This is a genomic window from Corynebacterium sp. HMSC036D02 (assembly GCF_001836165.1).
In the GTDB taxonomy this organism is placed as follows: Bacteria; Actinomycetota; Actinomycetes; order Mycobacteriales; family Mycobacteriaceae; genus Corynebacterium.
The window spans coordinates 62,385-120,055 of record NZ_KV827705.1 but is presented as its reverse complement, the minus strand read 5'-3'; the positions used below and the strand labels follow the sequence as shown (position 1 = coordinate 120,055).

The following is a 57,671-nucleotide window of genomic DNA, read 5'->3' as shown; positions in this document are numbered from 1 at the left end:
CAAGACCATCGAGATTACTGAGGGTGATGACAAGGGTAAGACCGTTACCTTTGATAACTGCATTATCGCCACCGGCTCCGTCGTCCGCTCCCTTCCGGGCGTGGAAATCGGCGGCAACATCGTGTCCTTCGAGGAGCAGATTCTCAACGATGAGGCCCCAGATTCCATGGTCATCGTTGGCGCAGGCGCTATCGGTATGGAGTTTGCTTATGTTCTGGCCAACTATGGCGTGGACGTGACCATCGTGGAGTTCATGGACCGCGTCCTGCCGAACGAGGACAAGGATGTCTCTAAGGCCATTGCCAAGGAATACAAGAAGCTTGGTGTGAAGCTCCTGACTGGTTACAAGACCACCGCCATTAAGGACAACGGCGACAACGTCACCGTTGAGGTTGAGTCCAAGGATGGCTCCAAGACCGATACTCTGACCGTGGACCGCTGCATGGTCTCCATCGGCTTTGCCCCGCGCACCGAGGGCTTCGGCCTGGAGAACACCGGTGTCGAGCTCACTGAGCGCGGTGCCATCGCTATCGATGACTACATGCGCACCAATGTTGAAGGCATTTACGCCATCGGTGACGTCACTGCGAAGCTACAGCTCGCACACGTGGCTGAGGCGCAAGGTGTTGTGGCCGCTGAGGTCATTGCCGGCGCTGAGACCCAGCTGCTGGGTGACTACATGAACATGCCGCGCGCTACCTTCTGCAATCCGCAGGTTGCCTCCTTCGGCTACACCGAGGAGCAGGCTCGCGAGAAGTTCGCTGACCGCGACATCAAGGTTGCCACCTTCCCGTTCTCCGCTAATGGTAAGGCAGCTGGTCTGAATGAGACCGCAGGCTTCGTCAAGCTCATCGCTGACGGTGAGTTCGGTGAGCTCATTGGTGGACACATGGTGGGCTCCAACGTTTCCGAGCTGTTGCCGGAGCTGACCCTGGCGCAGCGCTTCGATCTCACCGCTGAGGAGATCGGACGCAATGTTCACACGCACCCGACCCTGTCCGAGGCTATGAAGGAAGCAGCCGAGGGTATCGGCGGCCACATGATCAACCTCTAAGTTCAAGGCGAAAAGCCAAAACAAGAACTCTCCCCCTCAATCCCAGAAAGGGTTTGAGGGGGAGAGTTGGTTTTAGCGCCGAAACGCTCCTGTCTTTAGCCGAGGAGCTTGGAGGACAGAGCGAACGGTGCATTAACGATGGTTACGAGAAGGCCCTGAACCTGGCCAAGGAAACCGTTAAGGTAGCTGCTCATGATAGTGATCCTTTCGATAGGGGATATCGGTCATGTTCCATTATAAGAGATGCGACCCTGGAAAATCTATGAAATTTGATAGACAAAATCATGCTAAAGCTTTTTAAGAGCAATGTGTGTGAGCTGCCAGGAGCTTAAACACCCAGCACAAGATGTGTAACAAGGACTCCTAGAGGAGATTCGCCCGCCGGAAAAATTCATCCCAACACTGGAGAGCGCTCCCCGCAAAAGGCAATAAAAATGTTATTTGTGGTCTAAAAGCTTTCCTTTTGGGTTGCCCCTACCGTTCGTGCCGTAAGGGCAGAGTTAGTACGGCGCAACCGCGGAGCGGTGGGCATCAATGACCAACTGCTCGTTGATGGCGGGGAAAGCTCGCTGTGCACAGTTCTGGCGCGGGCAGGTGCGGCAGCCGGCGCCAATCGGCGTCGCGGCAGAAAGGGTATCGAGGTTAAGCCCTTGGGCGTAGACAGTGCGATTGGCGTGGCGGGCCTCGCAGCCCAAGCCGATGGAGAAGAGCTTGTTGGTATCCCCGAAACGGCCCTGCGGGTAGCTCACCGTGCGTGAAACCCAGAGGTAATTGCGCCCATCCGGCATCTGCGCCAGCTGGCGGGAAATGGTGTTGGGGCGTGAGAAGGACTCGTAGACATTCCACAGCGGGCAGGTGCCGCCGGAGTTGGAAAAGTGCACGCCCGTGGCTGACTGACGCTTGGACATGTTGCCCGCGCGGTCCACCCTCACAAAGGTAAAGGGGATGCCGCGCTTGTTGGGGCGCTGCAGCGTGGAAAGGCGGGAAGCAATCGTTTCATAGCCCACGCCGAACACGTTACAGAGGTACTCCACGTCATACCCGGATTGCTCCGCCTCACTATGGATGAGGCTATAAGGCAACAGGGTGGCTGCGGCGTAGTAGTTGGCGATTCCCCGCTTGGCCAAGTTGATTGAAGCATCTGAGGTGAAGGGTTCTTCGTCCACGAAGCCGCCAATAAGCCCACCCGCTTCCAGGAATCCCAGCTCGGCTGCCATGCGGAAGGCACGCTGGCCCACGCTCAAACGGCTGGCCAGGCGAAGAGTACCGCTGTCCTTGTCAAAGCGGTGCAGCGTGCCATCCATGCGGTCGGTGGTGAGAATCTCCACGCCGTGCTGGGATGTGAGCCTGTCATTCAGTGCCTGCTCAATATCGCGGATGTGGAAGGGGGTGACGCCGAGCTCCGCGGCGATCCCCTCCGCATGGATATCCAATTCATCGAGGTAATTCTGCCGGGCATAGAAGAAATCCCGAACCTCGTCGTGCGGCATGGATAGCGCCTGGCTGCCATCCGAGCGGCGGGTGTCGGTGGCAAGTGAAAGCTTGTCACGAATGTTGCGGTAGCGACGGTGGATATCCACGAGCGTGCGGGCGACGGTGGGGTGGTTATAAACCAACTCGGACAATTCCTGAAGTTCCACGGGGGAGGGGCAGATTTCCTGGTCTTGTACGACATCCTGGATTTCTGCCAGCAGGCGTGAGTCATCATCGCGGGAGAAGAACGTGGCATCAACGCCAAATGCTTCAGTGATTTTCAGCAAGACCGGGACGGTAAGCGGGCGCACGTCATGCTCAATCTGGTTGACGTAGCTCGCTGAAAGTCCCAGCGTAGCGGCGAGGGAAGCTTGGCTGAGATCACGTTCGCGGCGCAGCTGGCGCAGGCGCGAACCTACGTATGTCTTGCTCATGTGAGCTAGATTACCTAGTGCCTTTCACTCATAACAATATTTTTGCAAGGAATGTGTGAAGTATTTTAACTCCGCTGCGAAGTGGGGGTGTTGGCAGGGTGCTGGGCGGGCAATGAAGGGTGGATACCAAGCGAAAGTTTGACACCTAAAGGGGTAGGGTCGTCACTCGCGCCACACCCTGTGACAAAAGTCTCAACCGCGAAATGTTTTCGCAAGGTCAATATTGCGTAAAGGGAAGTGATCAAGGTAGAGCGGTAAAAGGGATAGACCACCTAAGGTGATCCTTGCCTTATCTTGAATCTTTCGGTGGGCCATAGGAGGGGGAAGGGGTGCGCAAAGCAAAGAGATAACTAGTGGTCAGCGTGAAGTTCTGCGTAAGGTAAGGACGACTATGGAGGTGTCATGTCTGTAAAAAATCCTGACCGTGAAGCCCTCGCTCACGGCCGTATTACTAATGAAACGATTCGTCCTAAGCCAGGAATTCCGTCCTGGGCTTTGAAACTGACGATGGCAATTACCGGTTTGTTCTTCGCGCTCTTCGTCGTGGGGCACATGGCCGGCAACTTGAAGCTTTACCTGCCGGCTCATGACGGCCAGGAAGCCCTCGATGCCTACGGTGCATTCCTGCGCAGCATGGGTGACCCGCTGATTCCGAGCGGTCACCTTCTGTGGATCATCCGCATCGTTTTGCTGGCTTGCGTGATCGCCCACATTTACGGTGCCTTCGCACTGACCGCTCGCTCCAAGGCATCCCGCGGTAAGTTCAAGCGCACCAACCTGATGGGCGGCATGGATTCCTTCGCTACGAAGACCATGCTGGTGACCGGCGTCGTGCTGCTCCTGTTCATCGTCTTCCACCTTCTGGATCTGACGATGGGTGTCCAGCCGATCGCTCCGGAGACTTTCGCTCATGGTGAAGTGAAGGCCAACATGATCGCTACCTTCTCCCGCTGGCCGGTGACCATCATCTACATCGTTGCCATGCTCTGCCTCTTCCTGCACCTGACCCACGGTATCCGCCTTGCGGCTTCCGACCTGGGCATCACCGGTGCTAAGTGGCGCGAGGTATTTGTCATCCTGGCGTACATCGTCCCGGCCGTCGTGTGCCTGGCAAACATCGTTATGCCGTTGTCCGTCGCCCTGGGCTGGGTCAGCTAAAGGAGTTTTGAACCCATGACTAACGCGAATACTGAACTCAAGCGCGAGCACCCGAACTTCTCGCACCCGCAGTCCATCGTCCCGGGCGTTAAGCCGGGCCGCATTCTGGAGTCCAACGAGCCGCACGGCGTCCCGATGAAGGACATGTGGAGCTACCAGAAGGACCACATGGAGCTGGTCTCCCCGCTGAACCGCCGTAAGTTCGAAATTATCGTCGTCGGCACCGGCCTGGCTGCTGGTTCCGCGGCGGCTGCTCTCGGCGAGCTGGGCTACAAGGTGAAGGTCTTCACCTACCACGACTCTCCGCGCCGTGCGCACTCCATTGCTGCGCAGGGTGGTGTGAACTCCTCTCGCCACAAGAAGGTGGATAACGACTCCGCTTACCGCCACACCAAGGACACCGTCAAGGGCGGCGACTACCGCTGCCGCGAGTCCGACTGCTGGCGCTTGGCTTATGAGTCCATCCGCGTCATCGACCACATGAACGCCATTGGCGCTCCGTTCGCTCGCGAGTACGGCGGCACCCTGGCTACCCGTTCCTTCGGTGGCGTGCAGGTCTCCCGTACCTACTACACCCGTGGCCAAACAGGTCAGCAGCTGCAGCTGTCCACCACGTCTGCGCTCTACCGCCAGATTGGCCTGGGCAACGTGGAGCTCTTCGCTCACCACGACCTGCAGGACATCATCACCTACACCGACGGTGACAAGAAGCGCGCCGGCGGCATCGTGACCCGTAACCTCATCACCGGCGAGCTCAAGGCCTTCACCGGCCACGCAGTTATCCTCGGTACCGGTGGTTACGGCAACGTCTACCACATGTCCACGCTGGCCAAGAACTCGAATGCCGGCGCCATGATGCGTGCGTACGAGAACGGTGCTTACCTGGCTTCCCCGGCATTCATCCAGTTCCACCCGACTGGCCTGCCGGTGAACTCCGAGTGGCAGTCCAAGACCATCCTCATGTCCGAGTCGCTGCGTAACGACGGCCGCATCTGGTCTCCGATCAAGGAGAAGGATGACCGTCCTGCCAACGAGATTCCGGAAGAGGAGCGCGATTACTTCCTGGAGCGCCGCTACCCGGCCTTCGGTAACCTCGTCCCGCGTGACGTGGCTTCCCGCGCCATCTCCCAGCAGATCAACAAGGGTCTGGGCGTTGGTCCGCTGCACAACTCCGTGTACCTGGACTTCCGCGACGCCATCGAGCGCCTGGGCAAGGACAAGATCCGCGAGCGCTATTCCAACCTCATCGAAATGTACGAAGAGGCCATTGGTGAGTCCGCTTATGAGACCCCGATGCGTATCGCTCCGACCTGCCACTTCACCATGGGTGGCCTGTGGACGGACTTCAACGAGATGACCACCATCGACGGCCTCTTCGCCGCCGGTGAGTGCTCCTGGACCTACCACGGTGCGAACCGCCTGGGTGCTAACTCCCTGCTGTCCGCTTCCGTTGATGGCTGGTTTACCCTGCCGTTCACCATCCCGAACTACCTGGCTCACCACCTGGGTGAGGCCAAGCTGGCTGAGGACTCGGCAGAGGCCAACGAGACTGTCGCTCGCGCACAGGCTCGCATCGACCGCCTCATGTCCATCCAGGGTCAGGATCCGCACGGCCCGGCGTACTACCACCGCCAGCTGGGTGACATCCTCTACTGGGGTTGTGGCGTGTCCCGTAACGTCGAGGACCTCAAGGTTGCCATCGAGAAGGTACGCGCACTGCGCAAGGAATTCTGGGCTAACGTCCGCATTACTGGCGACGCCAACGACATGAACCAGGTTCTCGAGTACGGTCTGCGTGTTGCTGACTACATCGACCTGGGCGAGCTCATGTGTATTGACGCCCTTGACCGCGACGAGTCCTGTGGTGCTCACTTCCGTGATGACCACCTCTCCGAGGACGGCGAGGCCGAGCGTGATGACGAGAACTGGTGCTTCGTTTCCGCATGGGAGCCGGGCGCCGCTGAGGGCGAGTTCATCCGCCACGCTGAGCCGCTGTACTTTGATTCGATCCCGCTGATGACAAGGAACTACAAGTAATGAAACTGACACTTGAGATCTGGCGTCAAGCCGGACCGACGCAAGAAGGCAAGTTCGAAACCGTGCAGGTTGACGACGCCGCCGAGCAGATGTCCATCCTGGAGTTGCTCGACCACGTCAACGACGGCCTCATTGAGGCCGGCAAGGAGCCGTTCGCATTCGCTTCCGACTGCCGTGAGGGTATCTGCGGTACCTGTGGCCTCCTGGTCAATGGCCGTCCACACGGCCCGGGACAGAACACCCCGGCCTGCCAGCAGCGCCTCTTCCAGTTCAAGGATGGCGACACCATCAAGCTGGAGCCTTTCCGCTCTGCTGCCTACCCGGTCATCAAGGACATGATCGTGGACCGCGCCAAGCTGGACCACGTCATGGAGCAGGGCGGCTACGTGTCCATGGATGCGGGTACCGCTCCGGACGCTGACACTCTGCACGTCAACCACGAGACCTCCGAGTACGCTCTGGACCACGCTGCCTGCATCGGCTGCGGTGCCTGTGTGGCATCCTGCCCGAACGGTGCTGCTCACCTGTTCACCGGCGCCAAGCTGGTTCACCTCTCCCTCATGCCGCTGGGCAAGGAAGAGCGTGGCCGCCGCGCACGCAACATGGTGGACGATCTGGAGCAGAACTTCGGCCACTGCTCGCTCTACGGCGAGTGCGCCGACGTGTGCCCGGCTGGTGTGCCGCTGACCGCGGTTTCTGCGGTTACCCGCGAACGTGCACGTGCTGCTTTCCGCGGCAAGGACGACTAAGCTATAGTCATTCACAGGATTAACAGGAACGAGAGAAAGTTTCAGCCATGAGCGACCTCAACCCGGCAGTTGCTGATCACCACAGCGAGACCTACCCGGAGTTCTCCGGTAAGATTCAGGACTCCTACATCGAGGGATATGACCCCGTTTCTTACGGTGCACCGCACTCTTCTTTGCTGCGCACCTCCACCTGGGTAGGCATGGGCTTGGTCCTCTCGATGCTGCCGGCAGCCGGCATCCTCATTTGGGGCCTCGGTACGTGGCTCTACCCGCAGGGCACCGCCGGTGCTGACTACCAAATCAACATCATCGTCGGCGCTATCGCGCTCGTCGTTGTTGCCATCCTCGCCGTCGGCTCCGTCAAGTATGGCCGCCGCTACTACCGCCAGTACCGCAAGGAAACCGGCCGCATCAACTAGGCACCTCCTAGGACGTTGAACGCCTAAGTTTCTGTACTGACACCACCACAACCCCTACCTCCAAACAGGCACATGGGAGACCATGTGAGGAGGTGGGGGTTGTTGGCGTTTGGGCCTGAGCGGCGGCCCGAGTGGGGGAGGTGAGGGGCAGGAGAATGGGAGGCAAAGGGGCGCCAGAGCGGGCGCCGGCGCTTGGCGACGTTTCCCGCTTCCCTTCCACGATGAAGGGAAGGGAGTTCTCAGTCTGACGTATTTAGGGCCTAGTTGTTTGGTTAGTAGTTTTCCACGGCGTACATCACCACGCTTTGATAGAAGTTTCCGTCCACAGGCAGTGACCGTTCCATGAACTCTGTACGGACGACCTCAAAAACATTAGAGCTTCCGCGCGAGACAAGGGCGGCGTCTAGCACCTGCGCAAATTGGTCTTCAACTTGTGAATTGCCCGCGTGCATTAACATCACGTCAAGCAGATCCTGGATACGACGAGCATGTTGAAATGCATCTGTTGCGGATACTGGCTCATTGACCAGACTTTCATCTGGCAGCGCAATACCATCCGCCTTATCCTCCATGGCAGCCACCGCCAAGCGTGCCATAGCGGCAGTCAACACACTCAGCGCGTCCTCACCACCAAGAATCAGGTTGGTGAACTTATCACTGTCAGCGCCCGCGCCTAAGACTGCAGTGAGTACCTTATCGCGCATTTTCGGAGATTTCGCGAGTGCTTCCATCGGATTCTTTGTGGCGAGTACTTCTACTTCATCGTCCTTGGCGAGTGCCTCCCATACGCCGTGGACCATGCGGGTATTCGCCGAGTTTGACATGTCGATCCCAGCAGCAGCGAACAACTCATTGACCTGTTCCACTGCTTGGCGAAACGCCCCTTGTAACGGATCAGCCGCGCCACCGGTAGACACACGCCCGTCGAACCCAGGCACCGGCAATGGTGCACGAGAATCCTCAGTTTTGAGCTCCAAATTTGCTGATTTATCCAAATCCCCAGTCACCGCTGTGGCGACAACATCCACGCCGGTGACGTAATCGTCCACGCGTTCCTTCTTACCTAGCTTGAGGTTGCGAACGAGGAGATCAGCGAAGATCGCACGTTTATGTAAACGCACATCCTGGAAGTCAATGAACTGGCTTAAGAAATCCCAAGCGTGAACGTACTTGACCAAGTTGGCGCGAAAATCCGTCGCTACGGCTTCATTCTCCTTGTTTCGAGTGAAGAGAGCATCTAGATAGAAATCCGTCCAGCGCGTCACAACGGGGTCAATACCGATACGGATGAGGCTGTCCTTCTTCTTCACGTCCACACCCGGGTCCATGACCACGTTGGCGAGGGCTTCCATTTCTCTCACGTCATAGAATTGCGAGGTATCCAGAATCCGAGCCAAATCGCTGAGCACGTTGGGATCAACGTCAGTGTCGATAGACGCTTGTGAGTAGTACGGCTGGAATGCGTGCAGGATTGTCTCGGGGTCATTGATGAAATCGACCACGTAGGTCTTGGATTTCTTCTTCACCGGAAGTGTGCGGTTCAGTCGAGATAGCGTCTGTACCGCCATGACCCCAGATAGTGGCTTATCCACGTACATGGCGGAAAGACGTGGTTCATCAAATCCAGTTTGATACTTATTCGCCACGATCAAGAATTTGTAGGACTCACCATCAAACATCTTGGTGGTCTCCATGCGGCGTTTACCCTCAGGCGCGTTCTCATTATTGAGCGAGAATTCGGTGACAAGTTCTTCCACGTCCGGATCTTTCGAAACATTCAACGATCCGGAAAACGCCACGAGTGCTTCAAGCCCTCGATACTTCGGGTCAGCCTGGATTACGTCTTGCACCGCTCTAAACCAGCTGTATGCGCTCATACGGTCATCGCAGACCACCATTGCTTTGGCTGTGGACCCAAGCAGGCTGCGCACGTTGTTGTGGAAGTGTTCGACGGCAACTTGTGCCTTGGAATGGATGGACTTCTCGTGGGAGCGAACGAACTGCTTGAGAGCGGACTTGGCTTCACCAAGATTGACCTCATCTTCGCGCCCGAGCTTGTCCTCAATCCTGGCGTACAGGTTCAGCGAAATGTAGTTCTGGAGCACATCCAGAATGAAGTGTTCATCGATTGCCTGCGCCATGGAATAGAGATCAAATGCCACGCGCTTGTCCGGGTTATCCGGTTCGGGTTCACCAAACACCGCAAGAGTTCTTGCTTTCGGTGTGGCGGTGAGCGCCACTATGGTGATATTGGAAGAACGCGCCACAGCAGAGTCGCGTTGTTGCTGGAGTTTGTCTTTTTCGGCGCGGCTAAGCTTGGCTGGCTGGGGTGGGGTAAGTGCGTCATTGTGGGACGCGTCTACCATCGACGAATCTTCGCTAGTTTCGGAAGCCGCAGCGGCTCGCGACGCTGCGTTCGCGATCTCATCAGGCGTATCCGAAAGCGTCTCTAAAAGCGTGCGCGATGCCTTACCGTGCTGGGATGAATGTGCTTCATCGATAATCACCAGCCAGCGGCGGTTCCGCAATTTCGGAGAACGATCAATCGTCTGCGCCAGCGCGGGGAAGGTTTGCAGCGTACAAGATAAAATTCGTTTGCCCTGGGTTAGATAATGATTGAGTTTCTCCGACTTGGACGTGGCATCGTTGGTGATGTTGATGACCATGCCCTCGGAAGCCTGGAGTAGCGAAAGCCCATCAGCGACGTTTTTATCCAGTACAGTGCGGTCAGTCACGACGATGACACAATCAAACAGTTTCGTGCCGTCCGTGTGGATCATCTTGTTCGCGCGGTGCGCCATCCACGCAATTGTTTTTGTCTTTCCAGAACCAGCAGAGTGCTGAATGAGATAGCGCTTGCCTGTTCCGTTTGCGACAACATCGGCGGTGACTCGCTCTACAGAGCGCAACTGGTGGAAACGCGGGAAGATTAAGCGTCCTTCATTTCCTTTCGAGGACGGCTCCCACAGCGCGTAATCCTTTAGGATGCGCAACAGTAGATCCGGCGAGCAGACCCATTCCCAGAGATAGGAAACGTTATAGCCTTTCGGGTTGTCGGGGTTGCCCGCGCGCCCTTCTTCGGTTCCCTGGTTGAACGGGAGGAAAACCGTTTCCGCACCCTTCAACTCGGTGGTCATCAAGACCTCGCGAGAAGACACCGCGAAGTGGACAAGGCAGCGTCCAGGGTTGAGCAGCGGGCGCTTCGCCTTATTCGGTTTACGATCCTGCCTGTACTGACGAACAGCATCATCGATGGTTTGAGTGTTGTCTGTCTTGAGTTCCATCGTGATGACGGGAATTCCATTGACCAACAAAACAAGGTCAATTTCATTACCGTCACCTTTTTCGAAGTGTACTTGTTGGAGCACACGTAGGCGGTTGTCTTTCGCCTTCTCGATAACGTCCGTTTTCGCCGGGTCGTAAGGGAAGAATCCCGCCATGTCCGGGAAATTGACGGTGCCAAGATCCGTCTGGGTGAATGAGAAACCATCTCGCAAAGTGCCGAGAAGTCCACCATTGACTTTTTTACTGATTCCGTCCAACAGCGGAGTGGAATCGAGCTCTTTTTTCAGGCGATTGAGCAGTCGGCGTTCGCGGGACTGACGTTCCGCGTCGTTCGCAGTCGGCGGGATAGCCCGCTCATATTTCTCGGGGTACTGGGCTTTCAGCCAGTGGAGCACGTCTTCAGGAAACAATCCCAGTTCGGGGGAGAAACCCTTGTCGTTGTCTCCCTTATTCCAAATCCAGCCTTGGTTATTGAGGGCTCGACAGATAGTCTCTTCCATTGCTTCTTCGTGGACTGGGTTCACCATGATTAGACCTCTTTTCGCCCGGTAACGACTTCAGTGATCAGAGCTGTCTTACGTGCTTTCAGGTTCTCGATGAGTCGAGTGGATTCCTCGATGAGGGAGTCCATTTTGGAGGTTTCTCGTCGCAATCGATCAGCGATCGACTGCTGCACTTCTAAAGCCAGAACCGGATAAGGAAGAGATTTGATGGAACTCACATTTATCCGCTTCAGAGTGGAACCTACTGTATTCATATCGACTGTTTGCTTAAGTGCATTGGATTGCAGAAAGTAAAACAGTAGACGAGAGTCGTTCTTTTCGTTGTTTTTGAAAATCACCACATCCTGCCCTAACGCAATTGGTGGGTCAGACTCCTTTACAATTGATGATTTTCCAACACTTGCATTTCGACTCATGATCACGTCACCTGGGGAGGGCTTTCGTTCGCCCTCCCGCAAGTTCGAGAAGGTACCGCTATCTGTTCGATTTGCACCATCCAAGATGAGATCCTCGGAACCGAGTTGCTCAATACTCACCAAATAGTTTTTACCACTGTCAATAAAAGGAGCTGTAATGTGAAGGCAATCGACTACCTTCCAGGAAAGTGCTAATGGTGCGACCGGGAAACCCGCAAGGAGGTTGTCGATTAGCATTGGCTTTCTAGCACGGAGATTCCGGACCAGCTCCTTGAACTCTTCGATCATCGCGTCCATCTCGCTGATTTCCTTATCGAGGTAATCCGCGATACGGTGCTGGGTCTCGAGATTGGGAAGTGGAATTGTCAATGACGAAACTACTTGCTGGGGAATCGAGACACGAGTAACTCCGTTTGCTCGCTTTTCCCAGTATTCGCCGGTCTCCCTAGTGAGCATCGAATAGTAGAGAAACTTTGGGAAAGCTTTTTGGGGATGAGCACGAAGAATTGTCAAGTGATAACCACAGACGAGCGAATCATGAGTTGAATCTACGTATGCAGGGATGCCGATATCATCCGCTGTTTCGGAGTCCTTTGTGATAATGACATCACCCTCGGACAACCGGAGCCTCTCAATCTGATCCGGGGAAGCGGTTGCTTTCATGAAAGCTAAATCCGCTGTGATTGTGTCGTTGTAGTAAACGTCCGTGTAATTGCACAGTTCGACAGCGGGTTCATCCGGCTTTGATTTCTTATCGACATTCGATTGCAAGATTGCGGAGATTAACCCCAACTTGCTTGGCTGGAACTCAGTCATCTGAACGTACCTCCCCAAACATTGCGTAAATACGTTCCAGGGAGGCAGCAATATCTGCGTCCAACTCTTCCAAGGAGCGCGACTCTTCCGGTTTGTAGAACAAACGGGTCAGTGGCAGTTCCGTTCCCACCTTCGCTAAGGACTCATCCCACTGCATATCTGGTACGAACGGCAACACTTCACGCTCCATGTGCTCGGATACGTCTTCTAGGTACGGCACGCGCTCAATCACCTTCGAAGATGTATCTACAACCGGATTCCCCTTCTCGTCCAGGGATGCGGGCGCGTTCTCATCTTCCGCAGCCAATGATTTCATGATGTGGCGAAGCAGTGGCGCGCCCATTTTCACCCCGTGCGACTTGGCGGAAGCCTTCAGCGCTTTTGGCAGATCGTTGTAATCGCGTCCCTGCATCTCGCGGATGACGTTTTCGTGTTCTGGAAAAGCGGACTTGTGCTTCATGGCTTCTGAAACGGTCTCGTCAGTCACGTTTACGGCGTAGTGCGCCACCTTAAACATCGGTACGTCCCGGTACGTGAGCTCATCAGCGGTGACGATGAGGGAGTGCTCGGATTCCGCGAAATCCTTGTAAATCTTCGTAATCTCGCGGATATTGTCTTCTGAAAATTCGACCCGCTTTTGTCCCATGTTCTTACGCATCGGAGCACAAATATCGGTCGCGTCGATGAACTGGATCTTGCCACGGCGACGCGGTTCCTTGTTCTGGTCCAAAATCCAGACGTAGGTGGCAATGCCGGTGTTGTAGAACATGTCATTTGGTAGCGCAATAATCGCGTCAAGAACTTCAGTCCCGCCTTGTGCACCGATGAGGTATTTGCGGATGCTGTCCGGGCCGGATTCGGCATCACCCGTAAAAAGTGGGGAGCCGTTTGTAACAACAGCAGCCCGCCCGCCCTTCGTGGCTCCATCAGCCGGCGCAAGTTTGTGCGCGATGTGCATCAAAAACAGCATCTGTCCGTCACTGACAGCGGGTAGACCTTCAGCAAAACGGGGATCGCCCTGGTCTTGCAGTTTCTTAACGTCCTTTTGGAACGCCTTCCAGGATGTGCCGTAGGGAGGGTTCGCCATGATGTAGTCGAACGTGTCACCGGCGTATTGATCGTTAGTCAGTGAGTTACCGAACTTGAGCACCTCTGGGTCTTTAAAACCCTGCATGAGCAGGTCGGACTTGCCCATTGCGAAGGAAGCTTCCTTCAACTCCTGTCCGGCAATAACAACCTCAATGCCTGGGTTGATTGCACGAAGCGCGTCACGAGCAGCGATCAACATGCCGCATGTACCGGCAGTTGGGTCATAGACGGAACGGATAATGCCGTCTTCCTCTAACTCGGTGTCATCTGAGGTAAACAAGATGGAAGTCATCAGACGGATCGCATCGCGTGGGGTGTAGAACTCACCGGCATCTTTCGCTTTGCGGGCGAAGGAGCGGTACATCAGGTTCTCAAAGATGTCACCCATCGTCTGGTCCTGGAGCGCTTCATCAGACATGTCGATGGATGCGAAATGGTTAACCACATTCCACAGTTGATTATTGCGGTCGAGGAAATCGATGAGTTTGTCAAACTCGAACGCATCCCAAACCTCAAGAATGTTCGGGGAGAAGGTGTTGAGATATTGCTTCAATCCTGGCTTGAGAGCGTCATCTGACGTTGCCAAGCGCTCTAGTGACAGTTCAGATGTGTTCCAGAAGCGGAGTTTGAACAGGTTCTCGATCTTGAGGGCGACGATTGCGGGGTCTGTCCCCTTCGCGTTCTCACGGTGAACGAGGTCAAGTACGCCCTGTTTGGTGGATTCCAAGCGTCCTTCGAGTCGGCGGAGCACTGTGAACGGGATGATGTAATCACCGTAATTTTCCGCGGGGACGATAAGGCGTAGGTAGTCATCGGCAGTCTGCCAGATTGCAGCATTAAGGCTGTTGACCTTGGAGTTTTGTTTCGGCGTAATAGAATTGAGAATTTCTGAAGTACTAGACATAAAGCATTACCAATTCGTGTGAATTGTTCTATCTACTAATTCTTTGATTGTTTCACAGTTCGTTGTCCTCAGAACGCCATACCTGGTGTTTCCAGCATGCGGGTTAGGGCTTCAGGGCGAATTCGTTGCGAGTACTGATGCGGCGGCCGAGTGTGTCTCCTATGCGCACTAGTGTTAGAGAACGAAGCTTCACTTCGTCTTTGACACCCCAAGGAGAACCACCCATGACGCACCGCGCAGACGCAGGGCTTGAGCCGGCTCGGGAAACGTCGGCGTCGCAGACGTCGTTTGTGCCGCAGCCAGGAAACCAGGAGGCGCGCCGGGCGGACCTGCGCCGCTGGAAGGCGATTGCGCTGTCCTTCCTGATTGCTGCGGCGGTGATCTTTCTGGGGTGCTCGTGGTGGCAGGCGTCGGCAAGCGGGGCTCCCGTCTGGGTGGGCTACGTGCGCGCGGCAGCGGAGGCAGGAATGGTCGGTGGACTGGCGGACTGGTTCGCAGTGACCGCGCTGTTCCGCCGGCCCATGGGGCTGCCCATCCCGCACACCGCGCTCATCCCCAACAACAAGGACCGCGTGGGTGATGCGCTCAAGGACTTCGTTGAGGAGAACTTCCTCACCGCGGATGCACTCAGCGCCAAGGTGCGGGAGGCAGAGATACCGCTGTGGCTGGCGCGCCAGGGCGTGGAGCCTGGTCGGGCGGAGGAGGTCTCCGCGTGGATTGGTGAGCGCGCAGCCAGCGTGGTCGCGGACCTAGACCCGGCGGAGGCGGAGCAGTTCATCCGCACCCAGGTCATGGACCGTCTGGCAGAGCCGGAGTGGGGTCCGCCGCTGGGCCGTCTGCTGGAGGGCTATATCGCCGAAGGCAAGGCGCGGCCGCTGGAGGATGACCTGATTGACTGGGCACACGGCAAGATCCTCGGAATGGAATCCACCGTGGTCACCGCCATCGATGAGCGCATGCCCGGCTGGGCGCCGCGCTTTGCCCGCGAGATGGTGGGGGAGAAGGTCTACGCCGAGCTCGTGGAATTCGCCGATGAGGTCCGCCGCAACGGCAACCACGAAGCCCGCCTGGCCATTCGCCGCAACCTGTCGAAGCTGGCTTCGGACCTGCAGTGGGATGAGGACATGCGCGGGCGAATCGAGGGAATCAAGCAGGAGATGCTGGCCTCCGATCAGGCGCAGAAGGCCCCGGCGGCAATGTGGGCGACGGTCTCCTCCACGCTCATTGAACAGCTCACCGACCCGGAGTCCTTCTTGCGCCAGAAGATCACCGCCAAGGTGAAGGAATTGGCGCACCGTCTGCTAGAGGATTCGGAGTTCCTGACCCAGGCCAACGAGCTGGTGGATAAGGCCGCGCGCTACGCGGTGGAGAAGTTTGCACCGGAGATCATCGCGATTATTCCAGAGACCATTAAGCGCTGGGATGCCCAGGAGGCTTCCGAGAACATCGAGCTCATGGTGGGCAAGGACCTGCAGTTCATTCGCCTGAACGGCACGGTCGTGGGTGCACTGGCTGGGTTGGTTATCTACACTGTTAATCATCTGCTTTTTGGCGTCTAACAAGGAGTGACGACCATGTCCGTATTTGACTCAATCAAGAATGCCGGTTCCTCTGCTTTTGATGTGGCCAAGGATTTTGGTGGCCGTTTCAAGGAAGAGCGCCAGAACCAGGCCCAGAGTGCGCAGGCGGATCGCATTGCCCGCGCCGCCGATGCGGCGGGCATGGGTGATGGCACCGCGAAGGAAGAGTCCTTCTTCGACCGCGTGACCTCCACGGCGAAGAACCTGGGGGAGTCCGTGTCCTCCGCAGCGCGTGAGACCCGCAACTCGGAGTCTTTTGAGAAGGCCCGTGAGGATTTCAACACCGCCTTCACCGAGACCCGTGAGGGTGTGCAGGGCGCTATCAACAACGCCAAGGAGCAGCGCGCGGAGGGCAAGCATGCCCAGCAGCCGCAGAGCCCACGCAACCCTTATGCCCCGAAGCCGAATGATGATGTCATTGACGGCGAAGTAGTTGACGAGAACTAGTTAGTCTTTCTTGATGCACACTTTTTTAAACATTATTGCGTCGATACCGCACTACATCTTTATGGCGGTATCCCTCTTTGCCCTCATCGGTGCTGTCCTAGCGGCGATGACGCGGGAGGATGCTTTCCGCGCCGGTGACCGCCAGAACAAGTGGGTATGGGTGGGGCTGCTCTTTGGTTCCGCCCTGGTGATGAACCTGCCGCTGCCATTTGTTAGCTGGATTGGTGCCATCATCACCGGCGTGTACTGGTTCGATGTGCGCCCGCAGCTCAAGGCCATCATCAACGGCGATTATTCCTACTAATGCTGAATCTGCTTGAGGCCTCCGTGGAAGAGGTGCGAACCCAGTCGGCGGGGCAACAGCGAGTGTTGGTCTCCCCGCATCATGTGCTTGCCGCTGAGGGCGCCGAGCACGTCATTGCCGTTGCCGGTTATCCCACCGGGCGCCACCACTCGTTGGTGAAGGCGGCGGAGGCGCGGCTGGCAGTTCAGTCTGGTGCCGCGGAGGTGTGGGTCGCGGTGGATGCACTGCTAGGGGATGCCACCTCGCTCCTCTCAGAGCTCGTCACCCTCCGCGAGGCCTGCCCGCTGCCCGTGCGCTTGGGGCTCATTCTTCCTGAGCATTCGGCTCTGCCGTTGCCGGAGTATGTGCGTGCTGCCGAGCAGGCGGGCTATCAGTGCCTGGTGGATCCGGGGTCCGTCGTTTCAGACGACGAACCCTTGGATACGCAACTTGCCATAGAGAGCCTCTAACTCTCTGTTTTAGTTTTTCGGTTCTTAGTTGGCCGGTGCCTGTGCTGGTGCGGTGGCGGAATCGAGCTCGCTCATTGGAACGTCGTGGCCAATGAGGGTCAAGGTGAGCTCGCCAGCGCCGACGTCCACGGACTCAAAGGTCAGCTGCTGGCCTGCGAGCTGTTCCTCCATGCCTTCGGCCAAGGCATTCGAAATCGCGGAGGTAGCTTGCTCCGGCAGGTCGAAGCCGAAGAGCGATGCTTCCTTCGCATCGATGGCGAGCTTGCCATCGCGAGCCTCCGGCTTGAGCGAAAGCGTGGCCAGGCCGCCGGCAAACTCAACGTCGAGGTCATCCTCGGCATCGTTGGCGGTAATCGCGGTGACCACGAGGTTGCCCAAAGCGTCATAGCCAGACTGCTCAGCAATGGCCTTTTGGAAGCTGGCGAGCAGGAATTGATCCGGCACCGTCGTCGAGGCCCGCAGAGTGCCCGCGACTGGTTCCTGGGACAGCGTCATGTCTTCGACATGGATATCAGCGGCCGGCTGGCCGGTGATAGTGGTGCCCTCAATCTTCAGCGTGGACGGGGTCTTCATATCCATCTGCGGAATCTTGCCGTTGAGCAAGCCAAAGACCATGGGGCTGGCACCAAAGCTCACCTCCGGTTCCTCGGAGGTCTCCACGCCTTGTTCCTTGGCGGACTGGGTGAATTCGCTCTTCATTTGCGAGCCCAAGAACCAGCGTATGCCGAGCTCAGCTACCAAGATGATGAGCAGGAGCGTCACCAGTACGCCGATGAAAATTTTCCAGGCCGTTGAGGCGGGAGATTTAGAAGAAGCCATGACTACTAGTGTGGCGCACGGGTTTAAAGTTGGCCAACTACGAGGTCCCAATCCACTGTGAGCACGTTATCCCGCAGGCGGCGGTTCACCGGATGGATGGGCACTGATTGCCGGAGTTCTTCGCGCGCCATGCGCCAGCGCACTCGCGGGCCATAAGGAGACCAGCCGGCGGCACGGTCCCAGGCAGCGTCCGCTGCCTGCAAGAGCTCGTGGATCGGCTCGCCCGGCACGTTGCGGTGGATGAGGATCTTGGGCAGGCGCTCCGCGATATCGCTGGGGCGCGCAACGTCGAAGGGATCCCAGGCGAGGGTCAGCGTGCGCGGACCGGCGGCGCTGAGAAGCACCCAGGCCGCCCTGCGCCCCAGCTCGTCGCAGGTTCCCTCCACGAAGAAGCCGCCGGGTGCCAGGCGCGAGGTCACCGTCTCCCAGGCCTTCTCCACCTGGTCGACGTCGTACTGGCGCAGCACGTTGAAGGCCCGCACCAGCTGCGGGCGGTAGCCAGCGAGCTCAAAGCCGCCGAGCTCAAAGGTGACGCCATCGCGCGGCGGCAGCACGCGCTCGGGGGAAATCTCCAGACCCGTCACCCGAGTGTTCGGGTTAACGCTGCGCAGCCAGCCGGCCCACTCCACCGTGGTGGTGTGGGAAGCGCCGTAGCCGACGTCGAGAGCCAGCGGATCATCCGTGGAGCGCAGCAGCGAAGAGATCTCCGGGTGCGCCACCATCCAGCGATCGCAGCGGCGCAGGCGGTTGGGATTGGTGGTGCCGCGGGTAATAACGCCAAAAGGCCGACCAGCGCTTTCCTGAGCTTTCAGGTTATGCGCGTGATCGGCCATGGCAACAACTGTGGTGTAGGGAGTTGTTTAGAGGTTGTTGGAGATCCACTCTTCGGTGAGCTTGCCCTCGTTGGTGTAGAGCTCCTGCAGGGCCTCAGCGACCTTCGGCTCGATGGCAGCGCCCATCATCGGGATGTTGACGGAAACCTCGGTGACGTAATCCAGAACGGTGGTCTCATCCTGGGCCTTGTAGGTGATGTCACCCTTGAAGTCGACCGGGGTGCCCTTGACGTCAGCGGTGAAGGAGACGGAAATCTGATCGTCGACCAACTCGCCGATGGTCACGGTGCGCTTTTCCTTCAGGTCCTGGGAGACCATGGCGCGAACGGCCTCCGGAAGGAGGGAGGTCGGAAGAATTTCGTAGAGCACAGCGGTGTTGCCGGTGAACTCGTGCACGGTACCCGGTTCCGGGGACAGCTTGGCCACGATGAAGTCCCAGTACTCCTGAGTGGTCAGTGCCTTGTGCACCTTATCGATGGGCTGGTTGATGATAACGGTGTTTTCGCTACGGGTTGACATGAGTTACAGACTACCTTGGTAGACGTGCTAGATAAATTCCTGACCCTCGCTGACATTGACGGAGTCACTCTGGATTCCGAGACCACCTTCGCTGATCTCACGACGCTGCGCATCGGTGGCGCCCCGCTGGTGACGGTGCGCTGCGCCAGCGCTGAGGCCGCCATTGCTGCGTTGGCAGCGCTTGACGAGTCCTCGCAGGACTACCTCGTCGTCGGCGGCGGCTCCAACCTTGTGGTGGCGGAAGGCCAGCTGGATGTCGTGGTGGTCATCCTCGATTTTGAGGATATTGACGTCACCGTGGCCAACGGACTCGTGCGCGCTGATGCGGGCGCGGTGTGGGATGACGTGGTGGCCCTGACCGTGGACTGCGGCCTGGGCGGCATCGAGTGCCTTTCCGGGATCCCGGGCAATGCGGGTGCCGTGCCGGTACAGAACGTCGGCGCTTATGGCGCGGAGACCTCCGATGTCCTCACGCAGGTATATCTCTACGAGCGCGCCACCCGGACCGCACAGTGGGTACCGGCGGAAGAATTGGAGCTGGCCTACCGTTATTCCAACCTGAAGTTCACCGGGCGCGGCGTGGTGCTGGCTATTGAGCTCCAGCTGACCACCGACGGCCTGTCCAAGCCCTTGCGCTTTGGCCAGCTCACTCAGAACCCCGGTGAGCGCCGCCCCGTGGCCGACGTCCGCGAGGAAGTACTGAAGCTGCGCCGCGGCAAGGGCATGGTGCTTGACCCAGAAGACCACGACACCTGGTCTGCCGGCTCCTTCTTCACCAACCCCATCGTGGAGCCCGCGCTTGCAGATTCCATCCAGGAAGCAGTCCGCGCCGCCCGCGGCGACGAGGATGCGGACCGCATGCCCCGACATGCGGTGCCATCCACCGCATCTGGAGAAGAAAAGGAAAAGCTCTCCGCCGCGTGGCTCATCGAGCGAGCCGGCTTTGCCAAGGGCTACCCGGGTGAAGAATCGGGTGCGAAGGCAACGCTGTCCACCAAGCACACTCTGGCGCTGACCAACCGCGGTGAGGCCACTGCGGACGATATCGTTGCGCTGGCCCGCGACATCCGCGCCGGGGTTCAGAAGGCCTTCGGCGTGACTCTGGAGCCGGAGCCCATCTGGCTGGGCGTGAGCATTTAAGAAGAAGTGGAGTGGCTGAGCGGCTAGGCCATGACGTTAAGCCACTCATCCTTGGCCGCGAGGAAATCGCGTGCGGCCTCCTGTGCGCCCTCGAGTGAGTGGTGGGCGCCCCAGCCGCACTGCACCTCGTTGGCGGCGGGAACCTCGGTGGCGTTGAGGATGTCATTGAGCGCGCCCTCGACGGCACTGAGCAGCTCATCCTGCTCCATGCCGTTGGTGATGGCGTAGAAGCCGGTACGGCAGCCCATCGGGGCAAAACCAATGAGCTTGTCGGTGTAGTTACGCATGAAGTTGGCCATCATGTGCTCGACCGAGTGCAGGGCTTCGGTACCGAGGTGCTCTTTGTTGGGCTGGCAGAAGCGCAGGTCATACTTGATAATCTCGACCCCGCCGCCCAGGTCGGTGCGGTCGGCGACTCGGATATAGGGGGCGTCGACAAGCCGGTGATCGAGCTCGAAGGACTTTACGTTGATTTTGTTCTCGGTGTTCTTCTCAGTCATGCCTCCCCAGTGTAACCACGGCTTGGCCTGTGGCCTGAGTGTCCTTCCCCTGAATGCGGGCTGTGCCGCATACGCTGGTCAGATATGAGCGAAGAGGAGACCCGAGGCAACGCTATGCCGGCCGAGGAGCCGGAGACCATCGTGCCGTTTAAGGGCCCGACCGTCCTGGAGGTCCAGGGACACGATGATGAGCGCAACCCCCTCGCCAAAGGTAATCGCCTGCGCAAGGAGAGCTGGGGGCTGGTCATCCGCCGCACGTGGAATGACTTCTTCCACGATGCCTTCATGGACCGTGCCGCCGGGATGACCTACTTCACGCTCATGGCTTTTGCGCCCACGGTGCTGGCTGCCTATTCCATCGCCACGCTTATCTTCTCCTCCCGCCAAGCGGAAGTGGAGCAGCTGACTTCTGAGTTCATTGAGCAGTACGTCCCCGGTTCGCTTTCTGAGCAAGCCCATACGGTCGTCGGCACGATTATCGGCTCCAGCGCGCAGGGCACGTTGGCACTGATCATCTCGCTGGCTATTTCGCTGTTTTCAGCGTCGGCATATGTGCGGGCCTTCTCGCGGACAGCCAATACCGTGTACGGCCGGGTGGAGGGTCGTGGCATCATCCGCACGTGGGCGCTGATGTGGGGGCTGACAGCAGTCATTGTGGTCGGCGCGGTGATCGTGCTCTTTGCCAACTTGCTGCGTGATGCAGTTCTTAATGAGGGGCTGATTCCGCTTGCACGCACTGTAGGACTGGAGGATGCTGCCACGTACTTGGTGCGAATCTTCCTCCCGGTGTGGAACTGGCTGCGCTTCCCAGTCACTGTGGTTGTGGTGCTCACGCTCATCGCGGTGCTTTATCACTTCAGCCCCAACGTGCGGCCCGGGCGCTTTAGATGGATTACCTATGGCTCCGTGGTGGCGCTCGTAGGCACGGTCGCGTCGTGGGGCTTGGTAGGCCTCTACCTGAAGTACCTCGCTGCGGCCACTGCCTATGGTGCATTGAGTACCGTCATGGCGGTCTTCGTGGCCACGTGGTTGATGAACACGGTGCTCATCGTCGGCATCAAGATTGATGCCGAGGTGCTGCGCGCTAAGGAGCTGCAGCTGGGATTGCACTCCGAGCGTTTCATCCAAGCTCCGCCGCGTTCCGATAGCTCCTCTCAAGCCCAGGCCCGCGCCCAGGAGAGCTTGGAGCAGAGGGCGCGTGAGATTTCAGATAACGCGCGGCAGGCGCAGGATGAGCTTCCAGAGGAAGCAATGGAAGAACGCGCCTAGTTGACAAAACCTTGCCCTCGCGTTGCATGGATCGGCGCTAAGTTTGGCAGATAGGGCAGTTGTGAAGCTGGGCGGTTACTGCGCAGATTCTTCAGCTACCCGGCGGTGGCTAGAAGCTTTGTCTTGCCTGCTTTTATTGAGGAGTGCTGAGACTAGGAACCCAAACCCCATCACCGTTGTGGCCCTGGTTGACCACTCGTAATCAGCGAAGAGCCAACCGGCAAGGGAAATCACGCTGAGCACGCCGACCGCTGTCATGAGGAATTTTTCAATATCCATGCTTCGTCCTCTGGTTCGTGGAAGTCTCGCAATTAAGTAAACGGTGCCTTATGCGAAAAAACTATCACGAGGCGAAGGGTGCAGGCAGAAAAGAAGCCGAGGAGGCCCGCTTCTGAGCGGACGTCCTCGGCTTGTTCTTAGGGCTTGTTGTTAGGGGATCTGCGCCTTAGGCGGAGGGGTAGGTGCCGTCCTCGGTGAGGCGCGCGGAGTCGTCGAGAAGCATGGCAATCTCGGCGGCCTTGGCGTCGCGTGCCGGGAGGCGGCGGCCCTCGATGACCTCGAAGAGCGGGGCGCGGCCCAGCATGCCGGCCTCGAAGTGGGCGCGGCCAGCGCGCAGGCGTTGCTCGGCGCGCTCACGCCATTGCGTGGCGGCGTCCGCCCCGCGCTGCTGGGACACTGCCTGTTCGAACACACCGGGGTGGGCGTAGACGATGAGCGCGCTGACGTGGCCGAAGCCGAGCGAGGTCAGTGCGGCGGCCTTCACGCTGTGGCCCGCCGCAGCGAGGTCCAGCGGGGAGCGCAGCCACACCAGGTTCGGCGCCTTCGGTGCGATGAGCGGGTCGACGCAGTCCAGGGACACGTTCGCCGGGATGCGGTGCGTGCGGAAGACGTCGATGATGCCGCCGGTTTGGAAGAGCGCGGCACCCGCCTTGGAGTGCCCGGTGAGCGTCTTCTGGGAGATGACGAACATCGGCTGATCCTCATCGCGGCCAATCGCCGGCCACAGCAGGGAGTGCAGCTCCGACTCGTTGGGGTCGTTGGCGTTGGTGGAGGTGTCGTGCTTGGACAGGACACTGACGTCGTTGGGTGTGAGGCCCAGACCGCGCAGCGAGCGCGCCAGGCGGGAGTTCTCCCGGCCGCGGCCAGCACCCAGCGCACCCAGGCCAGGGGCCGGGATGGAGGTGTGGGCGCCGTCGCCATAAGAGGCAGCGTGCGCGACCACCGCGAGCACCGGCAGCCCTAAATCGGCTGCTAGTGAGGCGCGAACTAGCAGGACCGTGCCGCCGCCCTCGCCTTCGAGGAAGCCGCCGCGGCGGCGGTCGTTGGCGCGGGAGATGAAGCGATCATCAATCCCCTTGGCGGTCATCTTCGCGGTCTCCGCGGTGGCGTTCATGTCGCCGAAGCCCTGGAGGGATTCCACCTGGACATCGTCGATGCCGCCGGCCACGACCACATCGGCCTTGCCCAGGGCAATCTTGTCCACGGCCTCCTCAATCGAGACCGCCGCAGTAGCGCAGGCGCCGATGGGGTGAATCATGGAACCATAGCCGCCCACGAGGGACTGCATGGTGTGCGCCGCGATGACGTTGGGCAGGGCCTCCTGCAGGATGTCGGACGGGCGCTCCTCACCGAGGAAGCGGGTGACGAAGACCTTGTGCAGGGACTCCATGCCACCGATACCGGTGCCCTGCGTGGTGGCCACCTGACCCGGATGGATGGAGCGCAGCAGCTCCGCCGGGGAGAAGCCGGCCTGGGTGAAGGCATCCACCGCGCTGACCAGGTTCCACACCGCCATGCGGTCCAAGGAATCGAGCATGTGCTCCGGGATTCCCCACTTGGCGGCGTCGAAGTCATCCGGCATCTGGGCGGCGACGGTGCGGGTGAGCGTGGCCTTGCGCGGCACCTTGACGGTGGCACCCTTGCGGCGGGTGACCTGCCATTCGCCATCCTCCTCGACGATGCTGACGAACTCCGGGTCCGCGTCCTGAATATCGCGGGCGGTGGCCTCCGAATCCACGGTGAAGGTGACGTCGCGATCCAGGAAGACGGTGGTCAGATCGATGGAGCCGCGGTCGGTGAGGTGATACTTATCCGTCAGCGTGCGGATGCCACAGCGCGCGACGACCTCATCGCGGAAGCGGTCGAAGATGTCCTCTTCGGCGATCTCTTCGTCGTTTTCCACGACGAACCAGCCCGGGTGCGGGTCCTCGCGCCATTCCACCAGCCCGGTCATCCAGGCCAGCTCCAGCACACCGGCGGCGGTCAGCTCCGCGGAACCATCACGCTGCAGGCCATACTCGGCCTCGAAGCGCGTGCGGCCGGAGCCCCACGAGGAGACCTCGCCGATGCCGGCGATGACCACCATGTCCTTCAGGTCCGTGGTGACCTGGCCGACTTCTTCCTCCAGCCCAGGTTGTACTGCCTGCACCTGGTTGGGCAGCGCGGTGATGGTCGCGGGGGCTTCTATATCTTCGTGCGGAACGACGTCAGTCGGCTCCGCACCGGCAGCAAGCTCCTTGAGGGAGAAGCCCTCCAGGCCGCCGGTGAGGTCCTTCTCCACCGGCGCGTGAGCTGCCTGCTCGCGCGAGTCGGCGCTGGCCAGGTCCATGAGCTCGGCGGAAATCTCCTCCGGGCTCCACACCTTGATGCCGGCCTTCTCAGCGGCGGGCACCAGCCCATCGTTGCCGCCCATGAGGTGCGTGCCGGCAACCCAGCCGATCTTGGCCTGTGCCAGGGTGACACCCTGCGGCCAGCCGGCCTCGACCTTCCACTTATTGAGGATGGCATCGAGTGCCGCCTTGACCTCGCCGTAGGCGCCGTCGCCGCCGAAGGTGCCGCGGTTGGGCGAGCCCGGAAGGACAACGTGGCAGCGCTTGTCCACGTCCTCCTGGCTCAGCCTTGCCAGCCCCGCGATGGTGCGCTCGACGGACCACAGCAGCAGGCGGGCCTGCGTCTCGGTGGTGCCGGAGGCATCCGCCAGCGAGCCGGACACGCTCGGCGCGGCGAAGGGGAAGGCCAGCGTCGGGGTCAGCGCTGGCTTGAGGATCTTGACCTCGTTGCCCACCGACTCGCGCTGCTCGGAGCCGATCCAGTCGATGAGCGCGTCAATATCGCGGAAGCTCGACAGGTTCGCCGGGACCAGCCACAGGGCGGAACCGGCAGCGCCGTGCTCGGCGTAGAGCGTGCGCGCGAATTCCTTGCGGGCCTGGCTGACGCGGGAGGCGGTCATGATGACGGTCGCGCCACCCTCCAGCAGGCGCTCCACCAGCGCGGTGGCGATGGAACCGGGGGCAGCGCCCGTGACCAGGGCGACCTCATCGGCGAACGCGCCGGGCGTGGTGTCCACGGCGGCCTTGGCGATGTCCTCGCGCTTCCACCAGCGGGCCTGACGCGCCAGGTCCTCGCCGGCACCGCGGAAGCTGTCCACCGTGTACTCGGCCTGGCCCAGTGCCAGGCGGGCGAGGCGCTCGCGGGCGATGGCCCAGGAGTCGTCGAAAAGCACGGCCTTGTTGGCATCGAAGGAAGGCGTGACGGACTTGAGCCAGCCGGAGCCGAGCTCTGCCTCGACGGCATCGATGACGGTGGTATCAGGGGCTTCGATGAGCTCCGGCTCGGAGTCCAGGCCGAGCTGGGAGAGAACCTGGCGGGCGGCCGTAGCCAGCACGCCGTTCTCACCGGTGACGGTCTCGGCGAAGGCATTGAGCGCAGCGGAGTCCACCATGGCACCGCCACCTGCACCACCGGCGGCCGCGCCCTTGGATACGGACGCACCGTGGGTAGCGGCGACGGCCTGGACGGCGGCGTCGATCAGCTCGTGCGCCGCGGACTTGGAGGTTGCACTCGCCGGTACGGTGCTCAGCGAGCCGCCGCGCACCGAGTCCTCCTCGCGGGAGCCGAGCAGGATCTCCGCCTCGACGTGGGCAACCCAGGACTCGGGCAGTCCCCAGGTACCGGTGACATAGTCCGCCACGGCGGTGGGCTTGAGGCCCGCAGCGCCGAAGAGCTGGCGCAGGCGCGCGCCGACGGCCTCACCCAGTACCGGGCCGAAAGCGGAGTAGCCCGGGGCGGCGGTGGCGACCTTCTCGCGCAGCGTGGCCACGTCGGCATCGGCGGCGCCATCGATGGCGGGCACGCCGATTTCCGCGGACATGTCCATGAGCAGCTGGTTGCGGCGCGAGGATACGCCGTTGGTCAGCTCCTCCACGGTGTCGGAGTCCGTGATCTGGTCCACGCGGATCTTGTTCTGGAAGGCGAAGAGCACCATGATGGCCTCTGCTGCGTCGAAGCGCAGCTCGGGGGCGTCGCTGGAGGCAGCTGCGGCGGTAGGTGCGGCAGCCGGCGCGGCGGCAGCCGGAGCCTCGGTAGCCTCGGTTGGTGCGTCATTGGCCTGCGGTGCCTCTTCGGCCTCGGATTCCGCAGCGGGTTCGGCGGCGGGGGCTTCGGAGACGTCGGCAAGCATGACCTGCTCCTGGTCGCGCTCCACGTTGAGCACGCGGATGGTGCCTTCCGGGATGCCGGCGACGGCCAGCGAGCGGGAAGCCAGGTTGGTCAGCGTCGGGGAAGAAGCCAAGCCGACCTCGATGATCTGCTCGACCTTTCCGAAGAGGAGCTCCTGGGTCTCAATCCAGCGCACCGGCGAAGCGAACTGCCAGGACAGCAGCTCGATGAGCAGCAGGCGGGCGAGCTCGTGCTCGGAGAGATCCTCCACCTTCAGCCCGTCCAGCTTGCCGGAGGGCGCCAGCGGGGCCACGGCATCGACGAAGTCTTGGGTGAGCTCGAAGGGGCGGGCTACCAGGTTCGGGATATAGCGGCCTACCAGGGCATCCAGGTCCAGCTCCTGAGGCAGCAGCTCATCGAGCTTCTCAGCGAAGGCCGGAACGCCCTCGCGCAGCACGCGGGAGTGGAAAGGAACATCGATGCCCGGGACCATGACGGCCGCGCGCGGGGCGATGGCATTGGCCTTGTCCACCAGGGCCTTGAGCCCCTTCTTGGTGCCCGCGACGGAGTACTGCTGGCCGCGGATGTTGTAGTTAACAATCTCCAGGAACTCGCCGGTGCTTTCTGAGACCTCAGCCACCCAGGCGTCGACGTTGTCGCCGTCGATGCCGGCCATGTTCGGGCGCAGCGCCGCCATGGCGTATTCGGAGTTGCCCTCCGCATCGCGCGGAACCAGGCTGCCCATGGCGGAGCCGCGGGAGTAGACGATGTCGATGACACCCTCGAGGTCAAAGATATTCGCCAACGAGGCCAGTGCCGTGTACTCGCCCAGGGAGTGGCCGGCGAAGTAGGAGGTCGGGGCCAAGGCGTCCTCAGCGCGCAGGCGCTCGGTCTGAGCATAGGCCACCACGGCCAGGGCCACCTGCGTGAACTGGGTCAGGTGCAGCACGCCCTGCGGGTGGCGGAAGGTGGTGCCGCGAACGGTGAGTTCCGTCGGGTTCTCATCGATGATCTTCTGGATACTAAAGCCCAGGTTCTCGCGGGTATGCGCATCGGCACGGCGCCACGCCTCGCGCGCTGCCGGGGAGGCCTGGCGGTCGCCCTTGCCCATACCTTCGGCCTGGATGCCCTGGCCGGGGTAGACATAAGCCGTGGTCGGCGCGGCAAGCAGGGCCTGGCCGCGGGAGACCACCTCGCCGTCGATGCGGCAGGTGACCTCGAGGGCCTGGTGGATGCCCTTGCGGCCGACGCGCTCGACGGTGACCTCGATGTCATCGCCCAGCTGCACCATGCCGTACATGGAGTAGGTCCAGCCCACCACGCGGCCGTGGCGTCCGGCCACCTGCTGTGCAGCGGCCGAGAGCCACATGCCGTGCACCAGCGGTGCCTGCAGGTTGACCAGCTGGGCCGCGTTATAGGAGGTGTGAATCGGGTTATAGTCGCCGGAGACCAGCGCGAAGGGAGTCATGTCCTGCGGGGCGGTGACGGTGGCGCGGTCGACGAAGGAGCGCGGGGTCGGCACCACCTTGGTGGCGGACTTGCCGCCGCCCCACTCCGGTGCCTGGCTCGGCGCGGCGGTGCCGGTGGCGCGGCCGCGGATGGCAAAGCGGTGCATCTGCGTGGCCACAATGTCGCCGGAGGCGTGATCCTTGAGTTCGAGCTCCACCGTGACGATGCGCCCGGAGACGGATTCCTCGATGGCGGTGCAGGAGGAGGTGACGTCGATCTGGCGGCCGTCGGCAAGCTGCTCCAGCGGCACGCGCACGTCGATGACGTGGTCCAGGTGCACCGCGTTGAGCAGACCTTCGATGACGGGGTAGCCATCCTCCAGGCGGCCGGAGCCAAGCGCGGCGTAGATGGCCGGCCAGCACGGGCCGACCAGAACGTCAGGGGTGCCGGCTTTCTCGGCTGCAGTATCGCCGCAGGTCACCGCGCTGTGTGCGGAGAGCAGCGAAGCAGGGAAGTGGAAGGAGTAGCCGGACTCGACGGTGGGCATCTTCGTGATTTCATCGCCCTGCTCCGCCGTGGAGCCGACACCAGCAAGGCCCTCCAGGAGGGTGAAGACGGAGTTCGGCAGGCGCTCCTCGGAGACCACCGGGGAGCCACCCGTGGCCACATCCTCCGGCAGGTCCACCGGGACGGTGACCTCGCGGACGTAGAAGGGGCGCTGCTCCTCCGGCAGATCATCCCAGTAGGAGTCGGCCGTGATAACGATCTCCCAGTTGCCCTCGGCATCCTGGCGCAGGTCGAAGGCGTTGTCATCCATCTCATAAGCCGGGTTGGCCATGAGGTGGCCGTGCCACAGCAGAGTAGGAGAAGTACGCAGGAACGCGGCCTCATCGGCGGCGGAATTCAGGCGGGAGAAGGCCTTCTGCGGAGTCGAGCCCTGCTCTAGCAGCGCATCCGTGGTGGCCTGCTCGAAGCGGGCAAGCAGGTCTGCCACCGGTTCGTTCTTCTTGGTAATGCCGGCCACGGCCACGGGGCCGGGGATGATGCGCACCTGGTCGGCGGTATAGCGCTCATCCTGGGCCTGCCAGAGGGTGTCCTTGCCAAACCAGCTCTTGAGATCACCATCGATGGCGGGCACCCACGGCATGGGCTTGACGTGCTTGTAGTGCAGGGAAATCCACCAGGCAGCATCGCGCGCGGAGACCTCGGTGTTGCGCGCGGCGGGGTACTCAGCCAGCAGCTTGGCCACTGCCTGCGGCGCATCGTGAACATCCTCAATGCTGGTGAAGAGAGTTGCAATCTGGCCGTGATCCGCCGGGTTCAGGCGGGCTTCGACGCGGTGCAGGAGATCGAAGAAGCGATCATCCCAGCTGGGATCCACGAACGGGTGGGCCAGCTCCACGAAGCGCTCCAGCCACTCCGCGTAGGTCATGGACTCGACATCGCCGAAGTAGGGCTTGCAGGTCTTGGCCAGGGCGTCGATGATTTCCTGGCGGTGTGCCGGGTACTCCTCGATGCTCAGGGAAGTAATCAGGCGTGAGGCCGCCGCGAAGGAATTATCCAGGTCGTGGATATCCGCCAAAAGGTGGGACTGCGAGGATGCTACGCCGTTCGCACCGGTGCCGCGACCTACCCAGCCGTCGTTCTGCTCTGGGCTGATACCGGTGGTGTTGACCAGCAGGTCCTTCACCGAATCGGTGGCCTTGGCTTCCTTGGTGGCCATGGCGACGGTGCCGAGGAAGACGGCGTCGACAGGCATGGCGGGCATAGCGTGCTTCTTCGCCCACTCACCGGGGAGGTAGGAGGTGGCGCGATCCGGGGAGGCGATGCCGCCGCCGACTGCCAGGTAGACGTTGGGGTGCTGGCGGATTTCGGCGTAGGTATCCAGCAGCATGTCATCCAGGTTGACCCAGGAGTGGTGGCCGCCGGCGTGGCCGTCCTCGACCTGCATGATGATGCGGTCCTCCGGGTAGGCCGTGGCGATGGCCAGGACATCCCGGATCTGCTTTGCGGTGCCGGGCTTGAAGGAGATGAAGGGGAAACCGTCGGCGTGGAGGCGGTCCAGCAGCTCGCCGGCCTCCTCTACCTCCGGGATACCGGCGGAGATGCACACGCCGTTGAAAGCCGCACCGGCCGCGCGGGCCTTGGGCACGATGCGCGCCTGGCCGAAGTGCAGGTTCCACAGGAAGCGGTCAAAGAACATGGTGTTGAACTGCGCCGTGCGGCCGGGGCGCAGGTGCTGCTCCATTGTGGCCAGGTGGGCGCGGAAGACCTCATCGGAGTACATGCCGCCGCCGGCCATCTCCGTCCAGTGCCCGGCGTTCGCCGCCGCGGCGACGATCTCACCATCAGCGGAGGTCGGCGTCATGCCGCCCAGCATGATGGGGGATAGACCCGTGAGATCGGAGAAGCGGGTCTGGGTATAGGTGCGGCCATTGGGAAGCTCGATGGTGCGCGGGGCGAAGTCGGCGTAGTTCAGGGCCTTGGGCAGTTCAGTGCCCGGCGTCGCCAGTGCATCGAGCTCCTGCGGGGTGGCGGCCGAGACCACTGTGACTCCCGTGCCTTCCACCACGCGGCGGGTGAGGTTGGTCAGCGCACGGTCGAGAACAATGAGGTGCTCCGAGTTGAGCGCGGCCAGCGTGGCCGGCCAATCATGTTCGTTGACCAGGATGGCTTCGGCCTGCGCGCGGGCCTCATCCACGTCGAGTTCGCACTTCTGAGCCAGCGCCACGGTGCGCTCGGCGGCCGGCGCTAGCACCGGGTTGTGGAAAGGAAGAGCCACGGGCAGCTCGTCAAAGCGCGGGCTGAGCTCATCGCCGCCGACGGTACGCTTCTCCAGCTCGGCGTTGAAGCTCTTGACGGCCTCCTCGATGGCGGTGCGGGTGGCAGCCAGGTCCTCCGGGCTGCCGGACAGTACGAAGTGGCGGCGGCCGTTGACCACAGCGATGGCGGCGGTGCCGTGCAGGTGCTCAGTGACGAAGCCGCGCTCCAGGCCACGGACGGACAGCATCTGCGAGCGCGGATCGGAGCCGTTGACCGCACTGGCGGCGGTCCCCATCAGGATGGCCAGGGCGAGGGCTTCTGCTGGCTTGTCGACGGCCAACGCGCCCAAACTTCCCTGCGAATGCCCAGCGCGCTCGTCGATGTCGACGCCCATGTCACGCAGTTGCTCGATGGCGGCGATCTGGCCCAGGACGATGCCGGGGACGGAGACCGCCGGCAGGGCGTCGAGGGAAGTGGACTCGGTGGAACCAGCAATGAGCTGCTCGAGGCGCTCGAGCGCGCCGGGGCACGCGGAGGCGATGGTGCGTGCGGCGGGGCCGGTGAGGCTGCGTGCCTGGGCGAGGGTCTCGCGCAGGGTGTCAGCAGTGGCGGCAGACTGCGCGGCGGTGGTGATGAAACCCTGCCAATCGGAGCCTTGTCCGGCGAAAAGTACGGCCGGGCGGGGCATGGAATGCAGCATAGTAACAGGCATCTTTCCTCTTTTGAGCTGATGGGGAACGGTTTTATGAAGAGCTGCGGGCAGAATTAGTTAGCCCTACAGAACAATCATGATGTGCCACCGTAGTCGAAGCTTTCGCGCAAAGCGGCCTCCCGCGCGGAAAATGTGAGGTTTTTCTCACGTTTGGGCGCGGGTGCACTCTTTAGGGTCCAGCCGCGCGAAATTGCGCAACCTTTTGTATTCTTGGCCTCACTGCAACGGCTCGGGGAGGAGCAGGGGTGGCTCAGCATCGGCTCGCGCAGCAGGAAAAAGAAAAATAAGGGGGGACTATGTCTCAATCAGCAACTAAGAAAACAACCAAGACACCGGCTCGGATTAGCAAAAGCCGAGTTATCAAAACCATGACCAAGCTGGCCGGAAAGCTGGAGGAAGATTCCTCCACCGGCTTGCCCACCATCAAAATCGCCGGCGGATTCTTAAGCGTCGACGTCAACGAGGAGATGGGCGGCCTCTGCGTGCTCGGGTATTGGGGTGGCGCGGTGTGCTTCGACCCAGACCGGCAGCCTTTGCGCATGGAGGTCAACGATCTCAACGGCGGCGGGATCTCCGGCAGCCTCGTGGCCGAGTCCTGTGGAAGCTCCGCTATGCATACCCACCTGCGGATCTTCGCACCGCCTTATCTGCCGTCGACGGCCACGAATGCTCAGCTCAAAAGCATTATTGCGGGCTATGCGGCAGAAATGTCGGCGGTCTTCGCGCGCCTGGATGAGCAGTTTCCGGAGCATCCCTCGAAGCCGCGCAAAGGGGCCGGGATCAAGCCGGTCTCTCCCCACTATTTCAGTGAAGCTTATGGTGTTTCAGTAGTGGGGATGTGGCGGGTCCACGAGCGAGCTACGCGCCTGGCGATGATCGGCACGCCCGTTCACGTGGTGGACCACCGGAATGGAGCCGTGAGCATCCTTATTAATGAACACGCGATCACTATTGAAACCGCTCGTGATGGCTCCGGGGGCATTGAGCTCAGCCTCGTCACGCCCTCCGGCCGTTGTGTGTGCGACCTTGATGCGCTCGTGCGCTGGGCCGAGTTTATGAATGACAATCAGTATGTTTACTCCGCGCGCATTGAGGCGGTGAACCTCGATGGCGCCGAAGAGCAGGACCTCGTCCTGGTGACCACGGCCCGCATTCCCACGAAGTGGGGCTACACCGATGAGCAGCTGGATTGGCAGCTTAGCACGTTGGTGAGCCAGCTTGTCGGTGCTGGTGAAGAGTTCTACCGAACCTTCAACCCCACGCGCGTGATGCGCTATATGGACCGCGCGGCTTAGGCAGGAGCCTCTTCGCCGAGCAGTTTCAGCAGGTCCTTCTGCACTTCGCGGCGGCGGACCTTGCCCAGCTGGTCGGAGGCTAGGTGCTCGAAGTGGTAGAAGGTGCGCGGCACCTTGTAGCGGGTCAGGCGCTCGCGGCAGTAGTCCTTGAGACCCTCCGGATCGAGCACCGCGCCATCCTCCAGGATGATGCAGGCCACGACATCCTCGGAGCCATCCGCGCGCGGGCGGCCGACGATGGCCACGTTGGTGACATCCGGGTGCTGGCGGATAACGTCTTCCACCTCGGCCGGGTACACATTGAAGCCGCCGGTAATGATCATCTCTTTGATACGGGAGACGATCTTGATGAAGCCATCGGATTCCATGATCGCCATGTCACCCGTGCGGTACCACCCTTCGTGGAAGGACTGCTCGGTGGCCTCCGGCATGTTGAAATAACCCTTGAACACCTGCGGGCCGCGTACGAGAAGCTCGCCCGCGGTGCCATCCGGCTGGGTCTCGCTGAGATTGTCTGGGTTGCCGATGCGCACCTCGGTATCCGGGAAGGGGATACCGATATAGCCGGGGCGGCGGTTCTTGTTGAGCGGGTTCGCGGCTACGATCGGCGAGGTTTCCGTGAGTCCATAGCCCTCCACGAGTAGGCCGCCGGTCAGCGTCTCCCATTCCTCCACGATGTCTGCCGGTAGCGCTGCTGCACCCGAGAGGCTGTTCCCGATGCCGTCGAGATCGATGTTCTGTTCCTTGGCCGCCTCCATAACCTTGGAATAGATCGTGGGCACGCCCGGCATCCAGGTGGGGAGGCGCTTCTTCATGATGTCGAGGAGCAGCGGCACCTTAGGCGCTGGGGTGAGGACCAGCTCGCCGCCAATGTGTACGCCGAGGGCGGCGATGAGGGTGAGGCCATAGACGTGGAAGAGGGGGAGGGCGGCGAGCATGCGCTCGGGCTTCTTGCCCAATTCGGGCACCCACGCTTCCGCCATCTTCATGTTGCAATACAGGTTGGAGTGGGTCAGCTCCGCACCCTTGGGCCTGCCGGTGGTTCCGGAGGTGTACAGGATTAGCGCGGTATCTTCGCGGTTGACCTTGGCATCTTCGAGCTTCTGGCCCTGCCCGCCGATGGCGCGCCCAGTGAGCACGTTCCACGGAACGGTGTTGGGGGCGGGAACTGAAAGCTCGGCCCGCTTGTCCTTGATGATGGGAAGCGGCAAGCGAAGCAGTAGCTGCTTGGGGCGCGGCATGGCCTCAATCATGTTGACCGTGACGATCGTTTCGAGCGGCGTGGAATCACGCAACTCCTCGAAGACCGGGCTCGCCTTATCCCAGACCACGGCAACGCGGGCGGCGTGATCCTGGAAGAGGGGCTCGAGCTCAGCCGCGGTGTAGAGCGGGTTATGCTCCACGACGGTCGCCCCCAACTTTAAGATGGCGTAGAAGACCGCCACGTGCTGGGGGCAGTTGGGCAGCGCCACGGCGACGCGATCGCCGGGACGGATGCCGAAGGCCTTGAGACCCGCCGCGGCGGCGCGCACGTGGGTATCGAGTTCGCGGTAGGTCATCTGGTGGCCAAAGAACCACGTGGCGGGTCTTTCGCCGAATTCCTCCACGGTTTCTCGGTAGGAGTCCAGAAGCGTTTCGGTGCCGTAATCCAGATTGGGTTTAGTCCACTCAGGGTAATACTGGAGCCAGGCTTTCGTCTCAAAGGCGGAGGGGGCCTGGGCAGGGGATCCGGTCATCTTCGCGAACTCCTTAGGTGGTCAAACTTGTTATGTTGGGAACAGTATAACCAATCTGTGACAGAAGTCTCGAAAATCTTAGCAAAGTTGCTTAAAGTAACGAAATCTTTTCGACATAAATCAATAACCCCGGCGATGTGCGTCTATCACGCAGGGATCGCTCCGGGGTTATGGAGTGCTATCTCTCTGCTTACTTCTCCGCGTTCAGGCGCTCGAGCAGATCCGCCTGTACTTCGCGGCGACGAATCTTGCCCAGCTGGTCGGTGGCCAGCTTCTCAAAGTGGTAGAAGGTGCGCGGCACCTTGTAGCGGGTCAGGCGCTCGCGGCAGTAGTCCTTGAGGCCCTCGGGGTCGAGCGCGGCGCCGTCGTTCAGCACGATGCAGGCCACGACGTCCTCGGAGCCGTCCGAACGCGGGCGGCCCACAACGGCGGCCTCCGCGACGTCTGGGTGGTCCAGCAACGTTTCCTCAACCTCGCCCGGGTAGACGTTGAAGCCGCCGGTGATGATGATTTCCTTGATGCGGCTGACCAGACGGATGAAACCGTCCTCTTCCATCACGCCCATATCACCCGTACGGAACCAGCCATTGTGGAAGGCCTTCTTAGTGGCTTCCTCATCGCCGAAGTAACCCTTGAAAACCTGTGGGCCGCGGGCGAGAACTTCGCCCTCCTGGCCATCGGGCATGGTTTCATCCAGGTTATCCGGGTTAGCGATGCGAATCTCCGTGTCCGGGAAAGGGAATCCCACGTAGCCGGGGCGGCGATCATCGTTCATGGGGTTGCCCACGATAATCGGCGAGCACTCCGTAAGGCCATAGCCCTCCACGAGCATGCCGCCGGTGTACTTCTCCCACTTCTCCACGGTATTGACTGGCAGGGTGGACGCGCCGGAGAAAGCCGCGCGCACGCCGTCGAGGGAGACGTCGTTTTCTTCCGCCTTCGCCACGATGCGCTCGTACAGAGTTGGCACGCCCGGCACCCAGGTCGGGGTGTGCTTCTTCATCAGGTCCATGATGAGCGGCATCTGCGGGCTCGGAAGCAGAACCAGCTCGCTGGCGATGAGCGGAGCCAAGAGGGCATTCATGGTCAGGCCGTAGGCGTGGAAGAAGGGGAGTGCGGCGAGCATGCGCTCAGGGGAATCGCCCAGGCCCGGTACCCAGTGCTTGCCCATCAAGATATTGGAGAAGAGGTTGCCGTGGGTCAGCTCCGCGCCCTTGGGGCTGCCGGTGGTGCCGGAGGTGTACAGGATGAGCGCGGTGGTGTCCTTGGTGACTTCCTCCGGGGTGATGACATCGGAACCATCGCCACCGATCGCGTTGCCCACGAGGGATTCCCACGGCACCGTATTCGGAGCTGGGGCGGTGAGCTGATCGCGCTTGGACTTCAACGGCGGAATAGGCAGGCGCAGGGCCAGGCGCTGCGGAGTCGGCATCGCGTTGATCATGTTGATGGAGACGACGGTCTCCAGGGAGGTCGTCGGGCGCAGCTTCTCCAACGTGGAGGCCGTCTTATCCCACGCGATGGCGATTCGCGCGCCGTGGTTCTTAAACAGACCCTCCAGCTCGTGAGCGGTGTAGAGCGGGTTGTGCAGCACCGCGATGGCGCCCAGCTTAAGCACGGCCCAGAAAGCAGAGATGAACTGCGGGCAGTTGGGGGCGACGATGGCAACGCGGTCTCCCGGGCGCACGCCGAAGGCGCGAAGGCCGGCGGCTGCGCGGCGAACCTGCTTGTCCAACTCGGCATAGGTCTGCGTGCGGCCGAAGAAGTAGGTTGCCGGCTTGTCGGGGTGGAGCGCGAGGTTGTTGTCGTAAACGTCGAGAAGCGTGGTGTCCCCGTACTCCAAGCTGTGCGGGGTCCACTCCGGGTAGTACTGGAGCCACGCCTTGGACTCGTATGCCGACATCGATTCACCTTTCGGTCGCGTAGGTTGAGGTACGGGCCAGTATAACGCGGCTCGTTTCGGGATACACTGGAAAATTATGCGCATCGCGATGATTTCCATGCACACCTCGCCCCTTGAACAGCCCGGTTCCGGGGACGCGGGCGGCATGAATGTCTATGTTCTTAACACTGCCCGCCAGCTCGCGCGCCTCGGCGTAGAGGTCGATATTTTCACTCGCGCCACGCGCCCCAGTCAGGGGGAAGTGGTGGACGTCGAGGAGCGCCTGCGCGTCATCAATATTGTGGCGGGACCCTATGAAGGCCTCAGCAAGGAGGAACTGTCCACGCAGCTGGCCGCGTTCACGGGCGGCATCTTCAACTTCGCGCGCTGTTTTGAGGTGGAGTATGACGTTATCCACTCCCACTACTGGCTCTCCGGCCAGGTGGGCTGGCTGCTGCGTGACCTTTGGGACGTCCCTCTTGTCCACACCGCACACACGCTGGCCGCGGTGAAGAACGTGCACCGCACGCTCGATGACACCCCGGAAACCGAAGCCCGCCGCATTTGCGAGCAGCAACTGGTGGATAACGCCGACATCCTGGTGGTCAACACCGCCCAGGAAACCCGCGATCTGATCGAGCATTACGACGCCTCGCCGGAGAATATCGTCGTGGTCTCCCCGGGTGCAGATACCGAGCTGTATACCCCGGGTACAGACCGTATGACGGAGCGCGCCCGCCGCCAGCTGGGCATCCCGCTGCACACCAAAGTCGTGGCCTTTGTGGGTCGCCTGCAAAAGTTCAAGGGCCCCGACGTGCTCATCCGCGCCGCCGCGGAGCTGATGGAGCGCGATCCGGATCGTCGCCTGCGCGTGATCATCTGTGGCGGTGCCTCTGGGGCGAATTCCTCGCCGGATGCCTACCACAACCTCGCTCGTGAGCTGGGGGTGGAGCGCGTCGTGCGCTTCCTGAGCCCGCGCCCGCCGCAGGAGCTCGTGGCCATCTATCAAGCCGCGGATATCGTCGCGGTGCCCAGCTATAACGAGTCTTTCGGGCTGGTAGTCATGGAAGCGCAGGCCTCCGGAACGCCCGTGGTGGCAGCGGCCGTCGGCGGCTTGCCTATTGCCGTCGCGGATGGTGACACGGGCTTGCTCGTTCACTCCCATTCGGCGCAGGATTGGGCTGACGCGCTAGAGCAGTTGCTTGACGACGACCCCCGCCGCATCGCCATGGGCGAAGCCGCCGTCGATCACGCCCAGCAGTTCAGTTGGGCAGCGGCCGCCACCCAGCTGGAGAATATTTATGCCGATGCGATGAGTATCGAGATTCCGGACTGTCATGCGCGCCGGGCAATCGGATACTAATCCCACATAAATGGGCATAAACCCACACTTAGGGGTGATGTGCTCGGGTTCACAGGCGAGCCGCCGAAAAACGTGGCATGCTGGTGTTTATGAGTAACGGAAAGCTGATTCTACTTCGACACGGACAGTCCGAATGGAACGAGTCCAACCAGTTCACCGGTTGGGTTGATGTCAACCTCACCGCCAAGGGTGAGGGCGAGGCCAAGCGTGGCGGCGAGCTGCTCAAGGAACAGGGCATCTTGCCGAATATCGTCTACACCTCCCTGCTGCGCCGTGCCATCCGCACCGCCAATATTGCGCTCAACGCTGCGGACCGCCACTGGATCCCGGTCGTGCGCGACTGGCGCCTCAACGAGCGCCACTACGGCGCCCTGCAGGGCCTCAACAAGGCAGAGACCAAGGATAAGTACGGTGAGGAGCAGTTCATGGCATGGCGCCGTTCTTACGGCACCCCGCCGCCGGAGCTGGAGGATGGCGCCGAGTACTCCCAGGCCGGTGACCCGCGCTACGCCAACCTGGATCAGGTTCCGCGTACCGAGTGCCTGAAGGATGTCGTCGAGCGCTTCGTTCCTTATTTCGAGGAGGAGATCCTCCCGCGCGCCAAGAAGGGTGAGACCGTTCTCATCGCCGCACACGGCAACTCCCTGCGCGCGCTGGTCAAGCACCTGGATCAGATCTCCGATGAGGAGATTGCCGGCCTTAATATTCCAACTGGTATCCCGCTGGTCTACGAGATCACCGAGGACGGCTCCGTGGTGAACCCGGGCGGCACCTACCTCGATCCGGAAGCTGCTGCTGCCGGTGCTGCCGCCGTGGCCGCTCAGGGTGGAAAGAACTAAACACCGAGCAAGCTGCGTGCTGCGCACAATCCCCAGGGAGCATATACTCCTTGGGGATTCTTTGTAGGGGCGTGAATGATTGTGGAACTGGTTTTAGCTTTTCTTGCCGGCGTGGTGGCCTGTGGTCTGGCCATTCCGGTGCTGGCTCGGTTCCGTGAACGCATGGAGCGCCGCCGCGTCCGCGATGCGGACGCCAACCAGGTCACCAGTGTGAGCCAGGTCCTGCATCTCGCCGTGGCGGGCTCGCCGGCCGGTATGACGGTGCTCTCGCGCGACAAAGAGGTCATCTTTTCCAACCCTGCGTCCCATCAAATGTCGATGGTGCACGACCGTGCCGTGAACCCCGATATTTGGAAGGTCGCGGAGGAGGTCTTCGACGATAAGGAGACTCGAACGCTGGACCTTGCCATTCCCAAGCGGCGCACGGGTAACCGCGTGATTCAGGTACGCGCGGTGGTTCAGCCGCTGACGCTGAACGACGATCGCTTCGTCATCGTCTACGGCACCGACGAGTCCGAATCGGTGCGCATGGAATCTGCCCGCCGTGACTTCGTGGCTAACGTGTCGCACGAACTGAAGACCCCAGTCGGCGGCATCGCCCTGTTAGCCGAGGCCCTCCTCGAAGACACGGGGGATCCCGAGCATGTCGAGTACTTCGGCAGCAGGGTGCAAAAGGAAGCCGCTCGCATGGCCGAGATGGTCAGCGAGCTCATTTCCCTGTCCAAGCTGCAAGGTGCGGAGGCGCTGCCAGAAATGGAGCCGCTTGACCTCGATGACGTCATCGATGAGGCCATCACCCGCAACCAGCTCGCCGCCGATTCCCACCACAACCAGCTCACCCGCGGCGAATCCGCAGGTGTTCACGTCATGGGAGATAAATCCCTCCTGGTTACGGCGATCTCAAACTTGATCTCCAACGCCATCCACTATTCGCCGGATGAGCTTCCGGTATCGGTGACGCAGAAGGTCGTCGGCGGGAAGGTCGTGCACATCCGAGTCACGGACCGCGGCATCGGCATTGCTCCGGAAGACCAGAAGCGGGTATTTGAGCGCTTCTTCCGCGTGGATAAGGCACGCTCCAGGCAGACCGGCGGGACTGGCCTTGGCTTGGCCATTGTGAAGCACGTCGTGGCTAATCACGGCGGCAATATCAAGCTGTGGTCACGCCCCGGAACTGGCTCGACGTTTACTATCGAGCTCCCTATATACGCCGAAGAGAAGCCAGCGGATAATCTTATTAACCGGGATAATATAGAAGACGGAGCCGTCAGCTCTGCCGCCCCTGGTTTGCAGCGCGCTGTGGCGCGTGTAGCAGCTCGTCGAAAGGATAAAGCGCAATGACCACCATCCTCATCGTTGAAGATGAAGAGTCGCTGGCCGATCCCCTCGCCTTCCTCCTCCGAAAGGAGGGATTCGACGTTCTCCTTGCCCCCGACGGGCCCAGCGCGCTCGAACAGTTTGCGGCACATAACGTAGACATCGTCCTGCTGGACCTCATGCTGCCGGGAATGTCTGGAACGGACGTCTGCAAGCAATTGCGCACGACGTCTTCTGTGCCGGTGATTATGGTGACCGCGCGCGACTCGGAGATTGACAAGGTTGTGGGCCTGGAGCTCGGCGCGGATGACTATGTGACTAAGCCTTATTCCTCCCGCGAGCTCATCGCCCGCATCCGCGCTGTGCTGCGCCGTGGCCAAGATGTCTCCTCCGAGCACGCTGAGGAGGAGCCCGACGAGCAAATCCTGGAAGGCGGCCGCGTGCGCATGGATGTGGAGCGCCACACCGTTCTCGTGGCCGGCGAGCCGGTATCCATGCCGCTCAAGGAGTTTGACCTCCTCGAATACCTACTGCGCAACGCCGGACGTGTACTGACTCGCGGCCAACTCATTGACCGCATCTGGGGAGCGGATTATGTGGGCGATACCAAGACCCTCGATGTTCACGTCAAGCGCCTCCGCTCCAAGATTGAGGCCGAACCTTCCCGCCCACAGCAGCTCGTGACGGTGCGCGGCCTGGGCTATAAGTTCGAGGCTTAAACGCGGGGGTCAGCCGGGTGCCGCGGGAACTCGACTCCGGACCGTGCCCGGGCCTCGCAGTGTGTGGCCAGGATGTCGTAGCACTCCTCTCCGAGTAGCGCGATCAGCTCGGTTTTCTGCGACTTCCACAGCGGTTCTTCCGCGATGTGGCAGGAGGGATCTGCCGAGCAATACCAATCAAAGTCCTCTCCGCCGTTACCCCACCCGCGGCGGTCATATTCGCCGATAGTGGTGCGCAGGATTTCCTCCCCGTCGGGGCGCTCCTCATAGTCCTCGTGCCGGCGAATCGGCAGCTGCCAGCACACCTCGGGCTTGACCACGGTGAGTTCCTCACCCGCCTCGAGCGCCCATTGGTGGATAGCGCAGCCCGCGCCCGTGGGCCAGCCGGCGCGGTTGGCAAAGATGCAGGCGCCGTCGACAAGCGGCGTCTTCAGGGCCGGTTCCGGCTCGCCATCATCGCCGTCGAGCTCATCCCACTCCAGCCAGGGCTCCAACTCCTCAGGTTCTCCGTGCTCCAGGAACTCATCTACCCCCGCAGGGCGGTGCTGCCAGAAGCGGGCGGGCATGCGCGCGACGGCGTCGCGAAGCTGCTCCCGATCCGTCTCATCAGCCATGTAGGCGCCGTGCACGCAGCAGCCGACATCGGGCTGCTGCTTATCGATGCCGTGGCACCTCTCCGTCCCAAACTGGCAGGCATAGTGCGATTCGAGCCAGGTCAGGTCGATGGAAAAGATGTGGAGTGGATCGTTTGGATCCGTAAATTCAAACCACTCTCTGGGGAAGTCGGGGGCCTTTTCGCGGCCGGCCAAGATGGACGCCGCCGCCGGGGAGGAGGCGGGAAAACCCAGGTAAACTTCATTCGATTTCGGGCGATTCACACCTACCCACGGTAGACCTACTACTCTAGAGGCGTGCGATTAGGTGTATTAGACGTCGGAAGTAATACCGTCCACCTCGTTGCGGTCGACGCCGCAACCGGTGGGCGGCCTTCGCCGATGAGCGATTGGAAGACCCCGCTGCGTCTGGTGGAACAGCTAGACAAGGACGGCAACATCCACGAGAAGGGCATGAAGAAGCTCATCTCCGCCGTGGGTGAGGCCGCTGAGCTGGGCCAGAAGCTGGGTTGTGATGAATTCATCGCTTTTGCTACCTCCGCCGTGCGCTCGGCCACGAACTCGGCCAAGGTTCTCGATGAAGTTGAGAAGCAAACCGGCGTCCGCCTAGAAATCTTGTCGGGCGAGGAGGAAGCGCGTTTGACCTTCCTCGCCGCCCGCCGGTGGTATGGCTGGTCCGCTGGCCGCATCACCAACCTCGATATCGGTGGCGGTTCGCTGGAGCTGTCCACCGGTACCGATGAGCATCCGGAAATGGCTTTCTCCCTCGACTTGGGAGCTGGCCGCCTGACTCATAATTGGTTTGATACCGATCCTCCGCAGAAGTCCAAGGTAAATTTGCTGCGGGATTACATTGACGCGGAACTGGTCGGCGTGGCCGATAAGATGCGCGCCCTGGGCCCTGCGGGATTGGCCGTGGGAACCTCGAAAACATTCCGCACGCTGGCCCGTTTGACCGGTGCTGCGCCCTCGTCTGCGGGTCCCTACGTCAAACGCACCCTTACGGCGCCGGGTTTGCGTCAGCTGATTTCCTTCATCTCCCGTATGACTGCAGCTGACAGGGCGGACCTTGAGGGTGTAAGTTCTACCCGATCGCATCAGATCGTCGCCGGTGCTTTAGTGGCGGAGGCGAGCATGCGTGCCCTGGGAATCGAAAAGCTGGAGATCTGCCCCTGGGCTCTCCGAGAAGGTGTCATTTTGCGCCGTACCGATAAGGGACTGGAATAGGAAAGAAACGTGGCTGACAAGAAACAGTTGACAGTTGCGGAGCTGCTGGCCCGTAACGCGAAGGACCGACCCGGCGAGGAGAAGACCCCGCGCCGCCGTCGCCGGAGCCTCGATGAAGGCGGCATCTCAGTTGCGGAGCTGACCGGCAATCTCGAAAAGGTCAAGGCAACCCCGGCTGAGGCAAAACACTCGAACGTCTCCATCGATGAGACGGCCCCGGTGATTCCTGCGCCGAAGAAGGAGAGCAAGGAAGAGGCTCCAAAGAAGGCAGACAAGAAGGCCGACGACAAGGCTCAGGCTGCCGCCGTTCCTGCGGAGAAGCCCTCTGATGATGACACCCGCGTCATCCAAAAGGTCAAGGACGAGCCAAAGAAGAAGACCGAGGACAAGCCTGAGCAGAAGTCTGATGCAAAGGAAGCTGAAAAGCCTGAGGTAAAGACGGCCACCAAGCCTGAAGCAAAGACCGCCGCACCGGTCGATGAGAAGCCACAGGACGCTGCCGAGGACACCTTCACCACGGGTGAGCTCGAGGCAGTCGACCACGACGTTGAAGAATACGACGACTATGACGACGAGGAGGACGAGGACAAGCTCAACCCCTTCGCCGTCGTCCTGCTCGCCCTCGTGGGCATCGTGCTCGGCGCCATCGTGTTCAAGGGCTTCGAGATCCTCTGGGATCGCTTCGACCGCCTCGTTGTCCTGGTGCTTGGTGTGGTTGTCACCGGCGTCATCGTCGGCATCGTCCACGCACTGCGCACCAGCCGCGATGGTCTCTCCATGTTCCTTGCAGCCGTGGCCGGCCTAGTGCTGACCTTCGGCCCGCTCCTCGTGGTGATGTAAGAACCAGCTCCACAGGGCACCTTCTCATAAGGCATCTGTCAAAAGACAGATGCCTTATGCATGCGCGGGGTCAGTGAGGCAGCAGCTCAGATCGCAGGCAGCGCTCTTGCTTGGTGGCCGCATCCTGGCCTTTCTGGCACCCTGGAAAGCATGACAAAAATTGCAGTACTTGGTGGAGGACAAATCGGTGAAGCCCTAGTTTCCGGGCTGGTGAATGCGGGCTATGACGCCGCGGACATCGTGGTGACCAACCGTCGTTCCGAGCGTAGCGAGGAGTTAAAGAGCACCTATGGCGTGTCGGTCACGAGCGATAATGCCGCGGCTATCGACGGCGCGGAATACATCTTCGCGTGTGTGAAGCCCTATGCCATCGAGGAGCTCCTTGAGGGTCTCGACATCCCCAAGACGGCCGTGGTTGTGTCCATGGCTGCTGGCCTGACCCTCGAGACGTTGGAGAAGGCCGCCGGTGAGGGCGTGCCAGTCGTCCGCGTTATGCCGAACACCCCCATGTTGGTGGGCAAGGGTATGTGCACCTGCGCGGGTGGTTCCCACGTCACCGAGGAGCAGCAGGCTGGCGTGGTCATGCTTCTGGAAGCCGTTGGCGAGGTTGCAGTCATTGAGGAGAAGCACATCGACGCTGCCACTGCACTGGCAGGCTCTGCCCCCGCGTATTACTTTCTTGTCACCGAAGCGCTGATCGACGCCGGCGTACAGCTCGGCCTCACCCGTGACGTCGCCGAGAAGCTAGCCACCCGCACTGCCCAAGGCGCGGGCACCATGCTGGCTGAATCTGGCAAGGATCCCGTGGCTTTGCGCGCAGGGGTAACCTCCCCGGGGGGAACCACTGCTGCCGCCCTTCGTGAACTCGAGGAGTCCGGCCTGCGGGGCGCGTTCTTCCGTGCCGCCGAAGCATGTACCCAGCGTGCGCAGGAACTTGCTTAAAATTTCCCGCCGTTCTGGTAGCCCTGTGGCATATGTTGTCACACGGGCTTGATGGGGAACAGCGGTGCGAAAGAGGAAAAAATTAGCTCTTGGGTCGCATTAGTCACACGTTTCACGCTAAGCTGGCAGGAGCGCGTGCGTGATAGTCCTGTGGGAGGGGAAGCCTACAGCGCGTCACGTGCTGAAGGGTTAAATAAACTATGACGAATGAAGATAAGGGAACTTTCCTGACCATCGCCGAAGTTGCGGAGATCATGCGTGTCTCCAAGATGACGGTGTACAGGTTGGTTCATGCAGGTGACATGCCGGCCGTGCGCGTGGGACGCTCCTTCCGCGTCCACGAATCTGCCGTCAAGGAATACCTTGAGGCCTCCGTATACGGAGCCTAGCGTTCACCTCTTTCTGGCAGCGCCCACCACTGTGGACCACTCGCGGTCCGCGGCGGTGGGCGCTGCCCTTAGTTTTGGTGCTGGGCAGGCCGCTAGGTAAGATAGTGAGCATTCGTTTCGGCACTGGTATGCCTGTGTCTCCCTGTTTCGCAGGGGCCGCCACGAGTGCACCGTGTGTGGTTTCATTCCAGGCGTTGCCGGCCGGTTTACGTACGTACTAATTCCGAAAGTGAGGAAACCTACTATGGGTTCTGTCATCAAGAAGCGCCGCAAGCGCATGTCCAAGAAGAAGCACCGCAAGATGCTGCGCCGTACCCGCGTTCAGCGTCGTAAGCTGGGCAAGTAAAGCTTCGCCTGCAACTCCCCGCATGGTCCTTTTAGGTTCGTGGCGGGGAGTTTCTGCTATCTATTCTCCTTTCCCTCCGTCGTTTCAGACGACCTTTCCGTCGTCTCACATGACGTCGTTTCAGACGACGACGCCGCTTAGAACGGAATGTCTTCCTGTGGAGCGCCCGGGGTGCGGGGTTCCTCAGCAGCGGCCTGCGATTCCTTAGCTGCCTGCTGGGTAGCTTCCTCCTGGGCGCGCTCGCGGGTGGCCGTAATTTTCTGGGCCACCGTCTGCGCCCAACGCTTCGTCTTCTTCGCCAGCGGGCCGGTCGGCTCTGTCATGGCCCATGTCCCGTCCTCGTAGAGCCACACGATGTCCCCGGTGTGCGGGTCCATGATGTAGTGTGCGCGCCCATCAGTCTTCATATTGTGATGGTGCTGGCACAAGCTGGCCAGATTGCGCGGGTGCGTGGCACCGCCGTCGGCATAGTTGATGCGGTGGTCCATCTGGCACAGGTAGGCCGGCCGGTTGCATCCCGGAGCGCGGCAGGTGCCATCCCGGCCTTCCACAAATTTGCGGATGAGTTCCGAAGCCACGTAGCTAGCCGATTCCGGCGGTTCCGAGGAGAGGTCGCGCGTGCGTGTGGCGGGTATGTCCTGCGAGGTCCATCCATACCCTTGGACAAAGGTGGGAGCATTGTCGATATCACTGGCCTGGTAGGTGTGCAGAATGATCGTCGCCGGCGGAGAGATACTGCCGGCGATGAGCTTCTTTAAGGCATCCGCCTGCGAGAGCCCGTTCTCCTTCGCTGCCTGTTTGATATAGCCATCCAGAATCATTCCCGTGGCACTATCAGTGTTGAGCTCAAGAATGCCGCGCTCACTAGTATCGGTAAAGGTATACGAGTCCTTCTTCGGAGAATCGCGGAAGGTGAATGCTTTATTGATGCTCTTGCAAATATCGCGAACCTTGCGCCCAATCTGCGCCGGAGTAGGAAAGACCTGATTCGGGGAGGTGGGGGTGAAGAAGGTGACCAGGGAATCGTCGATAAGCGCGAGCGTTTCCGGTGGCAGTTTACCCAGCTTCGTCAGGGTGCGGTCGATGGTGATGAGTGCCTTCATATCCAGTAGAAACTGACTGTCCTGCAGTTGCTTGACCTGCGGGAGCTCCGTGAGGCGGTGCACGGCCAGGCAGCATTCACTCACGGTGTAGTCACCGACGCCAAGCTTGGCGACGAGCCTCTGGCACGCAACATCAAAATCCTCATCGAGGTCTGGCATGGCAGCTACCCAAGAGCGGTAGTCGGCGCGGCGGGCGGCGCTGCGCTCCACGGCGAGGGCGCAGTCAGGGTTCATGTGGGAAAAGAAGGCGGTTTGAGTGGCGGTATTCACGGTGTCCCCCAAGGTTTATGGTGTCGTTTGTATGTTCTATGCACACTATAAAACATGCCTCGGACATCTATCTTGAACTGGGGGTATGGCAATATTTGGGCCGCTGTAATGGTGTGCATGTTTGCTCTCGTAGGCCGGGTGGAAAGTCTCATACTTTCCGGCCCCACAGGAGTCCGCCACGTACGTAAAATGGCGAACTATGTTGCCTAGACTCCTCACCCTTGACAGCCTGGTTATCTCACAGACCAAGTCCTTCATGCAGGATGAATTCCTGATCGCCGATGAACAAGGTGTGCCCGTCGGGACGATTCTGCAGTCGACGAGCCTGAAGGACATGTTCTTCAACTCTTCCCGCAGCCTCGAGGTTGCTTTTACCGATGAACAAGGTAATCCGCAGCAGCCGCTCATGGTGATTAAGGATCCGCCGAACTTTGTGCGGGATACCTATGAGGTGTATCTTCCGGGCGTCGAGAAGCCTATGGCAGTCGTGACCAAGAAATTCTCCCTCCTGAAGACGCGCCTGACCTTGGAGATGGAAGGCTTCCCAGAGATCGAGATTGAAGGCGATGTGTGGGATTGGAATATCACGATTACCAGCCAGGGGCAGCCCTTAGCGGAAGTGCGTAACGAGTGGTCGGGCGTGGGCCGGTTCCTCGCTGGGAAGAATACCTACCGCCTCAGCATTGCGCCGGGCCTCGACCCGCAACAGCATGCTGGGCTGATTGGTGCGGTCATGTGCATGGACATGCTGCGCACCAAGGCTCAAAATAGCAGCTAGCGGCGCACGAAGCGCCAGCTGCCATAGGAGAAGAGCGCGGTGGCGAGTGCCGGGAGGCCGTAGGTGCGCACGGCCTTGCGCACCGAGCGGTAGTCGCGGATGAGCCAGCCTTTTTCCTCTGCAATATCGCGCAGCTTGGAATCCGGGTTAATGGCCACGGGAGTTCCCACCATGGACAGCATCGGGACATCGTTGGCGCTGTCGGAGTAGGCGGTACAGCGCTCAAGATCGAGATTCTCCAAGGTGGCGAGCGCCGCCACTGCATGCTTTTTACCTGGCCCGTGGAGGATATCGCCCACGAGGTGGCCGGTGAAGCGGCCATCTTTGACCTCCGCCACGGTGCCGAGAGCGCCGGTGAAACCGAAACGCTGCGCCAGAATTTGCGCCAGCTGCACGGGGGTCGCCGTGACTAGCCACACCTGCTGGCCAGCATCGAGGTGCATCTGCGCCAGCTGCTTCGTGCCCGGGTAGGCCTTCCGGGCCATCGATTGGTCCACGATGCTCTCGCACAACACCACCATCTCCTCCACCGAGCGGCCCTTGACGAACTCGAGCGCTTGCACGCGCCCCGCGGCCACGTCGGCGGCATTCTCCGAACCGGAGACCCGGAATTTCAGCTGCTTCCATGCGATGGGAAGGATCTCTGAGAGCTTGAAGTAGCGGCGGCGTGCCAGCCCCAGGGCGAAGGACACGAGCGAAGAGCCCTGGACCAAGGTGTTATCCACGTCGAAGAAAGCTGCAGCGCCGACGTCTTGGGGGATGTCCGGGTCTGGCTCAGTGATGGAGCGCGCGCCGGCGGATTCGAAGGAACCCCGAACAGAATCCACGCCAGAAGAAAAAGCTTCCAGGTCGATGCCGAAGAGGTGCTCTACCGCCGCGGCTGCCGACGCCTCACCGGCCGCCCTTTGGTGCTCTTCTCCCAGCGGTGCGAAGGCCTGCTGCTCTAGGAAATTGCGCAAGTTTCCCCTGCTTGCGGTCCAATTGGCAAGGAACTCACGGGGAGAATCGGGCATACCGGGAGGCAGGGGGAGGGGCACGCGTTCAGCTTTCATAGGGTGGGAAGACTAACGTGTCCATAGTAAACCGCGAACCGTTCTACGTCCTATCGAGGAGTTCTTAATGTCTCACGTCGTCGAGCTGATGGTGCGTACCACGTGTGGCTCCTGCGCGCGCGTTCTGGAGCAGATTACCCCGGTGGTCCGGCAGGCTGGGGCAGAGCTTAAAGTACGCAACGTCGATGAGGATGCGGAGCTGGCCATGGAATATGGTGATCGCGTCCCCGTTGTAGTTATTGATGGCGAGGAGTTCTCCTGCTGGGAAGTGGACAACGAGGAGCTAGCGCAAGCGCTGGCGGAGTAGCTTTCCTCGGGGACTCCCGCGAGTTTCGGAAACGAGCTGAAAACTAGTAGTCTTTTGGATGATCTATGTCATCCAAAGGGATGATGCAAAACTGGAGGGTTGTGCATGAGTGTGCTCGTCGTGGGCATGTCGCATCAGTCGGCGCCGGTGGCGCTGCTGGAAAAGCTGAGCATGGACGAGACCGTGCAGAATGACACCTGCCGTGCCATGGTATCGGCAGGCTCGTTGAGCGAGGCGATGATTATCTCCACCTGTAACCGCCTCGAGGTCTATACAGTCACTAACTCTTTCCACACCGGCGTCCAGGATGTCGTGCGCAACCTCGCTGAAGTCTCCGGGGTGGAGGAGGAGAAGCTGCGCTCCTATCTTTATGTGCGCTATGCCGACGCCGCCGCCGAGCACCTCATGATGGTGACCTCCGGCTTGGACTCGATGGTGGTGGGTGAGCAGCAAATCATCGGCCAGGTGCGCACTGCCTACCAGTTTGCTTCGGAGCAAGGAACCGTCGGCCCGCGCATCCACGCGCTGGCACAGTCCGCGCTGCGTACCGGCAAGCGGGTGCATTCCGAAACTGAGATCGATGAGGCGGGCTCCTCCATGGTCTCCTTTGCTTTTGATCAGGCGCTAAGCCGCATGGGTAGAGAAGAACTCGCGGGCAAGCGAGTGCTCATTTTGGGCGCAGGTGCAATGGCTTCGCTGGCGGCAACGCACGCGGGGCGCCTGGGTGCGCACCTGATTATCGCGAACCGCACCATCGCCCGCGCGGAGCGCGTGGCGCAGCACGCCCATGAGGCGGGCGTGTACGCAGACGTCATTGAATTCTCGGAGCGCGCCCAAGCCCTGCGCGATGTGGACGTGGCGATTTCCGCCACGGGAGCCCAGGGCTTCACTATTACGGCTGCCGACGTCGAGCGCTATCACGTGGCCGACCGCGAACTCATGCTCGTGGATCTGTCCCTGCCGCGCGATATTGATGATGCCGTGGCAGAGGCCGAGGGAGTCGACCTGATCAATATCGAGCGTCTCAACAACTCTCTGCAGGCGGCCGATACCGATCTGGCAGCGGGTACCAGCCCACACGCGCAGGCGCGGCGCATCGTCAGTGAAGAACTCGAATCCTATGCTTCCGAGCAGCGCGTCCGCGACGTCGTCCCAGCCGTATCGGCACTGCGCAAGCGGGCGGCAAACCTGGTCCAGTGCGAGGTAGCGCGGATGGGACAGAAGCACCCCGAGCTGGACGAGCGCCAGATGGGAGATATCAATCGCGCACTCAAGCGCGTTGCGGATAAGCTGCTGCACGAGCCCACGGTTCGCGCGAAGCAGCTCGCGGCCAACTCCGGCACGGTTAGCCATGAGACCGCGTTGCAAGAGCTTTTTGGGCTCCAGCTGGAGGGCAGCGGCGTGGCGGTAGACATGGCGGAGCTGCCGGATGCCGCGCAGATGGAAGCCGCGGAAAATACTAAGGAAGAAAAGGACGCATAGATGTTGAAGATCGGTACCCGAGGATCCCTCCTGGCCACTACTCAGTCCGGCCACGTACAGGAGTGGTTGCAGCAGGAAGGCTATGAGGCCGAGCTGCACATCGTTACCACGCAGGGTGACGTCAACATGGCTCCCGTGGAGCGCATCGGTGTGGGTGTGTTTACGCAGGCCCTGCGTGAGGCCGTCGACCGCGGCGAGTGTGAGATCGCAGTGCACTCCTTCAAGGACCTGCCCACGGCTGCCGACGAGCGTTTCGACCTCGTGGTGCCGCAGCGCCAGGACGTCCGTGAGGCGCTCATCGCCCGCGATGGCCTGACCCTCAAGGAGCTGCCGGAGGGCGCGCGCGTGGGCACCTCCGCGCCGCGCCGCATCAGCCAGCTGCGCGCTATGCGCCCGGACCTGGATATTCGTCCGCTGCGCGGCAATATCGATACCCGCATGGGCAAGGTCACCAGCGGCGAGCTCGACGCCGTCCTCCTGGCCTACGCAGGCCTCGTGCGCGCGGGTTACGCGGATCGCGCCACCGAGGTCTTCGATCCGGAGGTCTTCATGCCCGCGCCTGCGCAGGGCGCGCTGGCCATCGAGGCAGTGAAGGGAACTGAGGCGGCGAAGGCTATTGCTTTGCTTGCCGACGCCCCCGCCACCGCCGCCACTCGCGCCGAGCGCACCGTGCTCTCCCAGCTGGAGGCTGGTTGCACTGCGCCGGTCGCCGCTACCTCTCACTGGGAAGGGGAGCAGCTGGTCGTTCGCGGCGGTGTCTTCGCTCTCGACGGCTCCGGTCAGCTCATCGCTCAGGCCCAGGGCCCGGCAAGCGAAGCAGAAGAATTAGGACGTGCGGTGTCCAAGGAGCTCTTCGCACAGGGAGCTGCAGACGTGCTGGCAGCGGAATAATCGCACGTAATTTTTGCTTTGGGGCCTTTTCCTTTAGTGTGTATCTAGCACACGATCATTGAGAGCAATGATTTAGGCCCCCTTAACTCGCGAGTGAGGGGCTTTCTTGTCTCCACTCCCGCGCCTGCCACGCTTCGGCGCCGGGGCACTCGGAATCCACAAACTAGAAAAGAACCTTATGAGCAATGCTGCGCCGGATACCCAGCCTGAGCTGGGTAAGTCTGATCTGGGCAAAGTCGTCTTCGTCGGTGCCGGCCCAGGCAACCCCGACCTGCTGACCGTTCGCGCCCGCGAGGTTCTGGAGACGACAGCCAACGTTGTTACCGACCCGGGGGTCTCGCAGGGCGTGCGTGACATGGTGGCGCAGCAGGTGCCGGTTCCGCAGGAGCTACTCGACGCCGCCGAGGAAGAGTACGAGCGCATCTGTGCTGCCGCGAAGGAGGCGGGTGCGCGCCGCAAGCCGCCGCGCCCGGCACCGCCGACGGCAGCGGTCTTTGAGGAGGTCGAGGGGGACGTCGTCAAGCAACTGCGTAACGCGCTCGAGCGTGCCGAGGGGCATGACGTGATCCGTCTGGTGACCGGTAACCCGCTCAACCGTGAGTCCATCAAGGCGGAGATCACCGCCGTGGCCAATGCGGGTATGGAATTCCAGGTGGTCCCGGGCATGTCTCTGCCTTCGACGGTTCCTTCTTTCGCGGGCATCGCTCTCGGTGCGACCTATACCGAGGCCGATATCACGGAAGGCGCGGACTGGGACGCACTGGCCACCGCGACGCAACCGATGGTTTTGCAGGCCACGGCAGATGACCTGCCGGTCATTTCCGCCGAGCTGGTGGAGCGCGGGATGCCGGCGGAGACGGAAGCATACGTCACCGTCCACGGCACAACGCGCCTACAGCGCACACACGAGACCACGCTGGGAACACTCGGCAAGCTCGGCGCTGAGCTGCCGGGCGAGCTCGTGGTCACGCTGGGGCGCAGCTTTGACGATCGTTCGAAGTATTCCTGGTGGGAAAACCGTTCGCTCTATGGTTGGCGCGTGCTGGTGCCGCGCACGAAGGAGCAGGCCGCAGCGATGAGCGCGCGCCTGGCTGGCCACGGCGCCATCCCACAGTCGGTTCCCACCATCTCCGTGGAGCCTCCGCGCAACCCGGCGCAGATGGATCGCGCCATCAAGGGCATTGTTGAGGGACGCTACAAGTGGGTCGTGTTCACCTCCGTCAATGCGGTGAGCGCGGTGTGGAAGAAGATCGCGGAACTCGGCCTCGATGCCCGCGACTTCGCCGGCGTGCACCTCGCCGCGGTGGGGCAGAAGACCGCCGATGCGATTCGCGCCAAGGGCATGGTCCCGGAGCTTTTGCCGCCGGCAACGAAGCAGAACGCCGAGGGTCTCGTGGAGGTTTTCCCCAACTACGTCGAAGACATCGACGCCGTGGGGCGTGTGCTGCTGCCGCGCGCTGATATCGCCGGCGAGGCGCTGGTGACTGGCCTGCTGGACTTGGGCTGGGAAGTCGATGATGTGGTGGCCTACCGCACGGTGCGTGCGGCCCCGCCGGCGGCGGAGATCCGCGACATGATCAAGACCGGCGGCTTCGACGCCGTGGCTTTTACCTCGCCCTCGACGGTGCGCAACCTCGTCGGCATTGCCGGCAAGCCGCATGCCCGCACCATCATCGCCTGCATCGGCCCCTCCACCAAGGCGGCGGCTGAGGAGGTGGGTCTGCGCGTGGACGTGGTCCCGGAGGTCGCGGATGTGCCGATGCTTGTCGACGCCCTCGCTGAGCACGTTGCGGCCCTGCGCGCTGCCGGTAACCTGCCTGCTCCGCGCAAGAAGCGCCGCTCGCGCAAGAAGACGGCGTAGACCGCGTCTGGGCGGGCAGGTGACGGGCGACTAGAGTCGGGAAGGTAGTTCAATTTTCTCGTAGCTCAAAGGAGAGTTTTTACTCATGAGCATTGCTCGCCGCCCCCGCCGCCTACGCCAGAACCCGGCTTTTCGGGATTTGGTTGCGGAAACGTCGCTGCGCCCCTCCGACCTCATCCTCCCGATGTTCGTGGTCGATGGTCTGAATGAACCCCGTGACATCCCCTCCATGCCGGGCGTGCAGCAGCACAGCCTGGATTCCCTCAAGCGTGCCGCGCACGAGGCCCTTGATGCGGGCGTGACCTGCGTTGACCTCTTCGGCGTGCCGCGTGAGGAAGACAAAGACGCGACCGGCTCCGTGGCTTGGGACCCGCAGGGCATCCTCAACGTGGCGATTGCGGAGCTGCGCCAGGAATTCGGCGATGACCTCATCGTCATGGCGGATACCTGCCTTGATGAGTTCACCTCCCACGGCCACTGCGGCGTGATTGATGACCAAGGCCGCGTGCTCAACGATGAAACCGTGGAGCTTTACCAGGATATGGCTCGATCCCAGGCCCGCGCTGGTGCGCACATGGTTAGCCCCTCCGGCATGATGGATGGCCAGATTGCCGCCATCCGCGAGGCCCTCGATGAGGCCGGCCACGAGGATGTTGCCATCATGGCCTACTCGGCCAAGTATGCTTCGGCCTTCTTCGGCCCCTTCCGCGATGCCGTGGGCTCCTCCCTGGAGGGCGACCGCCGCACCTACCAGCAGGACCCGCGCAACTTCCGCGAGTCCATGCTGGAAGTGGACCTGGACATCGAGGAAGGCGCGGACATTGTCATGGTTAAGCCTGGCCTGCCGTACCTCGATGTGCTGGCCGGTGCCGTCGAGCGTTCCTCCGTGCCGGTAGCTGTTTACCAGGTCTCCGGTGAGTACGCGATGATTCAGGCTGCCTCCCAGAACGGGTGGATCGATGGCGAGGCCGTTATGCTGGAGTCCTTGACCGCGTTCAAGCGCGCGGGCGCGGACCAGATCCTGACCTACTTCGCCACGGACGCCGCCCGCTTGCTTAAGTAATAAGGAGAATCGTGACGTTCAGCCCGAACACGGCTTCGTCGGCACAGAAGCCGACGAAGCAGGACAAGGAGCAGGATAAGGAGCAGGCCAAGCGTACAGAGGCCGTCTCCCTCATGCTTAAGGTGTGGACCGTTGCCTTGGTGCTTGAGGTGGTCCACCTAGTCTTGAGCATCGTGCTGACCCTGCTGAATAGGGATGAGCTCTTTGCCCAGGCCCGCAAGACCGCGGAGTCTGCGGCGGAGAAATCCGGGCAGGACGTGAGCGATGCCCTCGTACAACTCGTGGGCTATGGCTCGGTGGCCTTCAGCTCGCTGATTTCACTCGCCATCGTGGTGCTGCTGGGCATCATGCTGGGCTTTATCCACAAGAACTCCAAGGCAGCCGGTACTGGCCGGCGCCTGTGGTTCGCCTTCTCCCTCTACTTTGCCCTCCGCGTACTCATCGTCTTCATCAGCAGCCCCGCCGGGGCGAGCGCGCCGGATTGGCTCTTCCTGCTCGACGGTGCCGTGCAGATCCTCGTCGGCGTGGCGGCCGTGATGGGCTTGATGTTCTCCACCAAGGAAGAGGTACTCGAGTACACCGGCGAGATGGAGCAGCTGCGCCAGATGCGCAAGGAGATGGAGGAGCAGCGCCGCCAGGAAAACCTGGAGGAGCGCGAGAAGAAGAGCAAGGACCGGGAGAAAGAAGACAACAAGGACGGCAAGCGATGAGCGAGCGCCCCGGCCCCGCGGACTATAACCGCCGCCCACGCCGCCCCAAGAAGCAGGGGGAGCAGGATTCTTCCACCTGGCCGTCCCAGCTGCGCATTGCCTATTGGGTCTGCGTAGTTGCCGCAGTTGTCATGCTCACCGCCGGGATGGTGGGGCTCTTTGGTTCCTATACATCGGTGACGAACACCCAACTCAGCCCGGAACAAGTGGACTATATCCGCTTCAACACACGTTTCGCGGCCATCTCCAACGTGGTGGGCGCCGTCGTCATTGCGGCGTGCTCCGCGCAGTTGGCGAGCGGCTCGATATGGGCGCGCCGCATCATCACCGCGGTGTCTGCCTACATCATGTTCGTCAGCATTGCGGCGCTGATCGCGGGCGTGGGCGGGTTGCTCTTGTTGCTTATCCCGATGGCACTCTTGGTGGCCATCTACTTCCTCTTTCACCCGGATTCGACGGCTTTCATTAAGGCCCGCCGCGCCCAAAACTCCTGATTGGCGCCTACTCCAACTTTTGATTCATAATGGACGGTATGTCTCGACTGTCTGATGCGCCGCTGATTGCTGCCGCTACTGGCCACACGCCCTCCCGCCCGCCCGTCTGGTTCATGCGCCAGGCAGGGCGCTCTTTGCCGGAGTACCGCAAGGTGCGCGAGGGAATTAGCATGCTGGATTCCTGTTTCATGCCGGAGCTCCTCGCGGAGATTACCCTGCAGCCGGTGCGCCGCCACGATGTTGATGGCGCCATCCTGTTCAGCGATATCGTTGTCCCGCTCAAGGCCGCGGGCGTCGGTGTGGAGATCGTCCCCGGCCGCGGTCCCGTCATGGATGCGCCCGTGCGCACCACGGAGGACGTGGCCAACCTGCCTATCCTCGACGTCGATGTGCCCGAGGTACGCCAAGGCATTGAGATTATTCTGAGCGAGCTCACCGACAAGCAGGCCCTCATCGGTTTCGTCGGCGCGCCCTTCACCTTGGCCAGCTACCTCATTGAGGGCGGACCGTCGAAGAACCACGAGCGCACCAAGGCCCTGATGCATTCCGATCCGGAAACCTGGCACAACCTCATGAAGCGCCTCACCCCGACGATCATCTCCTTCCTGGAACTCCAGCTGGATGCCGGCATCGACGCGATGCAGCTCTTCGATTCCTGGGCGGGCTACCTCAACGAGCGCGATTACCGCGAGTTCGTGCTGCCCTATTCGGAGCAAATCCTCAAGGTCGCTGAAGGCCGCGTGCCGCGCATCCACTTCGGTGTGGGGACCGGCGAGCTGCTCGGCGCGATGTCTGAAGCTGGCTCTGAGGTCATGGGCGTGGACTATCGCGTGAGCATGAATGCCGCCGCGGCCCGCGTCAACGCGGACATCCTGCAAGGCAACCTAGACCCGGCTCTGCTGTTTGCCGGCGAGGATGCGGTGCGCAAGGAAGTACGTGCCATCAAGGCAGAAGTAGATGCCGCCCGCGCGGCAGGCAACCTGCATGGACACATCTGGAATCTCGGCCACGGCGTGCTGCCGACCACGGAGGCGGAGGCTGTTACGCGCGCCGTCGCCATCATCCACGAGGAGGGCTAAATGAAGATCGCGATTATCGGTGCTGGCTTAGCGGGCCTCACCGCAGCGTGGGAGTTACGCAACCACGAAGTCTATGTTTTCGAGGCAGCCGACCGCATCGGCGGCAAGCTGCACACCGTGGCTTTCAACGGCGGCCCTACTGACATGGGCGCGGAGGCCTTCATCCGCCGCCGCCAAGACGCCGTGGATTTCTTCACGGAGCTCGGCCTGCAGGATTCCTTTGTGGAACCCAATTCGCAACTGCGCCCGCGCGTGTACACCGGCGGCGCGCTGCACTTCCTGCCGCAGGGCGGGGTCATGGGCATTCCTTCCGAGCCGCAGGATTTCTTCTCCGCGACGACCAACGAGCGCATCACCAACGAGCAGCCCTTCGAATGGGAAATCGGCGGGGATGTCTCCGTGGGCAAGCTCGTGCGCCAGCAATACGGCGATGACGTGGTGGATCACGTGGTCTCCGCACTGCTCGGTGGGGTCTACTCCTGCTCGGCCGATGACCTGGGCCTGCGCGCCACGGTTCCGCACCTGGCGGCCACGCTGGACTCGTTGGCGAAGGAAGGCCCCGTCACGCTGTCGGCGGCAATCAAGCAGATTGAGTCCGGCCGCAGCCCAGCCGAAGGTTCCGTCTTCGGCACCTTCAAGGGCGGCTACGCCGAGCTCTACGAGGCCCTCGCTGAGAAGTCCGGTGCGCAGATCCACCTGGACACCTTCGTTTCCGGTGTGACGCGCAAGGGTGATGCCTTCGAGGTCAAGGGCGCGCCGGGGGATATCGGTCCCTTCGACCGCGTGCTCTTTGCCACCCCGGCACCCACCACCGCGCGCCTGCTCAAGGCCGTGGCCCCCGAGGCCGCCCAGGAGCTGTCCACCGTCCAGCTGGCTTCCTCTGTGGTCGTCGGTTTCAACTTCGCCTCCGCCACGGATCCGGAGGGTAACTCCCTTCCGGAGGCCACCGGCATCCTCGTTGCTTCGGACGAGCCGGACGTGCGCGCCAAGGCCTTCACGCTCTCCTCCAACAAGTGGCCGCACCTGGCAGAGCGCGAGGGCTTCCTCGTGCGCGCCTCCTTCGGCCGCTTCGGCGATGACTCCCTCGTGCGTGCGGAGGAGGATGACCTGGTGGACTATGCCCTCGATGACCTGCAGAAGATCACCGGCTTCGACGGCCGCGCCGCCGGTGTGGAGGAGATCTACACGCAGCGCTGGTTCGGCGGCATCCCCCGCTATGACGATAAGCACCTGGCCACTGTTGCCGCGGTCCGCGCCAAGCTTGCCGACGTCCCCGGTATCGTCACCGCCGGCGCCTGGGCTGATGGAGTCGGTGTGCCCGCCGTTATTGCCGGTGCCCGCGCTGCCGCGCAGGCGCTCGTCAGCTAGCTCGCTGTCGGCGCCTGCTTTTTAGCACCTCACAAAGGGCGCCCCGCAAAAGGCGTCTGATAAAAGGTATCTTTGGGTGTAAAAACGCCATCTGCAATGCGCAAAAGGCGTTTTTGGCCGTGAAAACGCCTTATGACTGATGCCTT

General features: G+C 61.3%; 46 protein-coding genes (1 of these 46 only partly in view). 31 read left to right on the top strand and 15 right to left on the bottom strand.

Going from position 1 to position 57,671, the window contains the following annotated elements:
- Positions 1–1,054, top strand: the 3' portion of a protein-coding gene (lpdA, locus tag HMPREF2743_RS10585; RefSeq protein WP_070818785.1) for a dihydrolipoyl dehydrogenase. The gene continues 359 nt to the left of window position 1, outside the view; the window shows 1,054 of its 1,413 coding nt (coding positions 360–1,413); its start codon lies beyond the left edge, outside the window; it ends in the stop codon at positions 1,052–1,054.
- Positions 1,055–1,554: 500 nt separating this feature from the next.
- Here the strand turns inward: lpdA and ramB are convergent, their stop codons facing one another.
- A complete protein-coding gene (gene ramB / locus HMPREF2743_RS10580; protein WP_070818784.1) occupies positions 1,555–2,961 on the bottom strand; it encodes an acetate metabolism transcriptional regulator RamB in 1,407 nt (468 codons plus the stop codon).
- Between the two features lie 402 nt (positions 2,962–3,363).
- Between ramB and HMPREF2743_RS10575 the strand changes: the two genes are divergently transcribed.
- The 4 genes from HMPREF2743_RS10575 to HMPREF2743_RS10560 are packed head-to-tail and all read left to right on the top strand — an operon-like array spanning position 3,364 to position 7,324.
- The gene (locus tag HMPREF2743_RS10575; protein WP_070527644.1) at positions 3,364–4,119 is read left to right on the top strand and encodes a succinate dehydrogenase cytochrome b subunit; all 756 of its coding nucleotides are present in this window, start codon (positions 3,364–3,366) and stop codon (positions 4,117–4,119) included.
- A gap of 15 nt (positions 4,120–4,134) precedes the next feature.
- Entirely contained in the window at positions 4,135–6,156 is a 2,022-nt protein-coding gene (locus tag HMPREF2743_RS10570; protein WP_070527638.1) for a fumarate reductase/succinate dehydrogenase flavoprotein subunit, read from the top strand.
- Positions 6,156–6,905 (top strand): succinate dehydrogenase/fumarate reductase iron-sulfur subunit, encoded by a 750-nt coding sequence (locus tag HMPREF2743_RS10565; RefSeq protein ID WP_070527635.1) that lies wholly within the window; start codon positions 6,156–6,158, stop codon positions 6,903–6,905. Before HMPREF2743_RS10570 ends, HMPREF2743_RS10565 begins: the two co-directional genes overlap by 1 nt.
- A 47-nt stretch (positions 6,906–6,952) precedes the next feature.
- A complete protein-coding gene (locus HMPREF2743_RS10560) occupies positions 6,953–7,324 on the top strand; it encodes a hypothetical protein (protein ID WP_070818783.1) in 372 nt (123 codons plus the stop codon).
- Between the two features lie 272 nt (positions 7,325–7,596).
- Here HMPREF2743_RS10560 and HMPREF2743_RS10555 read toward each other — a convergent pair whose 3' ends face one another.
- From HMPREF2743_RS10555 to HMPREF2743_RS10545, 3 genes are read right to left on the bottom strand one after another with little or no spacing between them, the layout of a single operon-like run.
- Positions 7,597–11,136: a type I restriction endonuclease subunit R gene (locus HMPREF2743_RS10555; RefSeq protein WP_070818782.1), complete on the bottom strand. Its 3,540-nt coding sequence runs from the start codon at positions 11,134–11,136 to the stop codon at positions 7,597–7,599.
- Between the two features lie 2 nt (positions 11,137–11,138).
- A complete protein-coding gene (locus HMPREF2743_RS10550; RefSeq protein ID WP_070527632.1) occupies positions 11,139–12,344 on the bottom strand; it encodes a restriction endonuclease subunit S in 1,206 nt (401 codons plus the stop codon).
- Positions 12,337–14,337 carry a type I restriction-modification system subunit M gene (locus tag HMPREF2743_RS10545; protein WP_070744531.1) on the bottom strand — a complete coding sequence of 667 codons (2,001 nt, stop codon included), beginning with the start codon at positions 14,335–14,337 and terminating at the stop codon, positions 12,337–12,339. The genes HMPREF2743_RS10550 and HMPREF2743_RS10545 overlap by 8 nt, the downstream gene beginning before the upstream one ends.
- A 224-nt stretch (positions 14,338–14,561) precedes the next feature.
- On the opposite strand from HMPREF2743_RS10545, the gene HMPREF2743_RS10540 reads away from it, so the two are divergent.
- Genes HMPREF2743_RS10540 through HMPREF2743_RS10525 form a run of 4 tightly spaced genes read left to right on the top strand, consistent with a single transcriptional unit; the run spans position 14,562 to position 17,117 of the window.
- The gene (locus tag HMPREF2743_RS10540; protein ID WP_070526159.1) at positions 14,562–15,896 is read left to right on the top strand and encodes a DUF445 domain-containing protein; all 1,335 of its coding nucleotides are present in this window, start codon (positions 14,562–14,564) and stop codon (positions 15,894–15,896) included.
- Positions 15,897–15,911: 15 nt separating this feature from the next.
- The gene (locus HMPREF2743_RS10535; RefSeq protein WP_070526157.1) at positions 15,912–16,364 is read left to right on the top strand and encodes a CGLAU_01105 family protein; all 453 of its coding nucleotides are present in this window, start codon (positions 15,912–15,914) and stop codon (positions 16,362–16,364) included.
- 13 nt (positions 16,365–16,377) lie between these two features.
- A complete protein-coding gene (locus HMPREF2743_RS10530) occupies positions 16,378–16,668 on the top strand; it encodes a DUF2516 family protein (protein ID WP_070526155.1) in 291 nt (96 codons plus the stop codon).
- Positions 16,668–17,117 (top strand): deoxyribose-phosphate aldolase, encoded by a 450-nt coding sequence (locus HMPREF2743_RS10525; protein ID WP_070526153.1) that lies wholly within the window; start codon positions 16,668–16,670, stop codon positions 17,115–17,117. Before HMPREF2743_RS10530 ends, HMPREF2743_RS10525 begins: the two co-directional genes overlap by 1 nt.
- A gap of 24 nt (positions 17,118–17,141) precedes the next feature.
- Here the strand turns inward: HMPREF2743_RS10525 and HMPREF2743_RS10520 are convergent, their stop codons facing one another.
- From HMPREF2743_RS10520 to HMPREF2743_RS10510, 3 genes are read right to left on the bottom strand one after another with little or no spacing between them, the layout of a single operon-like run.
- Positions 17,142–17,936: an LmeA family phospholipid-binding protein gene (locus HMPREF2743_RS10520; RefSeq protein WP_070526151.1), complete on the bottom strand. Its 795-nt coding sequence runs from the start codon at positions 17,934–17,936 to the stop codon at positions 17,142–17,144.
- Between the two features lie 23 nt (positions 17,937–17,959).
- The gene (locus HMPREF2743_RS10515) at positions 17,960–18,769 is read right to left on the bottom strand and encodes a class I SAM-dependent methyltransferase (RefSeq protein WP_070526149.1); all 810 of its coding nucleotides are present in this window, start codon (positions 18,767–18,769) and stop codon (positions 17,960–17,962) included.
- 27 nt (positions 18,770–18,796) lie between these two features.
- Positions 18,797–19,288 (bottom strand): DUF2505 domain-containing protein, encoded by a 492-nt coding sequence (locus tag HMPREF2743_RS10510; protein ID WP_070526146.1) that lies wholly within the window; start codon positions 19,286–19,288, stop codon positions 18,797–18,799.
- Positions 19,289–19,312: 24 nt separating this feature from the next.
- Between HMPREF2743_RS10510 and HMPREF2743_RS10505 the strand changes: the two genes are divergently transcribed.
- Positions 19,313–20,428: a UDP-N-acetylmuramate dehydrogenase gene (locus HMPREF2743_RS10505; protein ID WP_070526144.1), complete on the top strand. Its 1,116-nt coding sequence runs from the start codon at positions 19,313–19,315 to the stop codon at positions 20,426–20,428.
- 23 nt (positions 20,429–20,451) lie between these two features.
- Here HMPREF2743_RS10505 and HMPREF2743_RS10500 read toward each other — a convergent pair whose 3' ends face one another.
- Positions 20,452–20,928 carry an S-ribosylhomocysteine lyase gene (locus tag HMPREF2743_RS10500; RefSeq protein WP_070526142.1) on the bottom strand — a complete coding sequence of 159 codons (477 nt, stop codon included), beginning with the start codon at positions 20,926–20,928 and terminating at the stop codon, positions 20,452–20,454.
- Between the two features lie 114 nt (positions 20,929–21,042).
- Between HMPREF2743_RS10500 and HMPREF2743_RS10495 the strand changes: the two genes are divergently transcribed.
- A complete protein-coding gene (locus HMPREF2743_RS10495; RefSeq protein WP_070526140.1) occupies positions 21,043–22,197 on the top strand; it encodes a YihY/virulence factor BrkB family protein in 1,155 nt (384 codons plus the stop codon).
- Positions 22,198–22,272: 75 nt separating this feature from the next.
- On the opposite strand, the gene HMPREF2743_RS10490 is transcribed toward HMPREF2743_RS10495, so the two are convergent.
- Positions 22,273–22,476, bottom strand: coding sequence for a hypothetical protein (locus tag HMPREF2743_RS10490; protein ID WP_070526139.1), 204 nt, complete (start codon positions 22,474–22,476; stop codon positions 22,273–22,275).
- A 166-nt stretch (positions 22,477–22,642) separates the two neighbouring features.
- On the bottom strand, positions 22,643–31,558 hold the full coding sequence (locus HMPREF2743_RS10485; protein WP_070818781.1) for a type I polyketide synthase: 8,916 nt from the start codon (positions 31,556–31,558) through the stop codon (positions 22,643–22,645).
- A gap of 368 nt (positions 31,559–31,926) precedes the next feature.
- Between HMPREF2743_RS10485 and HMPREF2743_RS10480 the strand changes: the two genes are divergently transcribed.
- On the top strand, positions 31,927–32,853 hold the full coding sequence (locus HMPREF2743_RS10480; RefSeq protein WP_070818780.1) for a hypothetical protein: 927 nt from the start codon (positions 31,927–31,929) through the stop codon (positions 32,851–32,853).
- Here the strand turns inward: HMPREF2743_RS10480 and HMPREF2743_RS10475 are convergent.
- Positions 32,850–34,589, bottom strand: coding sequence for a long-chain-fatty-acid--CoA ligase (locus HMPREF2743_RS10475; RefSeq protein WP_070818779.1), 1,740 nt, complete (start codon positions 34,587–34,589; stop codon positions 32,850–32,852). The two genes, HMPREF2743_RS10480 and HMPREF2743_RS10475, sit on opposite strands and share 4 nt — an antisense overlap.
- 190 nt (positions 34,590–34,779) lie before the next feature.
- The gene (locus HMPREF2743_RS10470; RefSeq protein ID WP_070526132.1) at positions 34,780–36,492 is read right to left on the bottom strand and encodes a long-chain-fatty-acid--CoA ligase; all 1,713 of its coding nucleotides are present in this window, start codon (positions 36,490–36,492) and stop codon (positions 34,780–34,782) included.
- 76 nt (positions 36,493–36,568) lie between these two features.
- Here HMPREF2743_RS10470 and mshA point away from each other — a divergent pair, with 76 nt between their 5' ends.
- From mshA to HMPREF2743_RS10450, 4 genes are all read left to right on the top strand, one after another.
- Positions 36,569–37,834 carry a D-inositol-3-phosphate glycosyltransferase gene (gene mshA, locus HMPREF2743_RS10465; RefSeq protein ID WP_070818778.1) on the top strand — a complete coding sequence of 422 codons (1,266 nt, stop codon included), beginning with the start codon at positions 36,569–36,571 and terminating at the stop codon, positions 37,832–37,834.
- Positions 37,835–37,923: 89 nt separating this feature from the next.
- Positions 37,924–38,673 carry a phosphoglyceromutase gene (locus tag HMPREF2743_RS10460; RefSeq protein WP_070645831.1) on the top strand — a complete coding sequence of 250 codons (750 nt, stop codon included), beginning with the start codon at positions 37,924–37,926 and terminating at the stop codon, positions 38,671–38,673.
- Positions 38,674–38,748: 75 nt separating this feature from the next.
- Positions 38,749–40,014, top strand: a complete 1,266-nt coding sequence (locus HMPREF2743_RS10455) for a sensor histidine kinase (protein WP_070443950.1) — start codon at positions 38,749–38,751, stop codon at positions 40,012–40,014.
- Positions 40,011–40,709, top strand: a complete 699-nt coding sequence (locus HMPREF2743_RS10450) for a response regulator transcription factor (protein WP_070443947.1) — start codon at positions 40,011–40,013, stop codon at positions 40,707–40,709. The genes HMPREF2743_RS10455 and HMPREF2743_RS10450 overlap by 4 nt, the downstream gene beginning before the upstream one ends.
- On the opposite strand, the gene HMPREF2743_RS10445 is transcribed toward HMPREF2743_RS10450, so the two are convergent.
- Positions 40,706–41,587, bottom strand: a complete 882-nt coding sequence (locus HMPREF2743_RS10445) for a DUF3109 family protein (RefSeq protein ID WP_070645773.1) — start codon at positions 41,585–41,587, stop codon at positions 40,706–40,708. The two genes, HMPREF2743_RS10450 and HMPREF2743_RS10445, sit on opposite strands and share 4 nt — an antisense overlap.
- A 33-nt stretch (positions 41,588–41,620) precedes the next feature.
- Between HMPREF2743_RS10445 and HMPREF2743_RS10440 the strand changes: the two genes are divergently transcribed.
- The 5 genes from HMPREF2743_RS10440 to HMPREF2743_RS12525 all read left to right on the top strand — a co-directional run bounded on the left by HMPREF2743_RS10440 (position 41,621) and on the right by HMPREF2743_RS12525 (position 45,067).
- On the top strand, positions 41,621–42,550 hold the full coding sequence (locus HMPREF2743_RS10440) for a Ppx/GppA family phosphatase (RefSeq protein ID WP_012714802.1): 930 nt from the start codon (positions 41,621–41,623) through the stop codon (positions 42,548–42,550).
- A gap of 9 nt (positions 42,551–42,559) precedes the next feature.
- A complete protein-coding gene (locus tag HMPREF2743_RS10435; protein WP_070818777.1) occupies positions 42,560–43,390 on the top strand; it encodes a hypothetical protein in 831 nt (276 codons plus the stop codon).
- A gap of 150 nt (positions 43,391–43,540) precedes the next feature.
- Entirely contained in the window at positions 43,541–44,332 is a 792-nt protein-coding gene (gene proC / locus HMPREF2743_RS10430; protein ID WP_070526164.1) for a pyrroline-5-carboxylate reductase, read from the top strand.
- Positions 44,333–44,532: 200 nt separating this feature from the next.
- Positions 44,533–44,721 (top strand): helix-turn-helix domain-containing protein, encoded by a 189-nt coding sequence (locus HMPREF2743_RS10425; RefSeq protein WP_010189818.1) that lies wholly within the window; start codon positions 44,533–44,535, stop codon positions 44,719–44,721.
- A 244-nt stretch (positions 44,722–44,965) separates the two neighbouring features.
- A complete protein-coding gene (locus tag HMPREF2743_RS12525) occupies positions 44,966–45,067 on the top strand; it encodes a 30S ribosomal protein bS22 (RefSeq protein ID WP_003855542.1) in 102 nt (33 codons plus the stop codon).
- Positions 45,068–45,204: 137 nt separating this feature from the next.
- On the opposite strand, the gene HMPREF2743_RS10420 is transcribed toward HMPREF2743_RS12525, so the two are convergent.
- Positions 45,205–46,440 (bottom strand): HNH endonuclease signature motif containing protein, encoded by a 1,236-nt coding sequence (locus tag HMPREF2743_RS10420; RefSeq protein WP_083321636.1) that lies wholly within the window; start codon positions 46,438–46,440, stop codon positions 45,205–45,207.
- A 199-nt stretch (positions 46,441–46,639) separates the two neighbouring features.
- On the opposite strand from HMPREF2743_RS10420, the gene HMPREF2743_RS10415 reads away from it, so the two are divergent.
- On the top strand, positions 46,640–47,218 hold the full coding sequence (locus tag HMPREF2743_RS10415; protein WP_070526120.1) for an LURP-one-related/scramblase family protein: 579 nt from the start codon (positions 46,640–46,642) through the stop codon (positions 47,216–47,218).
- On the opposite strand, the gene HMPREF2743_RS10410 is transcribed toward HMPREF2743_RS10415, so the two are convergent.
- A complete protein-coding gene (locus tag HMPREF2743_RS10410) occupies positions 47,215–48,270 on the bottom strand; it encodes an HAD-IB family hydrolase (protein WP_246824499.1) in 1,056 nt (351 codons plus the stop codon). The genes HMPREF2743_RS10415 and HMPREF2743_RS10410 overlap by 4 nt on opposite strands.
- A gap of 67 nt (positions 48,271–48,337) precedes the next feature.
- Between HMPREF2743_RS10410 and HMPREF2743_RS10405 the strand changes: the two genes are divergently transcribed.
- The 9 genes from HMPREF2743_RS10405 (at position 48,338) to HMPREF2743_RS10365 (ending at position 57,525) form a co-directional block, all read left to right on the top strand.
- Positions 48,338–48,577, top strand: coding sequence for a glutaredoxin family protein (locus HMPREF2743_RS10405; protein WP_070744498.1), 240 nt, complete (start codon positions 48,338–48,340; stop codon positions 48,575–48,577).
- 105 nt (positions 48,578–48,682) lie between these two features.
- Positions 48,683–50,059 (top strand): glutamyl-tRNA reductase, encoded by a 1,377-nt coding sequence (locus HMPREF2743_RS10400; protein ID WP_070818776.1) that lies wholly within the window; start codon positions 48,683–48,685, stop codon positions 50,057–50,059.
- A complete protein-coding gene (gene hemC / locus HMPREF2743_RS10395) occupies positions 50,060–50,950 on the top strand; it encodes a hydroxymethylbilane synthase (RefSeq protein ID WP_070818775.1) in 891 nt (296 codons plus the stop codon). It abuts the gene before it with no gap.
- Positions 50,951–51,128: 178 nt separating this feature from the next.
- Positions 51,129–52,811, top strand: coding sequence for a bifunctional uroporphyrinogen-III C-methyltransferase/uroporphyrinogen-III synthase (locus HMPREF2743_RS10390; RefSeq protein WP_070818774.1), 1,683 nt, complete (start codon positions 51,129–51,131; stop codon positions 52,809–52,811).
- A gap of 85 nt (positions 52,812–52,896) precedes the next feature.
- On the top strand, positions 52,897–53,874 hold the full coding sequence (hemB, locus tag HMPREF2743_RS10385) for a porphobilinogen synthase (protein ID WP_010189806.1): 978 nt from the start codon (positions 52,897–52,899) through the stop codon (positions 53,872–53,874).
- An 11-nt stretch (positions 53,875–53,885) separates the two neighbouring features.
- Complete coding sequence (locus HMPREF2743_RS10380; protein ID WP_070818773.1) at positions 53,886–54,584, top strand: MFS transporter; 699 nt, start codon at positions 53,886–53,888, stop codon at positions 54,582–54,584.
- Entirely contained in the window at positions 54,581–55,078 is a 498-nt protein-coding gene (locus tag HMPREF2743_RS10375) for a tellurium resistance protein TerC (protein WP_070744489.1), read from the top strand. The genes HMPREF2743_RS10380 and HMPREF2743_RS10375 overlap by 4 nt, the downstream gene beginning before the upstream one ends.
- Positions 55,079–55,116: 38 nt before the next feature.
- Positions 55,117–56,157: a uroporphyrinogen decarboxylase gene (gene hemE, locus HMPREF2743_RS10370; protein ID WP_070526097.1), complete on the top strand. Its 1,041-nt coding sequence runs from the start codon at positions 55,117–55,119 to the stop codon at positions 56,155–56,157.
- Positions 56,158–57,525: a protoporphyrinogen oxidase gene (locus HMPREF2743_RS10365; RefSeq protein ID WP_070818772.1), complete on the top strand. Its 1,368-nt coding sequence runs from the start codon at positions 56,158–56,160 to the stop codon at positions 57,523–57,525.
- The last annotated feature ends 146 nt before the right edge of the window (positions 57,526–57,671 follow it).

What these genes read in the sequence shown, in the direction of transcription:
- ramB (WP_070818784.1), bottom strand. Translation starts at nt 2,961, where the DNA reads ATGAGCAAGACATACGTAGGTTCGCGCCTGCGCCAGCTGCGCCGCGAA.
- HMPREF2743_RS10405 (WP_070744498.1), top strand. Translation starts at nt 48,338, where the DNA reads ATGTCTCACGTCGTCGAGCTGATGGTGCGTACCACGTGTGGCTCCTGC.
- HMPREF2743_RS10540 (WP_070526159.1), top strand. Translation starts at nt 14,562, where the DNA reads ATGACGCACCGCGCAGACGCAGGGCTTGAGCCGGCTCGGGAAACGTCG.
- HMPREF2743_RS10510 (WP_070526146.1), bottom strand. Translation starts at nt 19,288, where the DNA reads ATGTCAACCCGTAGCGAAAACACCGTTATCATCAACCAGCCCATCGAT.
- HMPREF2743_RS10390 (WP_070818774.1), top strand. Translation starts at nt 51,129, where the DNA reads ATGAGCAATGCTGCGCCGGATACCCAGCCTGAGCTGGGTAAGTCTGAT.
- HMPREF2743_RS10475 (WP_070818779.1), bottom strand. Translation starts at nt 34,589, where the DNA reads ATGACCGGATCCCCTGCCCAGGCCCCCTCCGCCTTTGAGACGAAAGCC.
- HMPREF2743_RS10450 (WP_070443947.1), top strand. Translation starts at nt 40,011, where the DNA reads ATGACCACCATCCTCATCGTTGAAGATGAAGAGTCGCTGGCCGATCCC.
- HMPREF2743_RS10375 (WP_070744489.1), top strand. Translation starts at nt 54,581, where the DNA reads ATGAGCGAGCGCCCCGGCCCCGCGGACTATAACCGCCGCCCACGCCGC.
- HMPREF2743_RS10575 (WP_070527644.1), top strand. Translation starts at nt 3,364, where the DNA reads ATGTCTGTAAAAAATCCTGACCGTGAAGCCCTCGCTCACGGCCGTATT.
- HMPREF2743_RS10415 (WP_070526120.1), top strand. Translation starts at nt 46,640, where the DNA reads ATGTTGCCTAGACTCCTCACCCTTGACAGCCTGGTTATCTCACAGACC.
- HMPREF2743_RS10520 (WP_070526151.1), bottom strand. Translation starts at nt 17,936, where the DNA reads ATGGCTTCTTCTAAATCTCCCGCCTCAACGGCCTGGAAAATTTTCATC.
- HMPREF2743_RS10425 (WP_010189818.1), top strand. Translation starts at nt 44,533, where the DNA reads ATGACGAATGAAGATAAGGGAACTTTCCTGACCATCGCCGAAGTTGCG.
- HMPREF2743_RS10515 (WP_070526149.1), bottom strand. Translation starts at nt 18,769, where the DNA reads ATGGCCGATCACGCGCATAACCTGAAAGCTCAGGAAAGCGCTGGTCGG.
- HMPREF2743_RS10480 (WP_070818780.1), top strand. Translation starts at nt 31,927, where the DNA reads ATGACCAAGCTGGCCGGAAAGCTGGAGGAAGATTCCTCCACCGGCTTG.
- hemC (WP_070818775.1), top strand. Translation starts at nt 50,060, where the DNA reads ATGTTGAAGATCGGTACCCGAGGATCCCTCCTGGCCACTACTCAGTCC.
- HMPREF2743_RS10495 (WP_070526140.1), top strand. Translation starts at nt 21,043, where the DNA reads ATGCCGGCCGAGGAGCCGGAGACCATCGTGCCGTTTAAGGGCCCGACC.
- hemE (WP_070526097.1), top strand. Translation starts at nt 55,117, where the DNA reads ATGTCTCGACTGTCTGATGCGCCGCTGATTGCTGCCGCTACTGGCCAC.
- HMPREF2743_RS10500 (WP_070526142.1), bottom strand. Translation starts at nt 20,928, where the DNA reads ATGACTGAGAAGAACACCGAGAACAAAATCAACGTAAAGTCCTTCGAG.
- HMPREF2743_RS10490 (WP_070526139.1), bottom strand. Translation starts at nt 22,476, where the DNA reads ATGGATATTGAAAAATTCCTCATGACAGCGGTCGGCGTGCTCAGCGTG.
- HMPREF2743_RS10455 (WP_070443950.1), top strand. Translation starts at nt 38,749, where the DNA reads ATGATTGTGGAACTGGTTTTAGCTTTTCTTGCCGGCGTGGTGGCCTGT.
- HMPREF2743_RS10365 (WP_070818772.1), top strand. Translation starts at nt 56,158, where the DNA reads ATGAAGATCGCGATTATCGGTGCTGGCTTAGCGGGCCTCACCGCAGCG.
- hemB (WP_010189806.1), top strand. Translation starts at nt 52,897, where the DNA reads ATGAGCATTGCTCGCCGCCCCCGCCGCCTACGCCAGAACCCGGCTTTT.
- HMPREF2743_RS10525 (WP_070526153.1), top strand. Translation starts at nt 16,668, where the DNA reads ATGCTGAATCTGCTTGAGGCCTCCGTGGAAGAGGTGCGAACCCAGTCG.
- HMPREF2743_RS10460 (WP_070645831.1), top strand. Translation starts at nt 37,924, where the DNA reads ATGAGTAACGGAAAGCTGATTCTACTTCGACACGGACAGTCCGAATGG.
- proC (WP_070526164.1), top strand. Translation starts at nt 43,541, where the DNA reads ATGACAAAAATTGCAGTACTTGGTGGAGGACAAATCGGTGAAGCCCTA.
- HMPREF2743_RS10545 (WP_070744531.1), bottom strand. Translation starts at nt 14,337, where the DNA reads ATGTCTAGTACTTCAGAAATTCTCAATTCTATTACGCCGAAACAAAAC.
- HMPREF2743_RS10565 (WP_070527635.1), top strand. Translation starts at nt 6,156, where the DNA reads ATGAAACTGACACTTGAGATCTGGCGTCAAGCCGGACCGACGCAAGAA.
- HMPREF2743_RS10530 (WP_070526155.1), top strand. Translation starts at nt 16,378, where the DNA reads ATGCACACTTTTTTAAACATTATTGCGTCGATACCGCACTACATCTTT.
- HMPREF2743_RS10555 (WP_070818782.1), bottom strand. Translation starts at nt 11,136, where the DNA reads ATGGTGAACCCAGTCCACGAAGAAGCAATGGAAGAGACTATCTGTCGA.
- HMPREF2743_RS10470 (WP_070526132.1), bottom strand. Translation starts at nt 36,492, where the DNA reads ATGTCGGCATACGAGTCCAAGGCGTGGCTCCAGTACTACCCGGAGTGG.
- mshA (WP_070818778.1), top strand. Translation starts at nt 36,569, where the DNA reads ATGCGCATCGCGATGATTTCCATGCACACCTCGCCCCTTGAACAGCCC.
- HMPREF2743_RS10550 (WP_070527632.1), bottom strand. Translation starts at nt 12,344, where the DNA reads ATGACTGAGTTCCAGCCAAGCAAGTTGGGGTTAATCTCCGCAATCTTG.
- HMPREF2743_RS10400 (WP_070818776.1), top strand. Translation starts at nt 48,683, where the DNA reads ATGAGTGTGCTCGTCGTGGGCATGTCGCATCAGTCGGCGCCGGTGGCG.
- HMPREF2743_RS10410 (WP_246824499.1), bottom strand. Translation starts at nt 48,270, where the DNA reads ATGAAAGCTGAACGCGTGCCCCTCCCCCTGCCTCCCGGTATGCCCGAT.
- HMPREF2743_RS12525 (WP_003855542.1), top strand. Translation starts at nt 44,966, where the DNA reads ATGGGTTCTGTCATCAAGAAGCGCCGCAAGCGCATGTCCAAGAAGAAG.
- HMPREF2743_RS10535 (WP_070526157.1), top strand. Translation starts at nt 15,912, where the DNA reads ATGTCCGTATTTGACTCAATCAAGAATGCCGGTTCCTCTGCTTTTGAT.
- HMPREF2743_RS10560 (WP_070818783.1), top strand. Translation starts at nt 6,953, where the DNA reads ATGAGCGACCTCAACCCGGCAGTTGCTGATCACCACAGCGAGACCTAC.
- HMPREF2743_RS10485 (WP_070818781.1), bottom strand. Translation starts at nt 31,558, where the DNA reads ATGCCTGTTACTATGCTGCATTCCATGCCCCGCCCGGCCGTACTTTTC.
- HMPREF2743_RS10570 (WP_070527638.1), top strand. Translation starts at nt 4,135, where the DNA reads ATGACTAACGCGAATACTGAACTCAAGCGCGAGCACCCGAACTTCTCG.